The 57,671-nt window shown below is 35.0% G+C and carries 50 protein-coding genes and 1 pseudogene (1 of these 51 running past the window's edge); 14 read left to right on the top strand and 37 right to left on the bottom strand.

Features of this window, described 5'->3' with window-relative positions; translation table 11 throughout:
- A protein-coding gene (locus ACEN2F_RS06170; RefSeq protein ID WP_441736962.1) for a zinc-dependent metalloprotease crosses the window boundary here: on the top strand, nt 1-2,296 show its 3' portion. It extends 173 nt beyond the left edge of the window; 2,296 of the gene's 2,469 nt are visible here — the last part of the coding sequence; its start codon lies beyond the left edge, outside the window; it ends in the stop codon at nt 2,294-2,296.
- Between the two features lie 90 nt (nt 2,297-2,386).
- On the opposite strand, the gene ACEN2F_RS06165 is transcribed toward ACEN2F_RS06170, so the two are convergent.
- Complete coding sequence (locus tag ACEN2F_RS06165; protein WP_441736959.1) at nt 2,387-3,805, bottom strand: adenosine deaminase; 1,419 nt, start codon at nt 3,803-3,805, stop codon at nt 2,387-2,389.
- Between the two features lie 368 nt (nt 3,806-4,173).
- Here ACEN2F_RS06165 and ACEN2F_RS06160 point away from each other — a divergent pair, with 368 nt between their 5' ends.
- Complete coding sequence (locus tag ACEN2F_RS06160; RefSeq protein ID WP_441736957.1) at nt 4,174-5,706, top strand: SulP family inorganic anion transporter; 1,533 nt, start codon at nt 4,174-4,176, stop codon at nt 5,704-5,706.
- Between the two features lie 137 nt (nt 5,707-5,843).
- Here the strand turns inward: ACEN2F_RS06160 and ACEN2F_RS06155 are convergent, their stop codons facing one another.
- On the bottom strand, nt 5,844-7,082 hold the full coding sequence (locus ACEN2F_RS06155; RefSeq protein WP_441736954.1) for an NAD(P)/FAD-dependent oxidoreductase: 1,239 nt from the start codon (nt 7,080-7,082) through the stop codon (nt 5,844-5,846).
- 88 nt (nt 7,083-7,170) lie between these two features.
- A complete protein-coding gene (locus ACEN2F_RS06150; protein ID WP_441736952.1) occupies nt 7,171-7,689 on the bottom strand; it encodes a GNAT family N-acetyltransferase in 519 nt (172 codons plus the stop codon).
- 161 nt (nt 7,690-7,850) lie between these two features.
- On the opposite strand from ACEN2F_RS06150, the gene yaaA reads away from it, so the two are divergent.
- Nucleotides 7,851-8,609, top strand: a complete 759-nt coding sequence (gene yaaA / locus ACEN2F_RS06145; protein ID WP_441736950.1) for a peroxide stress protein YaaA — start codon at nt 7,851-7,853, stop codon at nt 8,607-8,609.
- Between the two features lie 28 nt (nt 8,610-8,637).
- Here the strand turns inward: yaaA and ACEN2F_RS06140 are convergent, their stop codons facing one another.
- The 4 genes from ACEN2F_RS06140 to ACEN2F_RS06125 form a co-directional block, all read right to left on the bottom strand.
- Nucleotides 8,638-10,221 (bottom strand): MDR family MFS transporter, encoded by a 1,584-nt coding sequence (locus ACEN2F_RS06140; protein WP_441736947.1) that lies wholly within the window; start codon nt 10,219-10,221, stop codon nt 8,638-8,640.
- A 75-nt stretch (nt 10,222-10,296) separates the two neighbouring features.
- Complete coding sequence (locus ACEN2F_RS06135; RefSeq protein WP_441736944.1) at nt 10,297-11,376, bottom strand: HlyD family secretion protein; 1,080 nt, start codon at nt 11,374-11,376, stop codon at nt 10,297-10,299.
- A 10-nt stretch (nt 11,377-11,386) separates the two neighbouring features.
- Nucleotides 11,387-12,712, bottom strand: coding sequence for a TolC family protein (locus ACEN2F_RS06130; RefSeq protein WP_441736941.1), 1,326 nt, complete (start codon nt 12,710-12,712; stop codon nt 11,387-11,389).
- Nucleotides 12,713-12,764: 52 nt separating this feature from the next.
- Nucleotides 12,765-13,418, bottom strand: coding sequence for a TetR/AcrR family transcriptional regulator (locus tag ACEN2F_RS06125; RefSeq protein ID WP_441736938.1), 654 nt, complete (start codon nt 13,416-13,418; stop codon nt 12,765-12,767).
- 390 nt (nt 13,419-13,808) lie between these two features.
- On the opposite strand from ACEN2F_RS06125, the gene ACEN2F_RS06120 reads away from it, so the two are divergent.
- The gene (locus ACEN2F_RS06120; RefSeq protein ID WP_441736935.1) at nt 13,809-14,354 is read left to right on the top strand and encodes a DUF4494 domain-containing protein; all 546 of its coding nucleotides are present in this window, start codon (nt 13,809-13,811) and stop codon (nt 14,352-14,354) included.
- A 315-nt stretch (nt 14,355-14,669) separates the two neighbouring features.
- Here ACEN2F_RS06120 and ACEN2F_RS06115 read toward each other — a convergent pair whose 3' ends face one another.
- From ACEN2F_RS06115 to ACEN2F_RS06095, 5 genes are all read right to left on the bottom strand, one after another.
- Entirely contained in the window at nt 14,670-15,104 is a 435-nt protein-coding gene (locus tag ACEN2F_RS06115; RefSeq protein ID WP_441736932.1) for an RrF2 family transcriptional regulator, read from the bottom strand.
- Nucleotides 15,105-15,166: 62 nt separating this feature from the next.
- On the bottom strand, nt 15,167-15,373 hold the full coding sequence (locus ACEN2F_RS06110) for a hypothetical protein (RefSeq protein WP_441736929.1): 207 nt from the start codon (nt 15,371-15,373) through the stop codon (nt 15,167-15,169).
- A 69-nt stretch (nt 15,374-15,442) separates the two neighbouring features.
- The gene (locus ACEN2F_RS06105) at nt 15,443-15,631 is read right to left on the bottom strand and encodes a hypothetical protein (RefSeq protein WP_441736928.1); all 189 of its coding nucleotides are present in this window, start codon (nt 15,629-15,631) and stop codon (nt 15,443-15,445) included.
- A 301-nt stretch (nt 15,632-15,932) separates the two neighbouring features.
- A complete protein-coding gene (locus ACEN2F_RS06100; RefSeq protein WP_441736926.1) occupies nt 15,933-17,114 on the bottom strand; it encodes a hypothetical protein in 1,182 nt (393 codons plus the stop codon).
- A gap of 32 nt (nt 17,115-17,146) precedes the next feature.
- Entirely contained in the window at nt 17,147-17,485 is a 339-nt protein-coding gene (locus ACEN2F_RS06095) for a hypothetical protein (RefSeq protein ID WP_441736923.1), read from the bottom strand.
- 181 nt (nt 17,486-17,666) lie between these two features.
- Between ACEN2F_RS06095 and ACEN2F_RS06090 the strand changes: the two are divergent.
- The 7 genes and pseudogenes from ACEN2F_RS06090 to ACEN2F_RS06060 all read left to right on the top strand — a co-directional run.
- Nucleotides 17,667-17,987 (top strand): annotated as a pseudogene (locus ACEN2F_RS06090) (c-type cytochrome); the annotation flags it as partial.
- A gap of 181 nt (nt 17,988-18,168) precedes the next feature.
- A complete protein-coding gene (locus tag ACEN2F_RS06085) occupies nt 18,169-18,474 on the top strand; it encodes a hypothetical protein (RefSeq protein ID WP_441736920.1) in 306 nt (101 codons plus the stop codon).
- Between the two features lie 1,012 nt (nt 18,475-19,486).
- Nucleotides 19,487-20,800 carry a TolC family protein gene (locus tag ACEN2F_RS06080; protein WP_441736917.1) on the top strand — a complete coding sequence of 438 codons (1,314 nt, stop codon included), beginning with the start codon at nt 19,487-19,489 and terminating at the stop codon, nt 20,798-20,800.
- Nucleotides 20,801-20,862: 62 nt separating this feature from the next.
- Complete coding sequence (locus tag ACEN2F_RS06075) at nt 20,863-21,942, top strand: efflux RND transporter periplasmic adaptor subunit (RefSeq protein WP_441736914.1); 1,080 nt, start codon at nt 20,863-20,865, stop codon at nt 21,940-21,942.
- A 185-nt stretch (nt 21,943-22,127) separates the two neighbouring features.
- Nucleotides 22,128-25,319, top strand: coding sequence for an efflux RND transporter permease subunit (locus tag ACEN2F_RS06070; RefSeq protein WP_441736912.1), 3,192 nt, complete (start codon nt 22,128-22,130; stop codon nt 25,317-25,319).
- Between the two features lie 67 nt (nt 25,320-25,386).
- Nucleotides 25,387-25,692, top strand: coding sequence for a hypothetical protein (locus ACEN2F_RS06065; protein ID WP_441736909.1), 306 nt, complete (start codon nt 25,387-25,389; stop codon nt 25,690-25,692).
- Nucleotides 25,693-25,707: 15 nt separating this feature from the next.
- The gene (locus ACEN2F_RS06060; RefSeq protein ID WP_441736906.1) at nt 25,708-25,893 is read left to right on the top strand and encodes a YgaP family membrane protein; all 186 of its coding nucleotides are present in this window, start codon (nt 25,708-25,710) and stop codon (nt 25,891-25,893) included.
- A 177-nt stretch (nt 25,894-26,070) separates the two neighbouring features.
- Here the strand turns inward: ACEN2F_RS06060 and ACEN2F_RS06055 are convergent, their stop codons facing one another.
- Genes ACEN2F_RS06055 through ACEN2F_RS06045 form a run of 3 tightly spaced genes read right to left on the bottom strand, consistent with a single transcriptional unit; the run spans nt 26,071 to nt 31,912 of the window.
- Nucleotides 26,071-27,162 carry an efflux RND transporter periplasmic adaptor subunit gene (locus tag ACEN2F_RS06055; RefSeq protein ID WP_441736903.1) on the bottom strand — a complete coding sequence of 364 codons (1,092 nt, stop codon included), beginning with the start codon at nt 27,160-27,162 and terminating at the stop codon, nt 26,071-26,073.
- Entirely contained in the window at nt 27,152-30,394 is a 3,243-nt protein-coding gene (locus ACEN2F_RS06050; RefSeq protein WP_441737542.1) for an efflux RND transporter permease subunit, read from the bottom strand. Before ACEN2F_RS06050 ends, ACEN2F_RS06055 begins: the two co-directional genes overlap by 11 nt.
- A 54-nt stretch (nt 30,395-30,448) precedes the next feature.
- Nucleotides 30,449-31,912: a TolC family protein gene (locus ACEN2F_RS06045; RefSeq protein WP_441736900.1), complete on the bottom strand. Its 1,464-nt coding sequence runs from the start codon at nt 31,910-31,912 to the stop codon at nt 30,449-30,451.
- An 85-nt stretch (nt 31,913-31,997) separates the two neighbouring features.
- On the opposite strand from ACEN2F_RS06045, the gene ACEN2F_RS06040 reads away from it, so the two are divergent.
- Both ACEN2F_RS06040 and ACEN2F_RS06035 read left to right on the top strand, forming a co-directional pair.
- Nucleotides 31,998-33,029: a sensor histidine kinase gene (locus tag ACEN2F_RS06040; protein ID WP_441736897.1), complete on the top strand. Its 1,032-nt coding sequence runs from the start codon at nt 31,998-32,000 to the stop codon at nt 33,027-33,029.
- Nucleotides 33,026-33,718: a LytR/AlgR family response regulator transcription factor gene (locus tag ACEN2F_RS06035; RefSeq protein WP_441736894.1), complete on the top strand. Its 693-nt coding sequence runs from the start codon at nt 33,026-33,028 to the stop codon at nt 33,716-33,718. The genes ACEN2F_RS06040 and ACEN2F_RS06035 overlap by 4 nt, the downstream gene beginning before the upstream one ends.
- An 8-nt stretch (nt 33,719-33,726) precedes the next feature.
- Here the strand turns inward: ACEN2F_RS06035 and ACEN2F_RS06030 are convergent, their stop codons facing one another.
- The 15 genes from ACEN2F_RS06030 to ACEN2F_RS05960 form a co-directional block, all read right to left on the bottom strand.
- Nucleotides 33,727-35,157: an OprD family outer membrane porin gene (locus ACEN2F_RS06030; RefSeq protein WP_441736891.1), complete on the bottom strand. Its 1,431-nt coding sequence runs from the start codon at nt 35,155-35,157 to the stop codon at nt 33,727-33,729.
- A gap of 104 nt (nt 35,158-35,261) precedes the next feature.
- Nucleotides 35,262-36,962, bottom strand: a complete 1,701-nt coding sequence (locus tag ACEN2F_RS06025; RefSeq protein WP_441736889.1) for a bifunctional metallophosphatase/5'-nucleotidase — start codon at nt 36,960-36,962, stop codon at nt 35,262-35,264.
- A 31-nt stretch (nt 36,963-36,993) separates the two neighbouring features.
- The gene (locus tag ACEN2F_RS06020; RefSeq protein ID WP_441736887.1) at nt 36,994-38,274 is read right to left on the bottom strand and encodes an OmpP1/FadL family transporter; all 1,281 of its coding nucleotides are present in this window, start codon (nt 38,272-38,274) and stop codon (nt 36,994-36,996) included.
- A gap of 477 nt (nt 38,275-38,751) precedes the next feature.
- Nucleotides 38,752-39,177, bottom strand: a complete 426-nt coding sequence (locus ACEN2F_RS06015) for a DsrE family protein (protein WP_441736885.1) — start codon at nt 39,175-39,177, stop codon at nt 38,752-38,754.
- Nucleotides 39,178-39,201: 24 nt separating this feature from the next.
- Nucleotides 39,202-40,266 (bottom strand): c-type cytochrome, encoded by a 1,065-nt coding sequence (locus ACEN2F_RS06010; protein ID WP_441736884.1) that lies wholly within the window; start codon nt 40,264-40,266, stop codon nt 39,202-39,204.
- A 6-nt stretch (nt 40,267-40,272) separates the two neighbouring features.
- Entirely contained in the window at nt 40,273-40,770 is a 498-nt protein-coding gene (locus ACEN2F_RS06005; protein WP_072944174.1) for a DUF6691 family protein, read from the bottom strand.
- A 10-nt stretch (nt 40,771-40,780) separates the two neighbouring features.
- Nucleotides 40,781-41,350: a YeeE/YedE family protein gene (locus ACEN2F_RS06000; RefSeq protein WP_441736882.1), complete on the bottom strand. Its 570-nt coding sequence runs from the start codon at nt 41,348-41,350 to the stop codon at nt 40,781-40,783.
- A gap of 277 nt (nt 41,351-41,627) precedes the next feature.
- A complete protein-coding gene (locus tag ACEN2F_RS05995) occupies nt 41,628-42,197 on the bottom strand; it encodes a TlpA family protein disulfide reductase (RefSeq protein ID WP_441736881.1) in 570 nt (189 codons plus the stop codon).
- Nucleotides 42,198-42,257: 60 nt separating this feature from the next.
- On the bottom strand, nt 42,258-43,472 hold the full coding sequence (locus tag ACEN2F_RS05990) for an MFS transporter (RefSeq protein ID WP_441736879.1): 1,215 nt from the start codon (nt 43,470-43,472) through the stop codon (nt 42,258-42,260).
- Between the two features lie 60 nt (nt 43,473-43,532).
- Nucleotides 43,533-43,844 carry a DUF202 domain-containing protein gene (locus tag ACEN2F_RS05985; RefSeq protein WP_441736877.1) on the bottom strand — a complete coding sequence of 104 codons (312 nt, stop codon included), beginning with the start codon at nt 43,842-43,844 and terminating at the stop codon, nt 43,533-43,535.
- A gap of 238 nt (nt 43,845-44,082) precedes the next feature.
- Complete coding sequence (locus ACEN2F_RS05980; protein ID WP_441736875.1) at nt 44,083-44,400, bottom strand: rhodanese-like domain-containing protein; 318 nt, start codon at nt 44,398-44,400, stop codon at nt 44,083-44,085.
- Between the two features lie 11 nt (nt 44,401-44,411).
- Complete coding sequence (locus tag ACEN2F_RS05975; RefSeq protein WP_441736873.1) at nt 44,412-45,812, bottom strand: MBL fold metallo-hydrolase; 1,401 nt, start codon at nt 45,810-45,812, stop codon at nt 44,412-44,414.
- Nucleotides 45,813-45,898: 86 nt separating this feature from the next.
- Complete coding sequence (locus ACEN2F_RS05970) at nt 45,899-46,567, bottom strand: carbonic anhydrase (protein WP_441736871.1); 669 nt, start codon at nt 46,565-46,567, stop codon at nt 45,899-45,901.
- A 135-nt stretch (nt 46,568-46,702) separates the two neighbouring features.
- Nucleotides 46,703-48,118, bottom strand: coding sequence for an MBL fold metallo-hydrolase (locus ACEN2F_RS05965; RefSeq protein WP_441736870.1), 1,416 nt, complete (start codon nt 48,116-48,118; stop codon nt 46,703-46,705).
- Between the two features lie 228 nt (nt 48,119-48,346).
- The gene (locus ACEN2F_RS05960) at nt 48,347-48,991 is read right to left on the bottom strand and encodes a peroxiredoxin (RefSeq protein WP_113636890.1); all 645 of its coding nucleotides are present in this window, start codon (nt 48,989-48,991) and stop codon (nt 48,347-48,349) included.
- Between the two features lie 362 nt (nt 48,992-49,353).
- Between ACEN2F_RS05960 and ACEN2F_RS05955 the strand changes: the two genes are divergently transcribed.
- Complete coding sequence (locus ACEN2F_RS05955) at nt 49,354-50,097, top strand: substrate-binding domain-containing protein (protein ID WP_441736868.1); 744 nt, start codon at nt 49,354-49,356, stop codon at nt 50,095-50,097.
- Between the two features lie 326 nt (nt 50,098-50,423).
- Here ACEN2F_RS05955 and ACEN2F_RS05950 read toward each other — a convergent pair whose 3' ends face one another.
- The 7 genes from ACEN2F_RS05950 to ACEN2F_RS05920 all read right to left on the bottom strand — a co-directional run bounded on the left by ACEN2F_RS05950 (nt 50,424) and on the right by ACEN2F_RS05920 (nt 57,490).
- On the bottom strand, nt 50,424-52,532 hold the full coding sequence (locus tag ACEN2F_RS05950; RefSeq protein ID WP_441736866.1) for a TonB-dependent receptor domain-containing protein: 2,109 nt from the start codon (nt 52,530-52,532) through the stop codon (nt 50,424-50,426).
- 34 nt (nt 52,533-52,566) lie between these two features.
- Entirely contained in the window at nt 52,567-52,887 is a 321-nt protein-coding gene (locus ACEN2F_RS05945; RefSeq protein WP_113636882.1) for a hypothetical protein, read from the bottom strand.
- 174 nt (nt 52,888-53,061) lie between these two features.
- Nucleotides 53,062-53,658, bottom strand: coding sequence for a class I SAM-dependent methyltransferase (locus tag ACEN2F_RS05940; protein ID WP_441736864.1), 597 nt, complete (start codon nt 53,656-53,658; stop codon nt 53,062-53,064).
- 51 nt (nt 53,659-53,709) lie between these two features.
- Nucleotides 53,710-54,747, bottom strand: a complete 1,038-nt coding sequence (cydB, locus tag ACEN2F_RS05935) for a cytochrome d ubiquinol oxidase subunit II (protein WP_441736862.1) — start codon at nt 54,745-54,747, stop codon at nt 53,710-53,712.
- Between the two features lie 21 nt (nt 54,748-54,768).
- Entirely contained in the window at nt 54,769-56,121 is a 1,353-nt protein-coding gene (locus ACEN2F_RS05930) for a cytochrome ubiquinol oxidase subunit I (protein ID WP_441736860.1), read from the bottom strand.
- A 6-nt stretch (nt 56,122-56,127) separates the two neighbouring features.
- Entirely contained in the window at nt 56,128-56,466 is a 339-nt protein-coding gene (locus ACEN2F_RS05925; RefSeq protein WP_441736858.1) for a DUF983 domain-containing protein, read from the bottom strand.
- Nucleotides 56,467-56,605: 139 nt separating this feature from the next.
- Entirely contained in the window at nt 56,606-57,490 is an 885-nt protein-coding gene (locus tag ACEN2F_RS05920) for a helix-turn-helix domain-containing protein (protein WP_441736856.1), read from the bottom strand.
- Nucleotides 57,491-57,671 lie beyond the last annotated feature (181 nt).

Below are 57,671 nucleotides of genomic sequence, written 5' to 3'. Positions count from 1 at the left end.
TAGCGACGAAGGTTTATTTATGGTACACAAAGTTGATAAAAAATATTTCTTCGAAATCCCGAATAAATACTTGGATAAAGATATGCTTTTGGTAAGTCGTTTGGCTAAATTACCATCTAATTTAGGTGGCGGCTACATTAATGCCGGTTCTGAAACTAATGAACAATTGATTGTTTGGCAACGTTTTCAGGATAAAATTTTGATTAAATTAAAATCATTCAGTGCCATTGCCAATGACAGTTTACCCATCAGTATTTCGGTTAAATCGAATAATTATGAGCCTACTTTATTTGCATTTGATATTGTGGCTTTCAGCAAAGATTCAGCTAATACGGTTATCGATGTAACTAAATTTTATAGTACTGATGTCAAATCAATCAGCGGTTTATCAGGCGAAATAAGGGAAACGTACAAAGTAAAAGGTCTTGATGAATCTCGCAGTTTTATCAATACCATGAAAAGTTATCCAATGAATATTGAGGTAGTTCAGGATTTTACATACAACGCATCGAAGCCGCCTGTTCAGGCAGATGCAGAAACGATCAGTATCCAGATGAATCAGTCGATGATTTTATTACCTGAAAAACTAATGCAGCCCAGATTAGCTGATCCGCGAGTGGGTTGGTTTACCATGAGCCAAATTGATTATGGAAGTAATGAACTAAAATCCGACAGCAAAACCTACATTCGTCGTTGGAGATTGGAGCCTAAAGATCCTGTCGCTTACGCAAAAGGGGAACTGGTAGAACCTATCAAACCTATTGTTTATTATTTAGATCCTGCCACGCCTGAAAAATTGAGAAAGTACATTAAACAAGGAATTGAGGATTGGCAAAAGCCTTTTGAAACAGCTGGTTTTAAAAACGCAATTATTGCCAAAGATCCACCAACAAAAGAACAAGATCCTGATTTTAGCCCAGAAGATATTCGGTATTCCGTTATTCGTTATGTGGCAAGTACCACTCGTAATGCGGTTGGACCTAGTGTTTCTGATCCCAGAACAGGAGAAATTATCGAAAGTGATGTGATTTGGTACCACAACCATTTGCGTTCCTACAGAAATCGATATTTGTTAGAAACTGGAGCTGCGAATCCTTCGGCACGAACCCTAAATACCAGCGATGAGGAAATGGGTGAAATGATGCGTATGGTGATTGCTCATGAAGTGGGGCATGCACTTGGTTTTCCGCATAATATGGGAGCAAGTTGTGCTTATGATACTGAAAATTATAGAGACGGTGCTTTTACGCAAAAAAACGGAATAGCGGCGAGTTTAATGGATTATGCTCGTTTTAATTATATTGCGCAACCCGGAGACAAAGACATTCGTTTTATTCGCCAGATGGGTCCTTACGACCATTATGCTACTAATTGGGGGTATAGAGTCATTCCTGATGCTACCTCACCAGAAGTAGAAGTACCGATATTAGACAAATGGATTATGGAGAAAGCAGGAAATCCTGTTTATAAATATGGAAAACAAAGCAGTAGTTTTGACCCCACTTCGCAGACAGAGGACATTGGTAATAACGCTATGAAAGCAGGTTCGTATGGACTAAAAAATTTGCAATATGTAGCTTCTCATTTATCAGAATGGACGAGTGACGTAACTAATAAATACGAGGATTTAGAGGAGTTGTACGAAGAAATGTTGGCAGTTTGGAGTAGATATGTTGGGCATGTAGTCACAAATGTAGGGGGTGTTTATGAAACGACGAAAAAGCCAAACCAAGCAGGAAATATTTATGAAATTGTACCCAAAGTAAAACAACTAGAGGCAATGCAGTGGTTACAAGCTAACGCTTTTGCTTCTCCAACTTGGTTAGTGAATGTAAGTACATTAAAAAATATTGATTATGCGGGCTACACCGAACGTTTCCGAAATGTACAGGTTCGACATTTGAATTCGATATTGAGTTTTGAGCGCATAGGCCGCTTAATAGACGCAGAAATCATGGAAACCACGAATTATAAAGCGCTAGATTTATTGAGCGATATGCGCAAAGGAATTTGGAAAGAAGCTAATTTAACTTCAAATGTGACTATTTACAGAAGAAATTTGCAACGCGCATACATTGAAAGAATGGCTTATTTGATGAAAGAAGAAATAAAATCCGGTCGTTCTTCGGACTATTATAACGTAGGCCAATCTGATGTGAGAGGACTAGTTCGAGGGGAGTTGAATGCCTTAAGAACCACTTTGTCCGTTGCTAAAACAAGAGCTATAAATGCAGAAACAAAATACCATTATGAAGATGCTATCAAACGAATTGAGCTAATTTTAAACCCGAAATAATTAGAATGTAAATTCTATGACACACAAAAAATCCGCTTTTGTAGCGGATTTTTTGTGTTATAAAAATAAATTTTGATTGAAGTTAACTATTTATCTCAAAGGAAAATTAGCTTCGAAAGTTTTAAATCTGGAATCTAAATCTTGTAGCAATTGTTTTTTGACAGAAGCTTCTTTTATAAAACTATAATTAATGCTGTTGTACACATATTGCTTGATATCAGAATACGTAACATCTTTGTATCTTTTGGCTAACAAGACATATTGCTCGGTCATGTTTGTACGCAAAATCCCAGCATCATCCGTGCTAATAACAATTGGAACACTAAATTCTTTATATAAAGTCAATGGATGACGGTTTTCTTTCACTTTCAAAATGAATTCATTGCTGACTAAATTGATTTCGATAGGAATGGATTTCTTAGCCATATACTGCAATAAATTGTATGAATCTTGCTCGTAGGCCATATCAACTCCGTGCCCGATTCGGTTGGCTCCCGCTGTATAAACGGCTGCGTTAATGTGCCAAGTCAACTCTTCCGGTTGCACTAAACCAAGAGTCAGTTCGCCGGCATGCATTGCGTATTTTACATTTGGATACAAGGAATGGCAATATTTGAACATAACCATATGCAACCAATAATCTTTTATAGAAGTTTCGCCATCTTCCGGAGAAACAATGTTAACTCCCGCCATCAAGGGGCTTTCATCTGCTGATAGAAATGCAATAACCAGATTTTTGAATAAATCCACAGGTTCCATAAATCGCAATACAAAGTTTTGATACCGCATTGTAAATTGCTTGTCGTCAATGTTGAGGTCTTTGTGAAGCTTTGCTACAAAATTAGTATTGAAATCTTTTGCATAAGATTCAGCGCCTTTTTTTAATAAAGAAGTATGAACAGAATCTAATGATTTCAGAATTGCTTTTTCGTCTTTTTCCAAAGCTAATTTTCGTAATCTAGCATTGAATTGTTGCAAATTATCGGTATTCATATCGGTTGGAATCGTAGATAATTGTGTTTCAATATAACTGACATTCTCCGAAATGGCTCTGTTTTTAAGTTCCAATAATCCTTGTCCGAAATTCCCTTTGATGGCCGGTTCAAACTTCATAAACGATTCGAAAAACAATTTATCCGAAGGGTAATCTACATAATTATAGTCTTTTACAGACCACTTTTGCATAATTTTTTGTTTGTATGCGTCTAATGTTCCGTTATTTTCTAATGTTGAAAATAGTTGCCAGTTTCCCGTTGCTGGTTTTTCTTTTAACACGTCCATTGTTTCAATATTGAGATAAAAATCGTCTGCAATAGCGCGTTGCAAAATAGGTTCAGCGTAAATAGAACCCGAAAAATGATGATGTAAATCACCACCTTTTGGCATTTGGGAAAAGAACGCCGTTAATTTTGCTTCATTGTTTCTGATTTTTTCAAAATAGTCGTTCGTTCCTTGCGAATAACTTGAGTTTATAAGAAGAGCGAAGAATAATGTATATAATAATTTCATATTTTTAATGGTATTGATTTTATTTTGCTTGTCATTTTTTCAAAACGATTTTTGATTTTAAGTTGTTAATCTAAGCGATATTTTTGTGCTTGAATCTATTGATGTAGCATTTAAATGCTTGTTTTTTGAAAAAAAGATATAATTTTTGCCAAATTTAAGCAATTTCACTTTCGGTTTGGTGAAACAATTAAAAAGTTTTAGTTTTGCAACTCTTATGAAAAACGTTACCATTCTAATCTCTCAAGGTACTCCGCCTTGATTTACAGTCTTTAAATCGAGGGATTTTCCCAAAAAAAAGTTTATTGAATTTTTTCGATGCAGTTTCTTAATATGAAATTGTAGCGAAACTTTCTTATATTAATTATCACATGAAAAAAGTATTTAATTTATTTGATTTCTCACAACAAGTCAACTACCGAACAGAAATTTTAGCAGGCTTAACCGTGGCTATGACTATGATTCCAGAATCATTATCTTTTGCAATAGTAGCAGGTTTTCCGCCATTAATGGGCTTATATGCCTCATTTATTGCGGGATTGATTACGGCCGTTTTTGGTGGTAGACCGGGAATGATTTCTGGAGGAGCCGGAGCAACGGTAATTGTGTTGATTGCTTTGATGAATTCAAATGGATTAGAATATGTGCTTGCAGCAGTTGCTTTGGCAGGAATTTTACAAATTTTAGTAGGCCTTTTTAAACTTGGAAAATTTATCCGACTGGTACCACAGCCCGTGATGTTTGGTTTCGTTAATGGATTAGCCGTTATTATTTTTATGTCGCAATTGGAGCAATTCAAAGTTTTTGTAAATGGTAAAAGCGAATGGCTTTCTGGAACATCTTTCTTTATTATGGCAGGGTTGGTTGCCTTGACAATAGCAATTGTGGTGTTGCTGCCTAAAATTACAAAAGCAGTTCCATCTTCATTAGTTGCCATTATTGTGGTATTTGGACTGGTTTTTTTCTTTGGAATCGAGACTAAAACAGTGCGAGATATCGCTTCCGTAAGTGGCGGTTTTCCACCTTTTCATATTCCTAATATTCCTCTTAACCTGCAAACGCTACAAATAATATTTCCTTATGCCTTAATCATGGCTTCTGTAGGACTCACAGAAGGACTATTGACCTTAAATTTAGTTGATGAGATAACCGAAACAAAAGGCAAAGGAAATAAAGAGTGTATCGCCCAAGGAAGTGCTAATATTTTGAATGGTTTTTTCTTCGGGATGGGCGGCTGTCCTATGATTGCGCAAACATTAGTCAATCTTTCAGCAGGTTCCAGAGCGCGATTATCTGGTATCATAGCTGCACTAACCATACTTGTTATTATTTTATTTGGTGCTCCAATAATTGAACAGTTGCCTATGGCAGCTCTGGTTGGTGTCATGATTATGGTAGCAATTGGAACATTTGAATGGGCGAGTTTCAGAATCATCAATAAAATGCCAAAACACGATATTTTCGTAGGGATTTTAGTGGCGCTAATTACAATCGTCTTACATAATTTAGCTTTAGCAGTATTAATTGGAGTCATCATTTCGGCTTTAGTTTTTTCTTGGGAAAGCGCTAAGAGAATTCGAGCTAAAAAATATGAAGATGACAAAGGGGTCAAACATTATGAAATATATGGTCCGTTATTTTTTGCTTCAACAACCGCTTTTTTAGAAAAATTTGATGTTTCGAATGATCCTAATGAGGTTATTATTGATTTTAAAGAAAGTAAAATAGCAGATATGAGTGCTATTGATGCCGTAAATAAAATTACAGAACGCTATGCGAAAGTCAGTAAAACGGTTCATTTGCGACATTTAAGCGAAGATTGTAAATTGTTACTGAAAAATGCAGATAGCGTAATTGACGTGAATATTCTAGAAGATCCTACGTATAAAGTAGTGATTGACTAATTATTTAATTTTAGGGAATAAAGAAAATTGCCACGAATTATACCAATCTTCGAAAATTAATTCGTAATGATTGGTGTAATTCGTGGCAAATTAATTTATGGTTGTAATTTTCGGATTCACATTCGAAAAATAACGACCTATATTTTCATTGCTTCTGCTGCTAATCGACCTGTTTTGAGAGCAGCATTAATAGAACCATTGAGTAAGTTGTCGCCACAAATGAATAGCGTATCTGATATTTTTATTTCCGAAACCGCAATCTTATTTTGCACACTTTCCTGATTTGGCAAAGCATATTCAATGCGATATGCCTTCAGCATTTTCCAGAATTTTACTTTTTCACCGTACCAAAGTTTTAATTCTTGTTTCATGTTTTCGGCCAAAGTTGCGTCATCAATAGTTGGGATTCCATTGTAGGAAATTGAAATTAGTACTTTTCCCTCTGGCGCATAGGCTTTAGAAACATTGGAGACCACAGTCATATTATTCACCCATTTTTTATTGGTAGCCGCATTTAAAACTACAACTGCTTTGTTTGTAGGTGCTTCATTGGCTTCAAAATAGATATTGGTTACCTGACGCGAGGTCATTTTTTGTTTAGGAAAGAATTTCTGAGTCAATGCATTCGCGGTCGTTGCCAAAAGGATTTGGTTAGCCTCAAAAACGGTTCCATCTTGTGTTGTTACTGTGTTTTTAGCAATATCAGTGACTTTAGTATTGCATTGAATACTGCCTTTAGGAAGCATAGCTACTAATTGTTTTGGAATTTCCTCCATTCCTAATGCAGGAACTGCTACATCACCATCTGAAAACATTTTCATTACAAAATCGAACATTCTGCTGGAAGTTTGCAGTTCGTTTTCCAAAAAAATTCCGGAAAGGAAAGGCGCATAAAAACGTTGAATCATTTTTGGACTAAAACCATAATCAGTAAGCTGCTGGCGAGTCGTTTTTTCAGGTTGTTCGAAAATTTGGTCAATCGTTATTTTTTGCAGTTTGTTTTTTAACCAAAGGGTATTTATTTTATCTTTTAAAGTCCCTACGGGAGCAAATAGTGTAGCAAAAGCAGCAGAAGGTCTTCGGAATGGATCTGCTATTTCAAACTGGCCTCCGTCATAAAGTACGGTTGCTCCGGGTAACATTTTTTTTAGTTTTAAATCTTTGTAATTGAGTAATGCTTTAGTTTCTGGATAAGCCGTCAAAAGCACTTGGAACCCTCTATCTAAAAGAAATCCTTCATGGGAATCAGTTTTTATTCTTCCGCCCGCGCGATCACTGGCTTCCAGAAGGAGAACTTTTCGTCCTTGGCGGTGCAAATGAACAGCTGCAGCTAATCCGGCCAGACCTGCGCCAACAATAATCACATCTTGTTTCATAATTTTTGATAAAGTTTAGTACAAAAATAAGCCAAATGAGGTTCTAGAATGGCTTATGAGAGTGACAATTTAGAGTTATGTAGTTTTATTATATGTGGAGTTGCATCAGTAAATCAGTTTGCTTGTCCTTTCCTAAGGTAAAAACGTGTTTGTCAAAAACAACAAATTCATTTTTTGTGTAAAACCGAAGCACACGATGGTTTTCTTCCCAAACGCCAAGCCAAATAACGGCAACACCTGTACTTTGCGCAATTACTTTAGCTTTATCAAGTAACAGCTGTCCAATGTTTTTTCCATGAAAGGATTGTACAACATAAATTCGGTGTATTTCTAAAGCATTTTCGTTGATAGTTTCGGTTTGAGCATCACCAAAATTTATTTTCAAGTATCCAACCGCTTCTGAATTTGAATAGGCTACATAAAACTGAGAATCAGCCCTATTTAATTCTGTTGTTATTTGTTCCGTATTGAAACTTTCATTGATATAATTGGTAATGTTTTCAGGTGTATTTACAGCGGCAAATGTTTCTTTAAAAGTTTGGATACTGATCTTTTGGATTGTTTCCAGATCTGATGCTGATGCTTTTTTTATTTCAATTGGGTTCATCTTTATTTGTTGTGGTTTTATAATTCAAAAATAATTAAATTGGAGAACAATTTTCAGTATCTATTCTATTATTATATAAATCAATTTAAAGAACCATGATTTCTTGTTTTCAATTAGTACTTTTGAAGAATTAATAAAAAGCGCTCGAAAGAGTATTGTGTATGAAAATTGTAATATCCCCAGCTAAATCTTTAAATTTTGATAAACAGCTGCCCATTGATCTATTCACAGAATCTTCCTTTTTAAAGGAATCGCGGCAAGTTCACAAAGTTTTAAAGGAAAAAAAGCCGGCTGATTTATCAGATTTAATGAGTATTTCAGATAAATTGGCTGACTTGAATTGGAAACGAAATCAAGATTGGAAAACCCCTTTTTCGACTCTAAATGCACGTCCGGCAGTTTTTACTTTTGATGGTGATGTTTACATTGGATTAGACGCTTATTCGATTCCAGAAAAAAAAATGGAAGATTTGCAAGATCGATTGAGGATTCTGTCTGGTTTGTATGGATTATTAAAACCGTTAGACTTGATTCAGGCATACCGACTAGAGATGGGAACCAAATTACCCATTGGCGAAAGCAAAAATCTATATGAATTTTGGAAACCAATCGTTACAAAAGCGTTGAACAAAGAGCTTAAAGAAGGCGAATTGTTTGTTAATTTAGCTAGTACTGAATATTTTTCGGCGATTGATATCAAGGCGTTGAAGGTTCCAGTAATTACGCCAGAATTCAAAGATTACAAAAATGGAAAATTAAAAATCATTAGTTTCTTTGCCAAGAAAGCCCGCGGAATGATGGTGCGCTATATTATTGATACCGATGCTCAAACGATTGATGATTTAAAAGGATTCAATTACGATGGCTATCAATTTGATACTAATTTATCTGAAGGAAATCATTTGGTCTATACTAGATAGCGCAACGACATTATTAATTGCCTCTTTATTAATGCATGGCATCAGCAGGGTTGATTTTGTTTTTTCCTTTTTTGATAAAAAAGATGATTGGAATACAACACAAAAACATAATTCCCAGATACATAAAAATATCCATGTACGATAAGACGGTACTTTGTTTCAAAACCGAATAATCAAGAACCTGATAGGCTTTTTTTAGCGATTCATTAGCACTAAATCCTTTTGACATAAATCCATTTTGCAACATGATAACGCGTTGCTGCACTTCGAACTTAGTTGCGTCTAAATGAGCAACTAAATTTACTCGGTGTTCTTGACTAAACCGGGTGATAAAGGTTGTGATAATGGCAATACCAAACGAACCTCCCAATTGTCGCATCATTCCTGTAAAAGCTGCTCCCTCGCCAATATCTTTTCCTTTTAAGGTAGATAGTGACAAAGTTGTTATAGGTACAAAGAGAAGTCCCAAACCTATTCCTCTTAAAATCAATCCCCAGTAAAGATGTTCAACGCCAGTATTTGGCGTCATACTGTTGTGCATCATTAGTGTAAAGAAAAAGAAAATTAAAAAACCAAGACCAACCATATAACTTTGTGGAACACCTCTTTGAATTAGTTTACCAATGATAGGCATCATAATAGCAGTGGTTATTGAACCCGGAATCAGCAATAATCCAGCATCTGTTGCGGTCCAGCCTAGAATAGTTTGGGTATAAATAGGAATTATTAATGTGGAACCATAAAGACCAAAGCCTAAAATGAAACACATTATGACCCCAATACGTAGATTTCCATCTTTTAAAACCCTCAAATTGACAATGGGATGTTTATAAGTCATTTCTCTCCAAATAAATGATATCAAGCCAAATACTGAAATTGTACTCAAGAATATAATTATTTTACTGTTGAACCAATCATCCTGCTGCCCGTGTTCTAGAACATATTGCAGCGAACCAATAAATACAGTCAAAATAAAAATACCCAACCAATCGACTTGATTGGCCTTGAGTTTTTCGCCATATTTAGGACTTTTAACAAAAGTAATAGCTAAAATGGTTGCTACGATACCAATGGGAATATTGATATAAAAAATATAAGGCCAAGAGAAATTATCTACAATATAACCACCCAAAGGGGGACCTAAAGTAGGACCAACAATTACTCCCATTCCATAAATAGCCTGAGCCATACCTCGTTTTGCAATAGGGTAACTTTCTGTTATGATAGTTTGTGCTGTTACTAATAATGCACCACCACCTAAGCCCTGAATAAATCTAAAAGCAATAAGTTCCCAGATATTATTAGCGTTGCCGCACAAAAAAGAAGCTACAGTAAAAATAATAATTGAAGTCACAAAATAATTACGTCTTCCAAATTGTTGTGAAAGCCAACTGGTCATCGGGATTACAATCACGTTTGCAATTGCGTAAGCGGTAATTACCCAAGCAACATCATTTAAGGTGGCGCCCAGACTTCCTCTCATGTTAGTCAGTGCTACATTGACAATCGTGGTATCTACAATTTCGAGTAAAGCACAAAGTACTGCTGTAATCGTAATAAGAACTCGTCTGTAGCCATATTCTACTAAATCGTCTTCTCCTGCTTGTGCCATTTATACTTTGGTGTAAACTATCGTTTTCTTAAAATAGATGCCTTTTTTCAACTATTCTGAATTTAAAAAATTGCTTTAATCTAAATGTACATCGACATCTACATTCATTCCAGGACGTAGTAATTTTATTTTTTCAGGATCATTTGTTGGACTCAAACTTATCTTAACTGGTAATCTTTGAATCGTTTTTACAAAGTTTCCTGTAGCGTTATCAGGTGGTAACAATGAAAATCGGGATCCTGTTGCTGGACTAAATGAAGTAATTGCTCCCTGAAAATCATAGCCAGGATACGCATCTACTTTTACAGTAACTTTTTGTCCAACAACCATTTTATTGAGCTGTGTTTCTTTGAAATTAGCAACTACCCAAGCTTCATTGTTGTTAATAATATAAAATAACGATTGTCCAGGCTGAACCAATTGTCCAGGCTGAATATCAATTTTTGAAACCTGTCCGTCGATAGCGGCAGTAACAGCGGTGTAGGTTAAATTTAATTTTGCGGCTTCCAGCATTGCCTTAGCTCTTTGAATATTGGCTGCCGCTACTTCTGTTTGCTTACTTGAAACTTTGGATTTAGCCACAATAACTGATTTTTGAAAAGCCGTTGCCCGTTCTTGCTGTTGTAAAACACGAACTTGACTTTCAGCTTCTAATTTTGCTGCTAAAGCTTGTTCGTATTGTTGTTTTGTGATCGAGTGACTTTTGTATAAATTCTCGTAGCGGTTGTAGTCACTAGTAATGCGTCCCAATCTTATTTTTGCCGATTCAATATTTCCACTTGCTGTTTGCACATTAGCATCTGATACAGAAATGCTGGCCAATGCACTGCCAATATCGGCTTTTGTCACTTCAAAATTACCTTCAGCACCAATCATGGCTGCAGTAGCTTCTTCAATTTTTAATTGATAATCTCTTTTATCAATCGTAAAAAGCGTATCTCCTTTTTTTACAAAATCATTGTCCTTGATATACACTTTATCCACATAACCAGAAACTCTTGGAATAATTGGGTTCATGTTTTTCTCAATTTGTGCATCATCCGTTTCCTCATGAGATTGCGAATGTAAGTATTTGAAAGTCCCGTAAGTCCCACCTAAAACTACCAAAGCCACAAGGATTATGATAAATTTTGTATTTGTTTTTTTGTTTTCCATGGTAGGTATATTATAATTTTGAAATAGTAAAGGTTTGCGATAATTGTCCGGTAACGGAGAGTAACTCGTAGTATTTTTGAATGGTATTGGCTTTTGCCAAAGCTTTATTGATCGTAGAACTCAATTGCTCTACATCGGCTTCCAGTAAATCATTGGTGTCCGAAAGTCCGTTATCATATTTGTCTTTTATAATTCTATAATTTTCGGTGGCTTGCTGTTGTGCTTCCTCGTAAACTGTATTTTGTTTTAAAGCCAAATCATAATCTTCAATCGCTTTTTGAACCTGAATCTTGATGTAATCAGTCAAAATAGCTTCTGAGCTTTGAACTTCTAAAAACCGATTTTCTGCGAGCTTGACTAATGTTCCATTTTTTAGAATAGCACTCAAATCATACGATAGTCCGATGCCGATATTCATTGCGTTTTGTACGGTAATTACATTGCTCAAGTCTAGCGCAGTATATCCGCCAACAAGTGCAATTACTGGATAATAAGATCCTTTTGCTATTCTGATATTTGCCTCACTTGCTTTTCCCTGAAACCGAATGGCTTCTAAGTCTTTTCGATTTTCTAAAGCCGGTACTTCATTTTTAGGGACATTCGTCATTTGGAAATCAGCAAAATCTTCTTCCCGAATTTCGAGTTTGGTGTCTGGATTTAATTTTAAAAGTGTAACTAGATAAAAGTTGATGACCTTCAAGTTTGTATTGGTCTCATCTAATGACAATTGAATTTTTGAAGCTTGTAATTTAGATTTCAGCAAGTCATTTCGGGGAATGATTCCATTTTTTTCGAGGGCTACAAAATCTTTTACGCGTTGTTTAGCACTTTTTTGATTCTCTAATAGTAGCTCGATTGTTTTTTGAGCTTTGTACAAACTAGCATAATAATCAATCACCCGCAAAGCGATTTCTTCCTTAGTTTGTGCAGCAGTAGCCATCTCTGCCTCATATAAATTTTGATAAGCGCTAATGCTGTTTTTAATTTTAAAACCAGAGAAAACAGGAACAGTAGCATTCAATTGTCCCACCATCAATTGATTGACAATAGGAAGTTGCTCGGTATTATTGTTTTGGTTTAGTTTAAAATTTACTGAGGCATTTGCCAATCTTTGGTACTGACCGGATAGTTTTAAATCAGGATATTGATTGTTTTTTGTAGTTTGCAATTCGTATTTTTTGGTTTTTACTTTCGTATTGGCCAGTGTTACTTCATTGCTTTTGGTCCACGCCAAATTAATGGCTTCGTTCAATGTTAAACTTGTTTTTTCTTGTGCTTCTACTGATGAAATTCCAATAAAGAAAATCCCAAAGAGCATGAATTGACTAACTTTCATACGTAGATAATTTTTGTTTTTTAGAGGAGTAGAGCGTTGGCATAGGTTATAATTATTGTTTGCATTGCATTTCTGTTGTGCTCATTTCATATATCAGAAGTGCTTTTATTGTCTGTTGAATGTGCTTTGTCAAATTAGTTTTGATGTAATTATTGTACAAATCTTCTGTTTTTAAGTTTAATAAATTTTCGAAGAAAGGTTTGTTCATGTGAAAATGAAAAAATGTACCTAAGATTGTTGGCGTGATTAGCGGAATAATGACGTCTTTTCTGAAAATACCTTTTCTCTGACCTTCTTCAATAATGGTTTCAAGAGATTTTAGATTTCCTTTTCTTAGTTCGGAAAAAGCTTGAAGGTTTTGTTCTCTTTTTTTAGACGTGAATTCAAAATGTAAAATGCGGTATATTCCTCTGTTGTTGTTGATTCTATTAATGTACAATTCAATCAGTTTATTGATTTTTTCGAGGGGTTCCAGGTCTTCCTGCAACAAGTTTTCCAATTGATTTTTAAGGTCTGAAGTTCGATACACAATTAGCGATTCTAACAATCGTTCTTTGGATCCAAAATAATAGGAAACCATAGCAACATTAATCTTTGCTAATTTTGCAATATTTCTAATGGAAGTGCCGTCAAATCCTTTTTCTGCAAAAAGAGTTTCTGCGACTTTTAGGATTAGAATTTGTTTGTCGTTAAAAGTATCTTTCAATTGAATTTATATTTTACAAAAACAAATCTAAACAAGCGTTTAATTTAAACAACTGTTTGGTTTTTGTTTAACAAAATTTTAACTTTAAAAATAAACGAGAATTGTTTTTTTTTAAATGCTTGTTCGTCTGGATACTGCAAGGATATTTTTAGCGATGAAATTTTTGTAGTGTACAAATTAATCCTTTCGCAATATTTAAAATTGATACTTTTAGACTATTTGTTTAGTAGATGCAGTTACCGCAACCTCTAATTTTTGCAAAATTTTTTTAAAAGTAGTATTTTGGTAACATTGATTTTTTTATCTCAAATTGTGAATATCTATTTTGCAAATCATGCTGTTTTTTTACTTTAAAATCTATCTTTGACATCCTTAAAAAAAAAAAAAGAAATGAGCACAACTTGGTACGAATGCAAAGTAAAATATAGAAAAACGGATGAAACTGGCGCACAAAAAATTACAACAGAACCCTACTTAGTAGATGCGTTATCTTACACCGAAGCTGAAAGTAGAATCAATGAAGAAATGTCGGCTTATATCAGTGAAGAATTTAAAATCACTACTATAAAAGTGGCTAATTATGCAGAGATTCATCCTTTTGAAAATGCAGATCGCTGGTTTAGAGCTAAAGTTTCATTACTGGCGTACGATGAAGAAAGTGGTAAAGAACGCAAGACTAATATGTACTTATTAGTACAAGCTAATGATGTAAAAGAAGCTTACGATAATACGATTAGTGTGATGAAAGGCACAATGGGAGATTACACCATTCCGGCAGTATCTGAATCTCCTATTATGGATGTATTTCCATATTTTAGCGGCGAAGAAGGAGAATTGGAACAGTTAGAAAGGTTCAATGCACTCAAAAGTTCTAAACCAGAAGCTACTGCTGAAATTGTAGATCACATGGAATTTGAACCAGAAACTGCAAATTAGATCTTTGATTATCTACTACAATATAATTTATATTTTTACACAGAAGAGGGCTTTAAGTCCTCTTCTTTATTTATCAGGAAGTACTTGTGATCGTGAAAATTTGGAAAGCAATCACAAAAAGAAGTAATAAAAATTTTAGTGCGTAACCATGTTTATTCTGCAAAGAACTTAGACATTTGCATTTTTCAAATTTTAAAAAGCATATTAAATTTTATAATTTGTCTTTTTGAGACAATACAATTAGTTGTAAATGTTGTTTTTAATGGTAGGTATTTGCAATTAGCACTTTTATTTAAGATGCAAAATCAACTTTAGTTAATACCTAAGGAAAGTTTCTCCTGATTTTAATCCCGTTGCTAATTCTTCAAGATTGGTGTTTTCAAGCATGAAAGCCAATTCATTTCTAATCGCCTTGAATTTATCGTGAACAGGACATGGATGATTTTCGGAGCAGTGACTTAATCCAAGACCGCAACCAGTAAAAACGCGATCTCCGTCAAGTGCCGTTACAATTTGGGATAGTTTTATTTGGCTCATCGTTTCTCTTGGGATTTCAAAACCGCCACCAACTCCTTTGATCGAATTGATGATATTAGCTCTGGATAATATTTGTAAAATTTTAGCTGTAAAAGCCTCAGGAGAATCTATTTTTTTAGCAATAGCTCGTAATCCAACTCTATTGTTTTGAAAGGATTCTGAAGCTATAAAAATGGTAGCTCGAATTCCGTATTCACAGGTTTTAGAAAACATAATCGTTTTTTTATAAATTTATAGCAATGAGTGCTCTTTTTTATTGTTTGGGTTGGTAATTTTTATATCCAAAAAGGATCATCATTCTTTTCTACAAAAGACTTTTCGAGATGAATTTCTTTAATTTTAGATAATTGCTCTTGTTTCGCTATTTTTTGGATTTCAACAAACAAAATGCGCTCTTCATACCTTATATGTGCTTCTAATTCTTCTTCAATTAATCCTAAAGCCACCTCCAGATTCGCAGTTTGCTTGAATAAGCGTTTCAACCTACGATGTTCTGATAGCGCTTTTTTTGTAAGGTCATTTTCAGCTCCTAGAATGGGAAAAACGTATTTTTATTCTAATTCGAAATGTGGTTTCAAATGCGTTTTAAAAAACCAATCTGTATATTTTTTGATACGATCAGGTTCAATTTGTTTAGAAAAACCCGTTCGTATTTTCCAGCTCAATTGCAAACCATGATGATGATCGTGGCTTAAAGGTTGTAATTCTGGAGCTCTTTTTAATGGCTTGTTTGACATCATAATGTTTAAATTTAAAACCCGTTGTACTAAATGTAAGTGCCTAAATTGAAAATCAGTTCACCAATAATTGTAACGGGAAGAATATGTTAAGCTATTTAAGGCAACTTGTATGGATTATTTTTTAATTTGAAAATCACCCTAAATTTTATGATCAAGGCAATCATCACCATTGGAAACAACAAATTCAATTTTGCAAAAACCACTTTATCTTTCAAGAACCGAGAGTCAAAATTGAGTAATAAAAAACCGCTACCAAAGCTTTTTGCATTGAAAAAATGAAGGACAAGCAGTAAAAAATAATTCATGTCAATTTTGATTTATGCCTGTAAATACTGATTGTAAGAAGCAAAAGCCCTGCAGGCAAGCCAATACTAACAATAAAAAGATTTTGCTGATACATAGGAAATTCACCAATTTTAAAAAACAAATAAATCCCTTGAGTGAATAATAATATTTCGGTTAGAACAAACCCCAATAAAAATATTTTTATTCCCCAATTGACCAAACTACTTTTTGCGTTTAAGAATTTATTTTGCAAGTTGCATCCAAATAAAAAACTACTAATCATCCCCAACAAAGTTAAATGAATATAACCAATAACAAAATTCCTAATTTGATGGGAAACCTGAGCCAGTTCAGGCACTAAAGTTACTAATTGAATTCCAATTTTTAAGGTTAAAGAAAACAAAGCAAAACCGTACACAATTTTTTCAAGGGTTTGTAATGAATTGAAAAAAGTATGAAAATGAGGTTTTATAATTTTAATAAATAGTACAAAAGCTATCAATTGCAGAACTAACCCCACACCATTAATCCAATATAAAATGGGATTGCTAAGGTACCAACTAACAGCTAACGCAAAAGTCAAGATCGTAGCAATAACTAATAAAATATAAAATACATGGAATTTTTTTTCGTCAATTTTAATTTTCCATTGATGAAAAAACAAAGCAAGTACAGCAAACATAAACCAGCCGTTAAATTGAAAATGTAAAAAAAATTGTATTGCTATTTGATAAAAAGCACTTGCTTTTCCTAATAAACCTACCGCAGGACCCAAAAACCAAACCCCAAAGGTGGATACAATCATAAAAACTAAGGCGGTGCGTAAAAGTTGTTTTTTGGGCTGAGAATCTGGCTGCGAATCGTTCCAAATCAACCAACAAAAATAGTAACTGCAAAAAATATGTAACGTAGAGAAGGCAATTGAAAGTAAAGCGTATCCTTCAAAAGGAAACCGAACCATCATACCGATAACGGCGACCTGAGTGACCCAAAACAATTTGTTATAAACGGGTTTTTGTTGCGCTTCCAGCGGTACAAAAGAATGGACAATCAAACTGAAAAGCATTAGATATACCCATCCCAACATGGCAACACGGGAATGGCCGTGCAATAAAAACTGAAAATTAACACTTTCTATTGGCGCAACATACATCAAACGCAACAGCAGCCCCATGAGTGCCGCAGCAAAAAAATTCATAAAACAAATTCATAGCTAATTTTTCTTCATAATTAACCTCTAAAATGTATTTTTATGCTAGGGGTAGAAAGATTTTCTTTTTCCATTTCCTTCACAGAATACCCTAATTTTTCTAAGGTAGCTACATCATTTATAAAATGCTGAATGTAGTAATTTCCTTGATAGTTTTGCTGTTCTAAATACTGAATCATAGCTTTCATTTGGTTTTTATCAATCAAATCCGAATGTACTGTGGTGCGAACTTCAAATGGTAACTGACTTTCAATCAATAGCCGTAACGATTTTTCAAAAGGTAGAAAAAGAGAAGACTGTGTAATTTTTTCAAAATCAACGGGCATTGCTTTAAAATCCAATGCTAAATAATCAATCAATTGATTTTTAAGTAATTGATGCAACACTTCGGGGCGTGAACCACCTCCAAAAGTGAAAGATATTCATCAATAAAAATGATTTTCTACTAGTCGTCAAGAAGTAATAAACATAAACTACACTACAATGAAAAAATATATTTTATGTATCTCAATGATAGAATTTGCTTTACAAGGATACGGACAAAGTGCTGAAAAAGGAAAAGGAATTTATACTAAAACATGTATTGCTTGTCATCAAGCAGCAGGACAAGGAATTCCAGGTGCTTTTTCTCCTTTAGCAAAATCAGATTATTTAAATAAAGATGTGAATCGCGCCATAAAAGGAGTCGCAAACGGACTAAACGGCCCCATTACAGTAAATGGTAAAACTTACACTAGCGCAATGCCAGCACAGGCATTGAGCGACCAACAAATTGCAGATGCAATGACGTATGTATACGCCAGTTGGGGAAATAATAAAACTAAGGTTACACCAGCAATGGTAAAAGCCCAAAGAAAATAATTGGTACAACGCAATAGATAAAAGCCATGTTAATTATAAAAATATTTTAGCCACTATTTTTATTTCTTATTACAGCATCGCTATGGTCTCAAGTTGTTAAAATGGCTACTATAAACAGGGGAGCTTTTGTTCCCCTCTATGGAGCTACAGCAAGAAACCAGTGCAAGTTGACGCCTTTAGTATGGATATTTATCCAGTAACGAATGCCCAATTTTTGGAATTTTTAAAAAAATATCCAGAAAAATTTAATGCGCCAAATACTGTCTTGGATGTTTCCAATACTAAAATGGAAAACTATTTAGGAACAGAACTTGATATTACGACTAGTTACACCATCCAGAAAGATATTGTTGCCTCAGCAGGCTACTCTCAAATGTTTGGTTCTGCAACTTTAGAAAGGGTGAAAAATACTGCAAATGCCGCCACTACTAATAATTGGTTTTGGGCAATGATATCTTTTAGCCCTAGATTATTTAAGGTGAAATAAATAAGAGGACTATCCGTCACTAATACCATTTCGTTTTATTTTGTCATTTCGACGAAGGAGAAATCATTTCAGTTGCTCTCGTTATGTGATTTCTCCCGTTGGTCGAAATGACAAAAGCGCTAAATTTCATTCGTAATGTGTAGTTTAGTATAAGTAATGGAGAACCAAAAATGAAATTATAAAATTTGAAACGGATTAAAATCGGTTTTACCCTAAATTAGAATGGAAAGTATTTTGCCAATCAAGCTTATTTTTTATTGGTTCTGTTACAAAATAATTAGCCACTGATTCGCAGATTTTAAAAACGAAAATGAAATTATGACTATCCGTCACTAATACCATTGCGTTTTATTTTGTCATTTCGACGAAGGAGAAATCACATCAGTTGCTCTCGTTATGTGATTTCTTTCGTTGGTCGAGATGATAAAAGCGCTAAATTTCATTCGTAATGTGTAGTTTGATATAAGTAATGGAGAACCATATACTTTATTATCATTAGAGTATACATTTTGAAACTGTTTTTAGGTAATCGTAATACAAAAAGCAGACTTTTGTAAACCGTATTTTTGCTCTTTAAGGTGTTGATTTTTTTTATTGTCGAAATTCTATCATCAAGATACTAAACTCAACAAATAGGATACTTTTTTATTTTTTGGCATAATGCAATCTTTTTGAGGATTGTTTGGCTTACGTTTTGGCACTCATTTTACAATTTAATAGGATGTTTTTGAAAAAATGGCATAAATTTTTAACGATTTTTTCAGTACTTTTTACTCTTCTTTTTTTAATAAAGCGCTCCTTCTAGCTAAGATTTTATTTTCTTTAATTGATTATCAATCGGGAAGATAACCTTCAAATATTTTTTTCGATTTGTAATGATCTGATGAAACAAACAATGTATCCGTCTTATAATAAAATGGATACTTTGACGGATTTATAGCTTATGTGACATTAGTTACTGTTGAGGTATTTTCTTATATTTATCTTTGTTGTATCAATAAGAAAAATTATTATGACGCAATTAAAATCCCTTTTCTTCCTTAGTATTCTTATCGTTTCTACTGCAGGATTTAGTCAGGATACCTTGACTATTTCTAAAAAAGAAATTTGGGAAAAGACAGCCACTAAAAACCTGCAAATCAAAATAGCCAATCAGGATTTTAAGGCAGCTGCCGCTGATTACAGGCAATCTAATAGCTTGTTTTTACCTACTGTTACCGCTTCTTATACTGCAATTTCAACCACAAATCCTTTAATGGCTTTTGGTTCTAAATTAAATCAGGAAATTTTAACTGCTGCAGATTTTGATCCTGCAGTATTGAATAATCCTGCTAAAACGCAAAACTTTGCTACCAAAATTGAAGTTTTGCAGCCATTGATTAATGTAGATGGATTTTACGGAAGACAAGCGGCTAAATCTAAAATGGAAGCATTACAATTTCAAACCGAACACACCAAGGAATACCTGCAGCTCGAAGTCAATAAAGCATTCATGCAATTGCAATTGGGTTATAAAGCAGTTACCGTTTTAGAAAAAGCGAATGTAACAGCTGATGCAAATTTGAAACGGATTGAAAACTATTTCAAACAAGGAATTTTGCAAAAAACCGATGTATTGTCCGTGCAAGTACGCGTAAATGAAATTAAAAATCAATTGCAATATGCTAAAAGTAATATTCAAAATGCATCCGATTATTTAGGTTTTCTGCTAAATGAAGATACGACTAACAAAGTCTACAAACCCGCAGAAGCTCTCGAGAATAGTATTGAAATTGAAATAATTAACACCAAGCTTTCTGCTACAAGAAAAGACATTCAGGCATTAGATAAATCTTCTGACGCTTACGCAAAAATGCTTCAGTCGTCTAAAATGAATTTTTTGCCTAGATTAAATGCATTTGGTAGTTACGAATGGTATGATGACACTTTATTTGGCACCAGTGCAAAAGGATATTTAGTAGGGGCACAATTGTCTTGGGCAGTTTTTGATGGTTACAAATCCATTGGTAAAATGGAAAAAGCCAAAGCTGAATTCCAAAAATCAGAAATAGAAAATCAACAATACAAAGCACAAAGCCAATTAGATTTGAATAAAGCAAACCGACAATTGAAAGATGCGGAGAACAAAGTCAATTTATCTAAATTAATTCTAGAGCAATCACAGGAAGCATATCGAATCCGTAGCAATCGATTCACACAAGGACTTGAAAAAACAGCCGATTTATTGCAGTCGGAAACCCAAATGTTCCAAAAAGAATTAGAATTTCTGCAAGCCGTTTTTGAGTACAACTATACGCAGGAATATTTACAGTTTTTAACGAAGTAGGAGAGTTAGAGTAAAGAAGAAATATTAAAGCATCAAGAATTAAAATAAAAAATAGAAAAATCATGAAAAAAATAATAGCGATCCTTTTGATAGCGGCAGTTTTCTTAACCTCATGCGGAGGCGACAAAAAAGAATTGATTAAGGGCGAACCAGCGATTGCGGTAAAAATTAGCGGTATTTCTGCGGATACGAATAGCAATTTTGTTACTGCAAGTGGAAAAATTGAAGCAGATAAAAGTGCCAACATAAGTACTAGAATGATGGGTTATGTGACTAAAGTTCATGTGCAAATGGGACAAAAAGTAAGTGCAGGACAATTACTGGTCAGCATCAACAACACCGATTTACAAGCAAAAAAAGCACAAGTAAATGCGAGTATTATTCAAGCAACGGCAGGGTACAACAATGCCAAAAAAGATTACGATCGTTTTGTGAATTTGTTCAAGCAACAAAGTGCATCACAAAAAGAATTAGATGATATGACGGCGCGTTACGAAATAGCTAAAGCTGGTTTAGAAGGTGCCAAGCAAATGCGAAATGAAGTGACAGCACAGTTTAATTATTCAAATATTACAGCGCCATTCTCTGGCGTGGTGACCAGTACTTTTGTAAAAGAAGGTGATATGGCAAATCCGGGAATGCCACTGCTAAGTATAGAGGGCGCCTCAAAATTGCTAGTGACAGCAATGGTTTCTGAAAATGACATTGTGGCAATCAAAAAAGGAATGCTTGTTCGCGTTTTAGTAAAATCGTCAAATAAAACCCTTAATGGTAAAGTTACAGAGGTTAGTATTTCTACGGCAAATTCCGGTGGCCAATATTTGGTTAAAATAGATTTGGATAAAACCGATGGATCAATTCTCTCTGGAATGTTTGTTAATGTTCAGTTTCCTATTGAAAATGATACTAAAGTGGAGCAAACGGATCAAACTTTGGTTCTGAAAACAGCTTTGATACAAAAGGGCCAGTTAAATGGCGTGTACACCATTGGGAGCGGAAATGTTGCCATATTAAGATGGCTCCGAATTGGTAAAGACTATGGTGATCAGGTAGAAGTATTATCTGGCTTGGCAGCTAATGAGTCCTATATTATTTCGGCAGAGGGCAAGTTGTATAACGGGGCTTTAGTCCAAATTCAGTAAGCAGGACAAAGGTTGTAGCTTGAGATTGCAGCTCAGGTGGAGCCACTTGTGTACATAAAAAATAAATTTCATTGTCAATTTTGCGTGAGGGATAGAAGTGAAAATCCCACGGTTTTTAGCGTGGATTGTAACGGATAGCCCGACCCGACCTTTTGGAAGGGTCACGCCCAAACAAATTAAATAAAATGCAAGAAGGTATTTCAGGTAGAATAGCCAATTTTTTCATCAACTCTAAACTTACCATTTTGTTGATGATTGCTTTGATGATTATTGGGGTATACAGTTCTTTTTTGATTCCTAGAGAAGAAGAACCGCAAATAATTGTGCCAATGGCTGATGTCATGGTGGGATATCCCGGAGCGAGTCCCAAAGAGGTAGAAAGTCGTGTGGCTAAGCCATTAGAGAAAATTATTATGAATATAAAGGGGGTTGAACATGTGCATGCGATGGCCATGAATGGGCAGGCAATGCTGATTGTACAATTTTATGTGGGTCAGGATGTGGAGCGCTCGTACGTAAAATTATATGACGAATTAGCCAAACATGAAAATATGTTTCCGTCAGGTGTTTTTAAACCGATTGTAAAAACGCGTTCTATTGATGATGTTCCTATGTTAGGAATCACACTTTGGAGTGAAACCCGAGATGGTTTTCAGCTACGCCAAATTGCCGAAGAAGTAACTTCGGAAATTGAAAAAGTAGAGGATGTCGCTATTACAACAGAAATTGGAGGAAGCAACAGGCAACTAAAAGTGATTTTAGATAAAGATAAAATGGCAGAAAGCGGTATTGATGCCCTTGGTGTGATGCAAATGATTCAGGCCAATAACGGCCGATCGCAATCTGGAAGTTTCGTGCAAAATGATCAAGAATATCTGGTTACTACAGGACAGTTTTTGTCTAATGTTGATGACGTTGAAAACTTAGTTGTAGGTGTTAATAAAAATAGACCGGTTTATCTTAAACAAATAGCAAAGGTGCAAGATGGTCCTGCTACTCCTAAAAGTTATGTGTCTTTTGGGTATGGCAAAGCCAATGAAAAATTTAAAGATGCAAAATCTGAATATCCTGCGGTTACAATTTCAATAGGGAAAATAAAAGGAGCTGATGCCATGAAGATTTCTGAAAAGATCTTGGAAAAAGTGGATCACCTAAAACAATCAATTATAACGGATGATGTTCATGTGGATGTAACCCGTAATTACGGCGAAACTGCATCGGATAAAGTAGGTGAATTGCTATTGCATTTAGGAATTGCCATTATTGCTGTTACGGTTTTAGTAATGCTAGCCATGGGATGGCGTGGTGGATTAGTGGTTTTCTTTTCGGTTCCATTAACATTTGCTTTGACCTTATTTGCTTATTATTTATTGGGTTATACGTTGAATAGGATTACACTTTTTGCGCTAGTTTTTGTGGTGGGTATTGTGGTTGATGACAGTATTATTATTGCCGAAAACATGCACCGTCATTTCAAGATGAAGCGACTCCCTTTTAAACAAGCTGCAATTTATGCGATAAATGAAGTAGGAAATCCCACGATTTTAGCCACTTTTACGGTTATTGCGGCAATATTACCAATGGCTTTTGTATCCGGTATGATGGGACCTTATATGAGTCCGATGCCTATTGGGGCTTCAATTGCGATGATATTATCTTTATTTGTGGCGTTGACGGTGACTCCTTATTTAGGATACCATTTGCTTCAAGAAAAAGACGAGCAAAAACAAAAAGAAAATGAAGGTATGGAAACCAGTCGTATTTATAAAATATACAACAAGCTGGAACGTCCTTTTTTAGAAAGTAGTATTAAAAGAAGAATACTTTTGGCTGTTACCGTAGTATTATTATTTGGATCCGTGTTGATGTTTTTTACCAAGTCAGTAGTGGTGAAAATGCTTCCTTTTGATAATAAAAATGAATTTCAAGTTGTGATTGACATGCCAGAAGGTACCACATTAGAACGAACTTCAGCAGTTACGAAAGAAATTGCTCAGTATGTATCGACTAAACCTGAAGTGGTAAATTACCAAAATTATATAGGTACATCTGCACCTATAACGTTTAATGGATTAGTGCGTCATTATGATTTGCGTGGCGGAAGCAATATGGCTGATATTCAAGTCAACTTGTTGCATAAAGAAAATCGTGATTTACAAAGTCATGATATTGCTAAAGAAATGCGCCCTGAAATTCAAAAAATTGCTAAAAAATATGGAGCAAACGTAAAATTGATTGAAGTCCCACCTGGACCGCCAGTATTGTCAACATTAGTAGCTGAAATTTATGGACCAAATTATGAAGATCAGATAAAAGTAGCCAATCAGGTAAAGGAAATTCTTCAAAACACTTCGGACATTGTTGATATTGATTGGATGGTTGAGGATAATCAAACGGAATATAAACTAGAAATAGACAAAGAAAAAGCCATGCTGAACGGAATTGCACCGCAGCAAATAGTTGGTAATTTGACCTATTTATTGAAAGAATATCCCGTTTCGAACTTGTACGATGAAAATTCTATTGATAATATAGGAATCGTTCTTTCGCTTGACGACAAAGACAAAACGAGTTTGCAAGACATTCAAAATTTAAAAATAAAAGGCAGTCAAGGCAACATGATTCCGGTGAGCGATTTAGTAAAAATAAAAATAGACACTTTACAAAAAACCATTTACAGAAAAGATCAAAAACGCGTTGTTTATGTAACCGCAGATATGGCTGGAGCCTTAGAGAGTCCGGTGTATGCAATATTAGGAATGAATGAGAAATTAGCTAAGATAAAAGTTCCAAAAGGCTATAAAGTCAACGAATTATACATGGATCAACCCACAGATGAAACTGATTTTACCGTAAAATGGGATGGCGAATGGCAAATTACGTTAGAAGTTTTCCGTGATTTAGGAGTGGCATTTCTTGTGGTGATTGTTATCATTTACATGTTGATTGTGGGATGGTTCCAAAACTTCAAAACCCCAATGGTAATGATGTTGGCTATTCCGCTATCTCTTATAGGAATTGTGCTAGGTCATTGGTTGTTAGATGCTTATTTTACAGCTACATCATTTATAGGAATGATTGCTTTAGCGGGTGTAATGGTTCGAAATTCAGTTTTGCTGATTGATTTTATTGAGATCCGATTGAATGATGGAGTACCACTAAAACAAGCCATTATCGAGGCTGGAGCAGTGCGAACAACACCTATTTTGTTGACCACTGGTGCCGTAGTTATTGGAGCTTCTATTATTTTGTTTGATCCAATTTTTCAAGGATTGGCTATTTCGTTAGTAGCCGGAGCGATTGTTTCTACGGTGCTAACGCTAATTGTTGTGCCATTAATTTATTACGTTACAGAAAGAAAAAAATGGGAGAAATAAATAATGATGTGATTTTTAAGGTTCATTGTTGTTAAACAGAACCTGAAACTTTAAACAAAAAACAAACATGAAATTACTAATAATAACCGCCATTTCAGCATTTGAAAACGATATCAAAAAAATATTGAAACAAGCTGAGGTAAAAAATTTTAGTTACAAAGAGGTAAAAGGATATCAAGATGTTTCCGAAGAAGTTTTTGGGAACAATTGGTTTGCTACTGAAATAAACGAAACGGAATCCATTCTTATTTATGCTTTTGTAAAAAAAGAAAATGTAGATCCACTGTTTGATTTAGTTGCTTCCTTCAATAATAAACAAACAACGGTATCTCAGATTCACATTGCTGTTCTGAATATCGAAAAATCAAATTAAATTTAAAAAATAAACATGAAAAATAGAATTGTAAGAAGTATTGCTGGAAGTTTTATACTAATTAGTTTATTATTTGCGACATATGTGAACCAAAATTGGTTGTGGTTTACCGCTTTTGTAGGTGCTAATTTGCTGCAATCTTCGATCACTAAATGGTGCTTGATGGATAAAATATTAGAAAAATTAGGAGTAAAAGATTAGTAAGTAATTCAATCAATATAAAAATTGAGGACCAGACTGAATCAAAAAAGATCGGAGAAAATTATAATTAATTTAAACAAAATGAGCTCGATATAGTATCGGGCTCATTTTGTTTAAAATTGGATAGATTCAAAGATAATGAATCTTATTTTTCAATTATTGCAAATTTATTTTTGATTACTTCACCGCCGTACCGTCTTTCATTTCTTCTGAAGCTACTTTTACCAGTATAGAATTTTCAGGAATATCGCCAAAAATTTCAACGCGATTTTCCACTTGTCGGCCTTTCTGAACGACTGTTCTTTTCATTTTATTATTCTCTACTATAAATACATAGACACCATCACTAGAGGTCACCACAGCCGATTTGGGAACCACATAATTATTGTTTTTTGATTTTAGAGGCAAAAGCACTTCGGCAACCATTCCCGGCAGCAGTTTTTTAGAGGTATTCAAAACATCTAACTCTACACGTTCGGATCTAAGTTTGCTGTCTAAAGCCCCAGACATACGGGCAATTTCTGCATGGAAAGTCTCGTTATTGATTGATTTTACATTAAAAATCAGTTCATCACCAACAGTCAGATAGCCAGTATAAAGCTCGGGAACATAGACCGACAAGCGCAATTTACTCTGTTGCTGAAGCGTAAACAAAGGGGATTCCGATCCTTTTCCCGGAGATCCAACAAAGGTGCCCAGATTTACATTTCTGGCTGTGATGATTCCGTCAAAAGGCGCGCGGATTACTAGGTAGCTTTTCATAATCGCAATTTCTTTATAAGCCGCTTGGGTTGCCTGATATTGGGCATAATCTGAATTTTTTCGGGCAGCAGCTTGTTCCAGATCATTTTTGGAAATCGTTCCTTCTATTTTGCTGGTTTCAAAAAGCCTGTCGAAAGTGCTTTTGCTTGCCGTATAAATGGCTTTTTGCGAAAGCTGTCTGGACTGGGCTGCCGCCAATTGTGAACTGATTTCAGGCGCTTCTAAAATTAGTAATAACTGCCCTTTTTTTACCTGCGAACCAATATCAACTTTGAGTTCTTTGACAAAACTGCTCACTTTGGCATAAATATCCACTTGTTGGAAACCGGTCAGTTCCGCCGGAATGCGGAGTTCGGTCGTTAATTGTTCTTTACTGATGGTAAAGGTTTCGATAACCGGAGCAGTTTCTACAGGTACAATTTCTTTCTTTTCAGAAGTATTGCAGGCAGTTAAAACAGTAGCCAGGACTACAAACAGAAACGATTTTTTAAATAATTTATTTTTCATTTTGAGGGTGTAAAGATGAGATATAATGTTGGCTTTCCTTGTCTTCTGGATCTAAGGATAAAGAGTGTACCGGAGTTTTGCCCATTGCCCAGGCAAAAATTAGCGGTAAAACAAGAAGTACTGTGAAGGTAGAAAACACCAAACCGCCAATCACGGCTCTTCCTAATGGGGAAATCTGATCACCGCCTTCTCCGTGTCCGATGGCCATTGGGAGCATTCCAGCAATCATGGCGATACTGGTCATAATAATGGGACGAAGTCTCAGCGAAGCTGCGTCACGTGCCGATTGTAATGCATTGCCATTATTTTTTCGCAGCTGTTCTGCATTGGTAATCAGCAGGACGGCATTGGCAATAGAGACACCTACTGACATTATAATTCCCATATATGATTGCAAATTTAAAGTAGAACCAGTGCTTACCAGTAGCAATAAGGAACCTAAAACAACAGCTGGAACCGTGGTTAAGATGACTAATGAGATTTTAAAAGACTGGAAATTTGCAGCCAACATCAGGAAAATAACCATTATGGCAATTAGTAAACCGGTTTGCAGGCTGATCATGGTTTCCTTTAGAACCGTGCTTAAACCAATTTGCTCTATGAACAATCCTCTGGGAAGTTCCCCAAGAGAGTCAATGCTTTGCTGAACAACTTTAGAAGCGGTTCCCAAATCAACGTGATCGATATTGGCTGTCACTGAAATGTAAGGCATGGCTCCAATATTGTCATTTTCTCCATACGTAAAAGAAGGGGTAATTGTCGCCACATCACTTAAAACCGGACGGGATGCATTTTTAAGCAACGGAATTTCTTTCAGATCATTTTGGCTTTTCATCTTATTTAAAGGAACCTGCACCTGAACATTATAAGCGAATCCCGCTTTTTCATCGATCCAAATATTCTTTTCGGTATATTGTGATGAGGAAGTAGAAGCGATCAGGGAACGTGAAATGTCATTCATGTCAATTCCTAATTGGGCAGCACGTGTTCTGTCAATTGTGATGTCCAGTGCAGGATATTTTATAGGCTGGGCAATCTGAACATCTCTCAAATAATCAATTTTATTCAGTTTTGCGATGAGTTTCTTGGCAAAGGCTTCATTTCGCTTTTTATTTTTCCCGGCTATCCTGATTTCAATTGGAGTTGGGGAACCTTGGCTCAGGACTTTATCCGTCAGTTCGATAGGTTCGAAAGAAATTTTGATATCGGGCAATATCTTTTTAATGCGCTGACGGAATTCATCTTTGAAAACATCCATATCCACATGATAGTCTTTCAAACCAATCTGGAAAACTGCCTCATGAGGTCCGGCCGTAAACAAATAGATGGGTGAAACGGAAAATATGGCGGGATGCTGACCCACATAAACGGAGGATATCGCGACGTGTTCTTTGCCAATCATTTTTTCCAGTTCGTTGAGTACTGTTATTGCTTTATCTTCGGTACTTTCCAAACGGGTTCCGTCCGGCGCCCGCAGTCTCATTTGGAATTGACTCGAATTGACTTTTGGGAATACATCCTGCCCGATAGTATTCAACAGTAAAAACACCAAACCGGCTGATAGTAAAAGATACAACAACGTAATCGGTTTTTTATAGTTAAAAAGCCGATTGATGAATCGCATATACCGGTTTCTGAATCGTTCAAAAAAGTTGATTTTGCCGTCATTGTTAAAATCGGCTCTTTGAACCAGGATTTTTTTCTGGTCAAAAGTGTCTTCTTCGGATGCTTTAGTGAGTCCCGATGCATTAAACTCCGCTTCGTCATCGGTAATACTCGACGGATGCTCTTTTTTTGGATGGGCTTTCATCAGCCAGTTGGCCATCACCGGAACAAAGGTTTGCGAAAGTAAAAAAGACACAATCATTGAAAATCCAATCGCTAATGCCAATGGCAGAAACAACGCACCGGGAATTCCGGTCATCGTAAATGCAGGTGCAAAAACGGCCAAAATACAAAGCAGGATTAACAATTTGGGCAAAGCTATTTCTTTACAGGCATCCCAAATAGCCAAGGCCTTGGGCTTACCCATATCTAAATGCTGATGGATATTCTCGATGGTTACCGTACTTTCATCAACCAGGATTCCAATTGCAAGAGCCAGACCACTTAAGGACATAAGATTGATTGTTTGCCCAAATAGTTTCAAGAATAACACACCCGAAATAATCGCAATGGGAATGGTGAGTATGACAATCAATGCTGCTCTTCGATCTCCAAGAAACAATAAAACCATCAGCCCTGTAAGAACCGCACCGATAATCCCTTCGATAATTAAACTTTTTAGAGAATTAATCACATGAACCGATTGGTCAAATTCATACGATAGCGTAACATCATCCGGTAAAGTGCTCTGTATTTTTGGGAGTTGTGATTTCAATTTTTGGACAACATCCCAGGTCGAAGCGTCTCCGGCCTTCGCAATGCTGATGTAAACCGAGCGCTTTCCATTGACCAAAGCGTATCCTGCAGTAATATCGGCGCCATCTTTCACCTGAGCGACATCGCCAAGATATAAATTCTGGACACCGCCTTTGAACAACGGTATTTTTTCAAAATCCTTGACTTTTTTAATGGTATTGTTCGTCGGGATGATGTAGTTGATATCGCCAATTCTCAGATTCCCCGAAGGTGCCGTCTGATTGTTAATACGGATGGCTTCCACAATCTGATCCGCTGTCAACTGATGGGAACGAAGCAAATCAGGATCCACATTAATTTCAATAGTTCTGGGGCTTCCGCCAAAAGGGGGTGGCGACAATAATCCTGGTATAGCAGTGAATGAAGCCCTAACATACACGTTTGCCAAGTCCTGAAGCTCATTATTAGAACGGGTTTTACTGCTCAAAACCAATTGACCGATGGGCAAGGAGGAGGCATCAAACCGAATGATAAACGGAGGCTGTGAACCCGGAGGAAATCGAGATTGGATTCTGTTGGACAGCGCACTAATTTCGGCAGCTGCTTGAGCCATATTAGTACCTTCATAATACGTCACTTTCATCAGTGTGAGTCCCTGAATATTCTTGGTCTCTATGTCTTTTACACCATTGGCTAAAATCATTACATTGACATAATTTTTGGCGAAATAGGATTCCATCTGATTGGGCGTGTAACCCGCAAAGGAGTGGGCCAAATAGATAACGGGAAGATTCATTTCGGGCAGAATGTCCACTTTAATATCACGGACGGCACCAATTCCGAAAAAGAATAATCCGGCAACCAGCACCATTATGGAGATGGGTTTGCGAAGGGCAAAACGTATTAAATTCATTGTTTTAAATAATTAAAATTCATTCATAAATAATTCAAAATCTCCCGTTGCTGCAGCTTTTATCAATAGTGATTGCCAGACATTGGTATAGATAATATCGCGATCCGTTTCGGCTCGGTTCAATGTGTATAAAGTCTGCGTAACATCGAGGAGATTGGTCAGGCCGTTTTTATACAAAGTGGTTTTTTGCAAATACGCTTGTTGCGCGGCCTGAACCTGTTTTGGAGCTTCCACATAATTTTCCAAAGCATATTTTATTTTGGCATCAGCCGCATCCGACTGTAGTTTTAATTGTTGGTCGACTACTTTGTATTCTTCCTGCAAACCTTTGGAAATCAATTTCTGGGCACTTACTTTTTTGCTCACCCGAGCAATTGTGGTCAGGTTCCAAGTAACGCCTAGACCGAACAGATAATTTTGTCTTGAAGGATCAATACCGTCTAAATAATTTTGGGAAAAAGAGTTCTGATTTGCAGCATAATCGGAGTTAAAACCAGAAGCCCGGGCTTGATAGATCCCAAATAAACTGAAGGTGGGATAGTATTCTTTTTTAAAAAGACGAAGCTGTTGTTCGCTAAATTCTACCCTGCTTTTATGATATTCCAATATCGGATTCAAACTTTCATTTGAGGTTTCTTGTGCTAGTATTGCTTTTGGTATTGTTGTGACAAAAGCAGTATCAAGCACAAAATCCTGTATAGGAACACCCATCAGCGCGATGAGTTTGTTGTTTTGTTCTTTAACTTGGTCTTTGACCTGATTCAGTGTGATTTTGGATCGGGAAACTTCGGCGGAAGCCACTGTAGAATCTACTCCGGCTAAGAGTCCATTTTTTACTTTGACTGCAGCAATGTGCTGAAAGACTTGGGCGCGTTCTAGATTTTTTCTTTGGGAAATCAGCAATTGCTGACTCGCCAATAAGTTGAGGTAAGCAGCGGCAATTTTAATTTTATGTTGGAATTTTTCCTGATCCAAATCTTTTTCGTAACGCTGGGACTCCGCTTTAGACAGATTGATTTTTTGTTTCATTCTTCCAAAAGTGAAAAAATCCCAATTGACATTGACCAGATATAAAGCACCAAACGCTGCATTCCAATTTTGCTTTTCCAACGGAAGTCCCGAGGAAGCCACGCCGAGTCCTCCAAAACCATAAAGCGGTCCGTTTTGACCGTTAACGGTTCCGTAATCCTGTTGTCCGGAGAGCGTGACATTGGGCAGATATTCTCTGCGAACCTGTTTGATTGTTTCTTTGGAAGCATCGGCATAGTTGCTTTTTACTTTAATCGTTCCGTAATTGGCAATTCCGGTTTCCAATGCCTCTTTTAGCGGAAGCGTCTGAGAAAAACCCTGAGAAAAGAAAACCAGAAATAGAAAAAGGGTTAGTTTAATTGTTGTCATTATCGTAATAAGAATATATTTGAATTGCAAAACTAGCTTGAGTTCTTCTTTTTGTACTCTGATAAATGACGAACCCATTTTATAAATGACGAATTGAATTGGTCACTTCATTGGTGCCAATTCAAATTATATATCGTTCCTTTGATACTTGAATTAAAGAGTAATGAAATGGAAATTTAAACCGATTTTAGAAAATAAATGGGAGCAGGAAATAGCTATTTTGGTTTTTTCTTTTATCCTTTTTACACTCAACGACTGGGTTTTTATACAAAGTTGGAAAGGTTTTAGTAACGGTTTGCTCTATTTTGTCGTTCTGTATTTTCACGCACAGCTCAATCGTTTTTTTCTGCTTCCTATTTTATTAAAAAAGCAGCAGCCTTTTTTTTATTTTCTGCTGACTCTGGTTTTAATCGTTGTTTTTACAGTTTTTTTATATGAAGCTACGACCGGCTTTATTTATAAAAATTGCTTCTTATACAAATCTGCCCATCAAAAAACGTATCAGTTTCAATTTGCTACCTTGTCCGGAACGCTGGTTTGTATTTTGGGAACCTTACATATTTTAGAACATTATCGGGATCAAAAAAACAAGACCAACAAGGCATTGTTATCCAATCAGGTGCAGCTTAATGCTTTGAAGAACCAGTTTAATCCCCATTTTTTGTTCAATACGATGAATACACTTTACGGAATTAGCCTTCGATATCCGGAACGCACTTCGGAAATGATTATGGAAGTTTCACAGCTGATGCGGTATCAGGTGGAGCAGGGGAATAAAGAATTCGTTTCATTAGAAAATGAAATTGCCTTTATTTCCAGTTACATCCAGCTGGAAAAAGAAAGAGTAGGTTACCGCTGCAGTATCGATTTTGATTACGAATGCGATCAGGAAGGACGGTATGAAATTGCACCGATGATTTTGATCACTTTTATTGAAAATGCTTTTAAGCACGGAGCCGCCACGATTGAAAAGTGTTTTGTAACTATTGATATAAAGGTGATTAAAGGAAAATTGTGCATGAAGGTAGCCAATTCAGTTCCACAGCATAAAAAAGAAGTGGTTTCTACCAAAATTGGTCTAAAAAATACGAGAGAAAGATTGGAAATTGTTTATCCGAAAAAACATCGAATTGAAATCACGCAAAACGCTCAAGATTATACCGTTAATTTAGTAATTGAACTCCGCCAAGTATGACCGTTAGAAAATGTATTATTGTAGATGATGAACCTGCTGCGCATTACGTTTTGGTGAACTATATCAGCCAAAACCCACAATTGGAACTGGTGCGGCAGTGTTATAATGGTATTGAAGCTTTAAATTATCTTCGGTCGAATCCTGTTGATCTAATGTTTTTAGATATTGACATGCCTGAAATATCGGGACTGGAACTTTTACGAACCCTTACTGATCCGCCCAAAACAATTTTGACCACAGCATATTCAGAATTTGCATTGGAGAGTTATGAATTTGGTGTTTTTGATTACCTATTAAAGCCCATTTATTTTCCGCGTTTTTTGATATCGATGGAGCGCTTCTTTTCCGCTTATGCTGATGAAAAGCCCGAACGAATAAATCCGATTATTGCAGTAAAAATTGACGGATTCCTATTTGATTTAAATATAAATGATATTCTTTTTGCCCAAAGTTGCGGTAATTATGTCAAAATTTTTACGTTAAAAAAAATATATCTTGCTTCGATGACGACAATTGAACTTGAAAATAGTCTTTCTTCGGAACTTTTCATGCGAGTCCATAAATCCTATATTGTAGCCATTGCAAAAATTAAGGATTGGGAGCGGAATATGGTCATTATCAATAACGAGCAAATTCCAGTGGGCATTACTTATAGAAGGGCATTGACGGAGCGATTAAATCTAAAATAGTCTACAGACTAGAAATTGAAATTGAGTATAAAATTGATATTACTCATATTTGTTTTATTGAAAATATAATTTTTATTCCCATAGGTTTCCCCTACATTGAACTTGTGCACGTACAATAATTGCGCATCAAAACCTTTTAATATTCCCTGAAATTGATAGCGAATATCAGCATTAGTCTGCACATAAGAAGGTAATCCGTATTTATTCATTGCAGCGTTTTTCACATCCGGTAAATCAAAATATCCTACCGCCAAATGAGATTTGAATGTCTTTTTAAGATTCGTATATTGTATTTTAGTCATTACTGCATTTACATCCCCAAAACCTTCATTCCGTTCTCTGGCCATAAAGGTGTAAAACGGGTCTCGTCCCCATTCTCGGGGCATTAAATACCTTCCTTTAGCCGTTATTCGGTTGTAATTTAAAGTAATTTCTATTTTTTTATTTTGCCAGCCTAATCTTCCTCCAAAAGTTTGAGAATTGCCGTTTTTTTCAAAATAGGTTTTGCTAGGATCTTCATTCCCTCCAAAATTCAGCGCGTTTTGATAGATCGTCTGAAAACCAAAAAGTAACTTTGAATTTGGATTTAAATCGTATTTATAGTCCATTTGAAACAATGCCGAATTAAATATATTCTCAGCATATTGGTTCCATAAAAGTGTTTTTAAATTTTTTACTGATTCATTTTGTATCCCAACAATATAAATCCCTTCGCTGTCTAGATTTCCTGAATAATCGGATTTTGTTCCATCAGGATTCAAGCCAGTTGGATATATTCCTATAGATTCTCCAACTCTAAAATATTTCATGGTGCTTCGCGGCGAAATCCCGTATAGGTAACCCACATTAATTTTAGTTTTTTTGAGTTCATTAAAATCAATCCAAATTCCATCTACTTCTGTAGGTCGCATTCTGCCGTCCTGCAAGTTTATGAATGAAGTATTCAGCAATTGTTTTCCAAGGGTTACATTAGAATTTTTGTAGATGTATTTTAAATATAATTCTTCTAAGCGGCTTAAATTGCCTTTACTTGAGACATTTTGAAAATCAAAAAGTGCCACTTCATATCTGTTAGATAGATTTGTTACCGAGTCTTTTTTAGAAAAATCAGAGGATCCAATATCATAAATGTAATAGCCGCTGACACCAAATTGAAAATTATGGAATTTAGCGGTTTCAAACTTTACGCCACCACCAATTGCATTGGCATAATAATCGGTTAAGCCATTTTCATTGTTGGTACCCATAAAAAAATAACGAAAATGACCACTGAAGTTTCCGCTTTTAAAAGCATTTAAAATTGAGGTGGAATCAATTTTTTCGTTACTTTTTTCTTTCCAAACAGTTGGTTTGTCTGATATCTCTTGATGCTGTGCCGATGCATGGATACTTATTAAAAGTAAAAAAGTTGAAATTATTATGGAGAAAAAAGATTTCATTTGTAAGTCTTTAATTTTTGACAAAAATAAACCCAACGGTAATAAATGTAGGTAACATTTATCACAGTTAGGCAAATTACATAAGAAATTAAATGCTCAGAATGCTATCTAAACGTGTAATCAACACCAGTAACTTGAGTTAATAGGGTCTCTGGAGCATCAAGAATGATAGCGTTTTTTTGTGGTGTAGGAGTAACTGGAGAATTTTGTTTTAAATAGTCTTTCATTACCGAATGCAAAGTTGCATTAGTATTTTTGGCATCCATAACACCTTTCATTCTGCAAAGCATGTCCACAGGATCGCCGTCACGCTCACAGGCCATGATTGAATATATTTTTTCAGGATCTAATGGCGTATTTTTAACCGTAATACTTTGCACTCTTTTATCTAATTCTGCAAAAGCATTAAAGCGTACTTCCATTCCTTTAAACTTCACTACCCAACCGCCAAAACGTTTCGAAGCGTCTTGCGCAAAAACATTGTTTAATTCTTTTTCTAGCCAGTTTTTCAATTGTTTTCCAGTTACTTTTGCTGTTCTTACCGTGCTGTCAACGGGTAACATATCAAAAATAAATCCGTTTGTGATGGGAATATTTCCGGTTTCATCCGGAGTTGTTTTAGGTGGACAAAAACGGAATCCATTAGAAAGGTTAATGTCAATTTCAGGAAATTTCCAGTGCAAAGCATTTAAAATCATTGTGTCAATGGGATTTTCTACCACAAAATAGCGGTACAAAGGAATTGTGCTGTAACCAATAACCTGATTGATTTTTTCTTGATAAACGGATTCTTTTTCTTTTAATAATTTTTCAATTTTAGCATCGGGTTTTATTTTTGGGGAATCAACTTCAATTAATTCATAGTTGTCTTCAATGACTTTTCCGTTTAAAATTGTCAATTCTAATTTTCCAATAAAGGAACCAAATGCTCCTGGTTCCACCACTTTAGAATATTTACAAACAATAGGTTTGCGTACTCTTTCATGCGTGTCGCCACCTAAAATGTAGTTAACACCTTCGCATTCCGGTCGGTTTGCCAATGCAATTTGCTGGGATAAACCCAAGTGTGCGATTATAATTACATAGCTGCATTGCTCTTGATTTCTAAGTACATCCACGTAATGTGCCAGATTTTCTTCGGGATTGGTATATAGAATTCCTTTGCTGTAATTTGGACTTTGTCGCAACGGTACTAAAGGATCCGTGTAGCCTAGAAAACCAATTTTTGCTCCGGCTACATGCCAAATAGTATACGGCTGAAAAATAAGTTCGCCTCGTTTTCCCTCGCCTAAATCATGGTACATATTGGTGCAAATTTTTGGCGCATCGAGAGAACCTAGTAACGTCTGCATTTTTCTTTTGCCATAAATTACTTCCCAGTTTCCAGGCAAATATAAATCATAATCTAAGGCATTCAATATGGGAATAAAAGCTTCGCCAGTAGTTTCTACACTTAATTCGCTACCCTGAAACATATCACCTGTGTCAATGATATAGGTGTTTGGGTTTTTCTTTTTGAGTTGTTTCAGTAAAGTTGCCATGTAAGCGTAACCGCCCGTTTTTCTAAAAACAGCTTTCCCATTTTCCCAAAATAGCTCATCGTGCGGATGAATCTGACAATGCACATCGGTGGTTTGAAGGATGGAAATCGTTACCGGTTTATTACGGTCAATTACAGCATCTACTGTCATTTCTTCGGTTTCATTTGTGTTTGCAATAGCAGAAAGGGGCGAAATAATCGCTGCTCCCAGACTTAGTGTTCCTACTGATTTTAGGAAATTTCTTCGGTTGTTATTAGATTCCATTATATTCATTTAAAATGATTATTATTTTAAACTATATTTTGTATGAAATACCCAGCATTAGCATACTCGTATCCATTTTGTAAGAAACTTTGCTATTAGGAACTGTGCCTAACGAATCATTTTGCCCAGCTAACATTGGGTTGTATATAGGTCCCTCGGTACTGCCGTCACTTATAGCATTATGATATACGGCATTCAACGTTAATTTTTCAGAAAATTCATATCCAAACCCAAATTGATAGGCATTTTGAATTACTGCGGTCGCAGAAGTTGAGAAAAATGCTAATTCCGGTTTAATAGGATTGGTATTGTAGGTATAACCTACTCTTAAAGGTAATTTTTTGATTCCTTTATATTGTGCGCCTAAAGATAAAATTTGCATGTCTTTCCAACCAAAACCTTTTACAGCACTTGTTGCAGACCATCCATAGTCTTGAAAACCTTCTGTTTTTGAGTATTCTACTTGTCTGAAATCAAACGCTAAATCTACTTTACTGTTTGAATATCCAACTCCTAATGAATAAACTGCAGGGAAATTCATTTTAAAAGAGTTTTCTGAAGTGGAATTGTCTAAATAGGTATTTTCAAATTCAAAATTAGAGAACTGTTGTTCAGTTTTATAACTGGCTCCTAATTTAAAACCTTCTTCATTTTGGTAAAAAATACCGATTTGTCCCCCAAAACCTGTTGCCATTGCATTATTAGTAGTCGGATAACCAGCTATTGTGGGGCTAGCGGTAGGATTTGGTTTCAATTCCAATGTAGCAATATTGAAGTTTGGACTTACGCCAATGGAAACTGATTTAGACAGTTTATAAGCGTAGCTTAAACCAGTTTGAAGCATCATATAATTGGAAGTTAAATTTCCAAAACCGCCCATAGATTGAGGCATATTTATCGGGTTTGACGTGCTTTCAGGAAAATCAACACCAAAACCGCTTACTCCAAACGCAAATGCTCCAAAGGAATGTTTACTGTCTTTTTTTCCGTAAACAAAACCCAAGGAAGGCATGATTGAATTGCTTTTTACATCCGTAGAGGTACCGCTCATAAGTCCATTAGGCGTAGGTACGGTCGATGAAAGCTCTGGATTCGCCATAAATAAACCTACATTTAAGGAGATCGTGCTGCCTTCAAATACGGATATTGCTGCGGGATTCCATTTTAAAGCACCGCTAATATCAATTGGTTGCGCTGTTGAAGCACCTCCCATAGACATATTCACGGCTCCAACTCCCTGCATCAAATGTCCAGATTGTGCAAAAAGGCCTGTAATAAATAAAAGCGAAATGATGGTTAGTCTATTTTTCATAGGTATTGTGGTTTATTTGGTTGGTTAATAGATTTAGTATTTTTAATTATAATTTTTATAAAATGGGTTATAAACATTTTTCAGTTTTACATTATAAATCATAAAACTCGAAATAGTGTTTTTACATTTAATTTTTTAAATGGATTAGTTAATTAAAATTCAAATTAATAATAACTTATGCTGATTAGTCCTGATTTAATGACCAATTGAATTCATCCTTTATGAAGGGTATTTTTATTTTGATGTTTAAGAAAACGATTTCGTAAATTTGATACAGTTTCTCCATAATTTAAAATGATAGTAAAAAAAAACGCATATCGAACTAGTTATAATTTACTAAATTGACAAATATCGCGTACCGGTGTGCTGTAAATTAGTATATCAAAATGAAATAAAATTTAAATTTTTATTTTGATAACGCAACTATAAAATAGACTGATAAGCGACAATGAGATCTTAGATTCCAAATGTATTATATTAGAATCCGCCCTTGATGTATGTCCAGCCTTGCTCTTGTTTTTCTACAATTTCGGCTATTCCTACCGGTACATATTCAACTTCCGATATCAATTGATCTTTAGTGACTTTTTGACTTTTCAAGGTGTTTTCACACACTAAAAAACGAACACCTTTAGCCCGAAGCGCTTTTATAGCTTGTATTTGTTTTGATTTCCCTGACATGACAAACGGTAAACCCATACTATGAATCACTACTTCGTACTTTGCCTTAGGCCAATGCGCTGTTAGGTTATTCAACTGGTTTACAATTGCTTTTTGTTGTAAAGTATCAGCAGCATTGGTAAACTGAAAAACGATTTTGTGTTTGTTAGGCTTTTTTTGTGCTAATGTAACAACTGAAATCATGCTAAATACAAGAATAAATGAAAGCGTGAGGTTTTTCATATTTTGGTTTTAAAGTAGTTAATTTTATTTTTTCTTTTTTGCTTCTTTAATCGGTTTGAAAGGTCCGAATTTATGTTGGTTTTCTGTAAATGAATCTGAAAATGGACCAAAAGGGTGATCCACGGGTTTTTTTGAAATATCGGGCCAGTCTTGGCTTAAATCTTTAGATGGTCTATCAAGACTTTCCACGTAAGCCGCAATATCCCAAGATTCTTCATCTGATAATTGAGGATTTTCATACGTTGCACCCAAGGGCATATTGTATTTGATATAACCTGCAAAACGACTAATTCTAAACAATCCTGCACCACTATTATATGAACTCTTGCCCCAAAGTGGCGGATACGTATATTCTTTTTTGTCTGCTGCCAAAATCCCCTCACCATTCACCTGATGGCAACTCGCACATTTAGCATCATACAATGCTTTTCCTTTTACAGGATCAGCCGCACGATCTAAATACTCCAAATCATAAATTCCAGCCGCATTTGCTTCTTTTCCTTTAGGGACATTACTGCCAATATATTCTATGTACGCGATCATGGCTTTCATTTCCCTTTCATCTTCTTTTAACGGTTGACCGTTTAAGCTTCTTTCCATACAATCGTTGACTCTTTTATATAGATTTTCCACTTGACCACTTCGTGCTCTCATTTTTGGATACATCGAGTATACGGAACCGTAATTGTTTCCCCAAGGTTTTGTACCGGCATCCAGATGGCAATTGTTGCAATTCATTCCATTCGTGATTTGTTTCACGCTACCATTTGGACCTAAATATTTAGCCGTATGTGCAATTAGATCTTTTCCATATTCGACTTCTTGTTTTGCTATAGTATCTTTAATTAGACTAATATCAGCAGGTTTCCAGAATTGTGCTATTTCATTTTGCAAAATCACTTTTTTCTTAGCATCTACATAAAGAGAATCGATTTGCGTATCGCTTTTTTGAAACCAAGTACTGATTGAGGTATTAAAAAACAAAACGACGAACAAAACCATTATCAAGAAGATAATGGTTGTAAACAGATAAATCAGCCTTTTTACAAATGATTTAAATTGGACTATATTTTGTTTTTCTGGATTCATATTTAATTAATGAGGCAGTTTATCTCTGAAATAACCATATACCCAAGTTCCCACAATTGCAAAAAACAACGTAACAATCATCACTGTGGCACCAGTTCCAATTTGTGCAAATAATGGACCAGGACAAGCTCCTGTTACTGCCCAACCCAAACCAAAGATAAGTCCTCCGTAGATTTGTCCTTTGTTGAAGGTTTTGTCATGAAATTCAATTTTTTCGCCATAAATGGTTTTTATATTAAATTTTTTAATCAGGAAAACGGATATTATCCCAACCACAACTGCGCTTCCTATAACACCATACATATGAAAAGATTGGAATCGGAACATTTCCTGAATGCGATACCAACTGATAATTTCTGCTTTGATGAAAACAATACCAAACAAAATACCAATAACTAAGTATTTTAAATTATGGTACCATTTGTGTTCCAATTGGCTCTCGTTGATACAAACCGTGTCTAAAGAACGCGTTTCGAAATCTGTATTTTGATCTTTAATATTCATAATTCGTGATTTAAAGTGAAAGAATAAATGGTAAAATAACATTTGCCATAATTAATCCGCCAATGAAGAAACAACAAGTTGCTATAAGCGATGGCATTTGTAAATTAGACAAACCGGAAATAGCGTGACCACTGGTGCAACCTCCCGCATAACGAGATCCAAAACCAATAAAAAAGCCACCAATAACCATCATAAAAAAGCCTTTAATTGTAAATAAACTTTCCCACGAGAACAATTGTTCTGGCAACATTCCATAAATTTCGGTTATACCGTAACCTGCTAATTCGGCTTTTAGATTTCCATCAATGATGATTGGATTTGGATTAGATAAAAAGCTGTATGCGATTACACCACCTAATAAAATGCCGAAAACGAAAAACATATTCCAGATTTCTTTTTTCCAATCGTATTTGAAAAACTTTATGTTTGCCGGCAAGCACATGGCGCAAGTATGACGCAATGAGGCGCTGATGCCAAATGATTTGTTTCCAATGATTAACAAAGCCGGAACTGTAAGTCCAACTAATGGGCCTGCAATATACCAAGGCCAAGGTTCTCTGATTAATTCTAAAATTTCCATATTTATTTTTTTATTAACACAAAGGTTATATTTATAAATTAGTTGTTATGTTACTTTTGTCACACAAGGAAAAAATAATTAGAAAATATGATAAATATCTTGTTTTAAAGATTTTAATTTTTGTAATGATAGTAAAAAGGTACAATTATAAAACAAAAAAAGTATCAAATTTCTAAGATACTTTTACTTTTTAACTAAAAATAATGGTGCTTTTTTTTTCTAAAGTATTTGTTTATAGTTAATTATGAAGTCTTTAGAAATAAATTTTTAATTCTGATTATTTTTTTAATAACTCATCTATCTTTTCTCGAAACGAATCGCTATTCCAGTCCGCCGTTCCAATTTTAGCAACTATTACATTCCCTGATTGATCAATAACATAAGTTGCCGGAATAGTTGAAGATTCCAGTTCTATAGGAGTATTGCTAAGTGATTGATAAATAGGAAGTTTAAGGTTTTCTTTTATCATAAATGCATTTGCTTTTTCAAAGGAATCCGTTGTCACAAACAAAAAGACCATTTTATCTTGATAATCAACATATAATTTTTGAATACTCGGCATTTCGGCAATACAAGGCGGACACCAAGTAGCCCAGAAATTAATGAATACTATTTTTCCTTTGTAAGCTTCTAATGAAACCGTTTTTCCGGTGGCGTCTTTTAATTGCCATTGGTAAGTAGAAAGCATTTTTTGGTCAGTTATTGCGATTGTTTTGGGAGAAAAAGCAATTAAACGGTTCAGGTGAACTTTTACAAAAGTGCCTAACGGACTGAACAGCAGCAGTGCTATAAATACGATAAAAACAATATTTTGAATAGTAGATTTTTTTGATTTTTTTGGTTCCATTTTTTAATTATTATTTTCTAAAAAGAGATTATTCTCGATTCAATTTACATGTTTTTTGTTTTACAAAGTGTCTTTTGGCATTCGGATTTCAATAATCAGTGACGAAACAATGGTGATTATGCCTATTAGCACAATAGCATAATTGATTCCAAATAAATCAGCTGTTATTCCTGAAATAATTGCTCCTATCGCATATCCTAAATCTCTCCAAAGTCGGAATGTACCTATGCTTTCAGCTCTCTGGTGTGGAGTTGTCGCTTGCGCAATTGCTGATAAAAAAGTGGGATAAACTAAAGCCGTTCCCAAACCTAAAAAGGCTGAAATAGCGGCCAACTGGTAGAAAGCTGTCGCAAAAGGAATAAAAAGAATCGCGATTCCCTGCAGTAACATTCCCCAAAACAGCATCTTTTTTTTCGAATAAACATCAGACATTTTTCCGGTTATTAATTGTCCAAAACCCCAAACGGTAGGGTAAATAGCAGTTATAATTCCAATATTCTGAGAATCATAATTCAACGAAAGCAAAACAATAGGCAACAGTCCCCAAATCATACCATCATTCAGGTTATTGACTAATCCGGCTTGCGTTATGGCGCTTAACGTTTTGTTTTTGAAAGTGGTCTCCAGAAAAATGTTTTTCAATTTTTCAGTTTTATTCGTTGTGTTTTCTTGGTGTACAAATACTCGGGTATCTTTCACGAAAAACAAAGTCAACAGAAAACCAATTATTGAAATCCCAATTCCCAAGTAAAAAGGGTAGGGCGTAATACCGTATTTTTGAGCGATATAGCCAGAAAAAAATGCAACTAAACCAACGGCAAAATAACCGGCAAACTCATTGAGTCCCATCGCCAATCCACGATCTTTTTCTCCTACCAAATCAATTTTCATCACCACCGTGCTGCTCCAAGTAAGTCCTTGACTTATTCCCAATAGAATATTGGCGAAAATCACCCAGTTCCAAGTTTCCGCATTTATTAAAATAAAAGGAATTGGTATGGCCAGAATCCAACCAAATAAAAGCAGATTTTTTCTGCCAAAACGGTTCGCCAGTTTGCCCGTAAAATAATTGGTAATTGCTTTTGTAATTCCAAAGGCAACGATGAACGATAGAATAGCCGTTTTTGAAGCAATACGAAATTCAATTTCAGCAAATTTTGGAATAATCGTTCGTTCCATTCCTATCATTCCGCCAACAAAAGCATTGACAATAACCAAAATGGTAAACTGTTTCCAGTTTTCTTTAAGTCCAAGTTTGGTTGTGTTTGTTTTCAATTGAGGTTTTGTTATGGATTATAAATTTCCGTTTGGAAATATAATTAGGGATAACAGGGTTTAGTATAATTTGTAATATTCTAATTGGTATTCGCCGATATGTTTTTTGTTTTGAGCAATCGATTTTTTGTGTTTATAATAGTTCACCGTTCCAAAAACAATAATGATAAATGAAATGATAAAAAGTGCGATTTCAATCAGTAAACTATTTTCAATTTTCAACAGATTTCTCAAACTTAAGCCTGCAATCAAAAAATACATGGAGGTTCTCAAAAAAGAGAGAAAGGTTGATTGATTTGCCAATGTTGTACGCTGCAAGGCTAATTTCTCTCTTAAAATTAAGTCTTTGTTTGCTGGTTTTTTCTCTTCCATGGTCTTTTATTTGTTTAAATTAGTGCAAAAGTAATTAAGTCATATTCGTTTATTAAAAAAGGTAAAATCAATACCTTTTTTAGAAATACTATCAAATTTACTCTTTATTTAAGTCAATATGACTGTCCGTTACTAATACCAATGTAATTAATTTCGATTTCTAAATAAATAAGTGTGCAGTTTAAAACAGATATTTTTCTTGTTTTAAACTGCACACTATTTTAAAACTAGTACGGTTTTATTTATTGATCATTTCATTTACATCTTGCCAAGTACCGCCATTAGTAACGTTTTTGAAACCATTCTGTTCCAAAATCATTTTGGCTTGACCGCTGCGATTTCCACTTCGGCAGAAAACAATAATATGTTCTTTCCCTTTAAATTTTGCTAATTGACTCGCTACCTGATCCAAAGGAATATTGGTAGATCCTTTGACATGACCTTCAGCGAATTCTGCTGGTGTGCGAACATCTACAAGGAACGCACCTTCTTTTATTATTTTTTCCATTTGTGTGGTGTCTTTTTTTGAAAATATATTTTTAAAAATTCCGAACATAATTGTGGTTTTTAGTATTCAACGGCATTATTTTGGCTCACCCATTGATTCATTCCAGGAGAATAATTAAGTACATTTTTATAACCATTTCGTGCTAATAAAGAATAGGCAATTGCCGCTCTATCTCCGCCTTGGCAATGGATTAATACTTTTTTATCTTTACTTATTTTGTCTAGATTATTCACTAAAGTACCTACAAATACATTGTCAGCTCCTTTGATGTGACCTGCATTGTATTCTGCAACACCGCGAAGATCTACTACCTGAACATCTTTTTCTAGTTGTAAGGCTTTAAATTCTTCAATAGTAATATGATTTACAGTTTCTAAAGAACCGCCGTTTTCTTCCCATATTTTCGTAGAAGGAATGTACCCGTGGATATTGTCTAATCCGATTCTCATTAGTTTTCTGGTCAAATCATCTAATTGCGATTCATCGGCAAGCAATATAAAAGGCTCTTCATACGTAAGAAACCATCCTGCCCAAGTTGCAAAAGAATTGTTCCCTTGAATATTAATACTTCCCGGAATAAATCCTTTAGAAAATTCCGATTTATCTCTGGCATCAATCAATTTAATTCCTTTTTCTAAAGCTGCTGTTAATTCGCTAAAGTCCAGTTGTTTCAATTTCGGTACAGCTGTAAGCAACGGACGGTCAACTTTATTTAGTTTTTTCATCATCGCAAAATACTTTGGTGGTTCCGGTTGGTCTTCCAATAAATATTTTACAAATCCAGCTTCATCATTTTTATGTTGAAAAGCCCAGTTTCTTATTTTTTCATAACCTACAGTTGTGCTTGGAACAGCTCCTAAAGCTTTTCCACAAGCTGAACCTGCTCCGTGGCCTGGCCAAACTTGAATGTATTCAGGTAATGCATCGAATTTATTAATGGATTGATACATTTGTTTGGCACCTGCGTCTTGAGTTCCTTTCATTCCTGCTGCTTTTTCTAACAAATCAGGTCGCCCTACATCTCCAACAAATACAAAATCACCAGTGAACAACATGACAGGCTCTTCGCTGGCAGGGGTATCTGTCAAAAGAAAACTGATGCTTTCTGGAGTATGTCCTGGTGTGTGAACCACTTCTAATTTTAAGTTTCCTACTTTTAGAACATCACCATCTTTTATGTCAACATGCGGGAATTCATATTTCCAATCTGGCCCACCTTCCGCTGAAAGATACATTTCTGCTCCCGTCAATGCGGCTAATTCTCTAGATCCAGCAAGAAAATCAGCATGAATGTGTGTTTCTAAAATATGAGTAATTTTCATATTGTTTTGTTTGGCAATTTCAAGGTAGGTATCAACATCCCTTTTAGGATCGATAACTGCGGCTACTCCTGCTTTTTGACAGCCAATAAAATAACTTGCCTGAGCAAGACTCTTGTCGTAAATGTGTTGAAAATACATATCGTTTATTTTTTTAAGTTTCTAATTTATTTGACAAAATTAATGCATGAATTCTTTAAATTTGGTGACTAATGTTACATAGCAGTTTACAACTGAATTATTTTGCCTGTGTGCACGTCATAACGCATGGAAATAATTTTAGTTTTATGCTCTTTTACAATTGAATTTTCCTGAACAAGTTTGTTTGAATGTTCAATATTTGCATTGATGCAACCTAATAGATTGTCTTGTTTTGGCGTTTTTTTTTCGGCTTCTTGTTCCTCTTTTTCTTCTGCGATAGTTTCTACAATGTCATCAATATGATTCAGATGCTTTTTGTAATTGTTATCTTTATCACTAATATATGCTTTAATAGCACCACATTCTGTGTGTCCTAAAATTACGATTAATTTTACATCCAGATGCTCAACTGCATATTCAATGCTACCCATATCAATGTCAGAAATCAGGTTTCCAGCATTTCTGATTACAAATAAATCGCCTATCCCTTGGTCGAACAGAATTTCAGGAGAAACTCTGCTATCAGAGCAAGTGACCACAACGGCAAAAGGATGTTGTACATTTTGATTTTCTAAAACTGATTTTTTATTCTGATGAGGATGAATTGTTTTTTCTTCTAAAAAGCGCTTATTCCCAGAAACTAATTTTTCTAATGGAGTCTGATTTTTATTTTCTTCCAAATTTCTTGTATCGGTTTTATCACATCCGGTTGCAGCGAAAAGAACTAAGAGGGAGACTAAAATTATTTTTTTCATTACACTGTATCTTTTAATTTTCTTCAAAAATACTGACAGTAATGCTCCTATATAGTGACTATTATCACTTTGGAACAAAAAAAAGAGAGAGAACCTTTTCAGATTATCTCTCCTTAAATTGAGCAAAACTAGTTTTTATAATAATGTTGTCGGACATACATAATCTGTTTTTGGAAGACTGGTTTCTTTTATTTCTGTAAAACCACCAATGACATCAACAAAATTATCCCAGCCACGCATTTTTAGAATTGATGCGGCTAACATGCTGCGATAACCGCCGGCGCAATGCAGGATGAATGGTTTTTCTTTTGGAAATTCAGCCAAGTGATTGTTGATTTCGTTTAACGGAATATTTATTGCTCCCACCAAATGTTCCGATAAATATTCGCTTTTCTTTCTGACATCAAAAACGGGAATTGCCTCATTTTTTAGTTTTTCTTCCAGTTCTGTTGGAGTAATTCGGGTTTGTGTATCTACCTCTTTGCCTGCTTTTTTCCAAGATTCAAAACCCTCTTTTAAGTATCCAATTGTATTGTCGTAACCTATTCGAGAAAGGCGAACCATGCTTTCTTCTTCTTTTCCGGGCTCGGTAACTAATAATATTTCTTGTTTTATATCAGGAATCATTTCGCCCACCCACATGGCAAAATTACCATCTAAACCAATATTAATACTATTTGGAATAAATCCATTTGCAAATTCAGATGCTAATCGCGTATCCAAAATTAAGGCACGAGTTTCATTGGCAATCAACTCAAATTCTTCTGGATTTAAAGGTTTATTTGCTTTTTTAAGCACTGCATCTAAACTTTCGTACCCATTGATGTTCATCAAAACATTGGCTGGGAAATATCCTGGAGGAGCTGTTAAACCTGTTAACACCGCAGTAACAAACTCATCTTCGGTCATTTTTGGATTTAATGCGTAATTTGTTTTCTTTTGATTTCCCAAAGTATCGGTAGTTTCTTTACTCATCATTTTCCCGCAAGCTGAACCTGCACCGTGATTGGGATATACAATTAAATCATCAGACAAAGGCATGATTTTGTTGCGTAAAGATTGGTAAAGATGTCTGGCCAGTTTGTCTTCAGTCAAATCAGCAACAACGTGTTGCGCTAAATCGGGACGGCCCACATCCCCAATAAATAAGGTGTCGCCAGTTATGATTCCGTGTTCTTTTCCGTTTTCGTCAATCAATAGAAAAGTAGTACTTTCCATGGTGTGTCCCGGTGTATGAATCACTTTTACTTTATAGTTTCCAATTTCAAAAATCTGTCCATCTACAGCAGAAATAATTTCATAAGCTGGCTTTGCTGTTGGGCCGTAAACAATTTTTGCATTTGTTTTGTTGGCTAAGTCCAAATGTCCCGAAACAAAATCCGCGTGAAAATGCGTCAGAAAAACGTACTTAATTTTAGCATTGTCTTTAAATGCTCTGTCGATGTAAGGTTGCACTTCGCGTAATGGATCAAAAATGGCAGCTTCTCCGTTACTTTCTAAATAATAAGCTGCGTGTGCAATACATCCGGTATAAATTTGTTCGATTTTCATAATCAAGGTTTTTGAATTAATAATAGTTTCAGATCAATAAGATTGTGGCAAATTTAGAAGACACTTTTAATTTCCAAAGTGATAATTATCATACTAAAATAACTCTTTTATCAGTAAATACAGTATGTGACAAAAGGCACAGAAGGAAATACAACTGCTGTTTTTTATTTATTACGAATAAAAAAACCATCACAAGGATGGTTTTAATTAATGAAAGATTAGAGTTGTTTAAAGTGATTTTTTGGCTAAATACCAGTCCACCATTTCTAAATTACTTTTCTTTCTTTCTGCTAAAGCTTCCACAGTTTTAGGCGCTGGGATAATTACTTTATCGCCCGGTTGCCAATCAAGAGGCATTGCTACTTTATGCTCATCTGAAGTTTGTAAAGCCAGTAGAGAGCGTTTAATCTCTGCCATGTTTCTACCTACATTTAATGGGTAATACATGATCAAACGTACTTTTCCTTCTGGATCCATAATGAAAACGGCTCTAACAGCGGCAGTTTCACTTTCTCCTGGTTGTAGCATTCCGTATAATTTTGAAACCTCCATGCTAATATCGGCAACTATCGGGAATTCAAATAAAACGCCTGTTTTTTCATGAACTGCATTTACCCAAGCAATATGCGAGTGGATACTGTCAATACTAAGACCCATCAGTTTGGTATTATGTGCTGCAAAAAAATCTTTTTCTAAAGCAAAACCACTCATTTCTGTTGTGCAAACTGGTGTGAAATCAGCAGGATGCGAAAAAAACACTACCCAACTTCCTTTATTGTACTCTGAAAATTTTAACTTTCCTGTTGTTGTTACCGCTTCAAAATCTGGGGCCATGTCGCCAATTCTTGGCATTAAAAATACTTTTTCTTCCATGATACTATTATTTTTGATTATTAATTTACTGATGCAAATATAATTTAGATAAATGTTGCTAAAGGTGACATTAGTTACATTAAATAGAAAAAAATTATTATATTTTTTTTATCAATAGATTTTTATTATTTACTAATTTTTTAAATTTATGGAAGTTTTAAAAGGAGAATTAGAAATGCAAGTGTTATCTGCTCTATACTATTTAAAAATATTATGCAATCAATAATAAATTGTACTAAGTAATTTAGGGTTTAAAAAATAAAATTCTAAATTTGGTTGTTTATAGTAAGTTTAGGTTTTGAATCTAATGTAAGTTAGAATTAAAAAAAAAACATTTTTTAGAAATATAAAAATATTTTAAAATGAAAGTCAGGTATTTTATTCTAGTTATATTGATTAGTTTTTCAAGTATACTAAAAGCTCAAACGGATACATTGTATGTTTATGGCCCTGGAGGACCAGCAGCTGCAATAGAGGAATGTGCAAAAATATTTTCAAGTAAAACCTCTATCCCTGTAAAAGTAAAAGCAGGTCCCGAAGTAGAATGGATTCAAGGTGCTAAACAGAATGCAGATTTAATTTTTGGAGGTTCAGAGTATATGCTTACACAATTTACCATGCAGCATGAAGGTTTAATTGATACCGCTACACGAACGGAATTATATAAAAGAGGCGCAGCAATTTTAGTACGTCCAAATAATCCTAAAAATATTACTTCCTTAAAAGACTTGACTAAACGAGGTATTCGAATTTTAGATGTGAATGGTGCAGGGCAATTAGGTATGTGGGAAGATTTAGCTGGCAGACAAAATCTGATAGGAGGAATTCAAAAAAATATTTACAGATCTTTTCCTAATACGGCAATGGCTATTAAAGCATGGAAAGAAGATAATACTTACGATGCATTTATAAGTTATGCATCATGGTATTTGAGATTAAAAGATGTCTCGACGTTAGTTACGATTCCTGCCAGAAATACGGTTTATAGAGGCACTCCTATTGCAATAACTACTGTTACTATACAAAATTCAGAGGCACAGTTATTTATTGAGTTTATGCTTTCAAAGGAAGGACATGCTATATTTAAAAAGTGGGGATGGGAATAATTAGCTAGAATTATAAAAGAATTGACAACTCTTTATCTACTGTTCACCTAACTATTTGGCAAGTTCTGATAGGTATGTTAAATAATAACTTAATTGAACTGCCTTATTTTTAGAAGCTTTGCCATAAATTTTCGCACTTGTTTCAAAAGCTAAAATTAAGTTTTATTTTTAACTTTTTGTGATTGCTAAGTGATGCAGGTTGAATTTTTTTTGTTTTTTAATTTAAAAAGGTAGAGTAGCTCATTTTGAGAGCGTCTCTACCTTTTAGGACTCCACTTTTCTAAAGTAGTCAGAGCATAAGAATCCGTTTTAATCTTTGGATTTTGCTAAAATGTATAATTCACAAAAACGGTAAAATTTCGTCCTATTTCGGTTATTGGAGTTCTTGAAAATCCAGTTTGGCCGTTGAAAGCATAACTTAAATGATTGTTGTATTGCTTGTCAAAAAGATTCAAAATTCCCATTCCTAGATTTAGGTCTTTTACAGGAGTAACACCCGCTTTTATGTCCATGATTTCATATCCTGAAGTTGGAATTTCATCATAGGATTTTGAGATTTTATTTTGCTCAGCAGTCAATGTATAATGAATTGCTGCCCAAAAAATGTCCTTTTCAAAACCAAGTTTCAATCGGGTTACCAAGGGCGGTGTAAGGGGTAAACTCTCCTTATAATCTTTATTCTCTGTGTAAACATAAGCGACTTCTGTCAGGAAATTAAAATACTTTGCAAATTTTATATCTCCAAAGATTTCGAATCCTGTTTTGAAAGCGTTTTCAATATTTCTAAAAACCTTTGGATGAATGGGTGGAGTAGTAGGGTTGTATTTTCTAATTAAGGTTTCATCAACCACTCCCATAATATAATTTTCATAGATAGAATAGTAAATGGAACTTCCGAATTTTATTTGTTCAAAAAAACCGGAAATAGTTTCTTTTCCTGTCAAACCTAATTCAAACTGATTATTGGTTTCCGCTTTTAGATTTGGATTTCCAATGTATTCGTAAGGGTCACGACCGATATTGAAATAGGAAATATAACGCTCCTCAATATTGGCAGCACGAGTTCCTCTCCCATAGGCAATTTCCAAAGTATAATCTGGAGAAAGTAATCTTTTATACGAAATGGTTCCGCTGAAGTTAGCCTCATTTCTTTGTTCTAAATTTGGATACAATGCAGCAAAACTAGGATCTAGATCCCTTGCTTCAGAAGTAACAAAATCTATTCTTGCCCCTACATTGAAAATTGATTTTTCAGATGCAAACCACTTAGCTTCCGCAAAGGTTCCAAAAGTATTATTGTAACTGTCTTGCCACACTTTGTCATAATAAGCCATTGGAGTTGGTAATACCATGCCGGCCATATTTCTTTTTACCAGTCGATCTCGTCCGCCTTCACGAGAAATGTTAACCATATCAAGACCAGTGAAAAGTTTCCAACGTTCAGTAAAATTCCATTCTGCTTCCAGTTTTCCTCCATAAGTCGTGGCATTTACTGCAGAAGACGCTTCGGTACTGGCATAAGCAGCTCTTCTTGTATTACTCATCAAGTGATCTACAAAAGAATAATAGACTTTAGCAGATAATCCTTTGAATGTTTTACTGTCGCTTATCCATTTGTAATCTAAACTTCCAATGGAGCTGTCATCAATGTCAGTATCCATAGACAATCCGGCATGAAGAACATCTCTTCCAAAATTCTGACGAAAATTGGCTTGTAATCTTTGATTATCAGTAAAATTATAGCCTACTTTTAGTCCATAGCTGGTACTTTTAAAAGAAGAGGGGATTTCAGTACCGTCACCATCTTTATAATTCCCATAATCTCGATAACTCAGATTTCCTGATATATCAAATTTGCCAAAGTTTCCGGCTAAATGTAGCATGTTTACTAATGAATTGCCATTGCTTTCATAACCAGAAGATAAGGAACCGGATACTTTTTTATCACTATCCTTAGCGTTTCTAGTCACTAGATTTACAACTCCTCCAAAAGTATTTCCATAGCGAACCGAAAAGGGACCTTTGATAATTTCTATTTTGCTGACTTCCTCAGGATTTACTAATGTGGTAATCGGATCCATTCGGTTGGGGCAGGCGTGCGATGCTTTTGTTCCACCATCGAACTGGACATTTAACTGTTCGTACTGACTTGCTCTAAAAGCGGGATCTACGGCATAGCTTCCTCTTTTAATCAAAGAAAAACCGTTGATATCACTGAATAATTCCCCTGCATTTTTTGGTTGGACTACTTTTTCCTTGTAATCTTGTTTTACGATAGTAAGTGTTGGGTCCGTTTTTGTGTTTCCGGTAACGATAACCTCATTTAATAATATCGTTTTTTTGTTTACTGTATCTTGCTTGTTTGTAGTTTCTTTGGTTTGTCCAAAAGATACAACAGAACACCATGGCAAAGCCACAATGAATGTATTTTTCATTTTAAAGTTTTAAAATTGATAGGATTTTTTTAATTTACGAAAATGAAAAAAAGTTTTGTGGAGGGTGAAAATTATTTCCAAAACTATTGAAATTATGCAGCTTACATTTTGTTTGGATGTTATTTTTTATTGCAATAAACAATTTGAATTCAATAATTTCGATGGGTTGAAAAAAGAGTACTATTTCTTTTTCAATACTAATATCTTTATCAGGATTTTGGTTTTCAGTTGCTTTCGCTATTTTTGCCAAAGCACACTTTCCATTACATTTCAAGATTGGTTTATCCTTGTTTTCGCAATATTTTTCGGTAAAGTCAGTATTATTTAATGAAAAATCAAGAATAGAATAAGTCATTCTTAAATTATAAAATAAAATAGATATTAAAAATACCGTTAAAAATATATATTTCAGTACTGTTTTCAAAAGAGAAGGGAGTTAACAACAGATTTTTGTAATCTTAAACAAATTTAAAGTATAATTTTTGTGTGTAAAGTGATAAAGGTCACCTTGAATTTATTTTAGTTTTTTTTATTTTTTGATTCCAATAAATCGTATAATATCGGCTTTGCCTTTATGAAATGCACCTTCGTTAAGTTCTACACTTTGTACTTCAAGTAACGTACAGTTTAGTTCTTCAAAATCTTCAAGTATCATTTCTTCTGAGTAAAGCATCGCTAAATCTTTAGGTCCACCAGAATTATTTTGCAATTGATTAGGATTAAAGGCTTCTATTATAATTTTGCCTCCGGGCTTCAACCAAGTGATTGCTTTTTGGTGTATTTTTTTTCGAATTGACGCAGGGAAATGCGCATAGATAAAAGCAACTGCATCGATAGTATTTTTTTCATAAGTTACCGTGACAGCATCTTCAATAGTATAATTAATGGATACATCTTTACGAGTAGCTAATTGAATTGCTTTTGATTTTCCTATTATACTGGTATCAAAAGCATGTACTTCCCATCCATTGGCGGCAGCATAAACGGCATTTCTTCCTTCGCCTTCACAGGGTAGAATGATTTTTCCGGGAGCTAACTGTTGGAGTTGTTCAGCGAAAAAAACATTAGGTTCTTCTCCATAAATATATTCTCTTTCGCTGTATCGTTCATTCCAAAAATTTTTCATATTTGTATATTCTTTATTTTTTTACGGATTAAAATCAAATGCTATTTCGAATTAATAACTTGTATCATCCAGTTTTACTTTTCCGTTGAATGTTCGGTATAAAAAGATAAAATAGGCTGCAAGTAAGGGTGTGCCAATCACCACAATGGTCAACATGATTCCCAATGATTTTTGTGATGAAGCGGCATTGTAAATGGTTACGCTATACTTTGGATCGATAGTAGAAATTAATAATGTTGGATACAATTGTAAAGCAACCAAAACAAGTAAAAACGCCATTGTCAGAGAGGAGAAAACCAGCGCGAGCATATATCTCTTTTTTGATGCTAAACGCGGAACATTGGCTACAGCCAAAAAAGAAATTATCGGAACAACGAAATAAAGCGGATTTGCTCTGAAATTTGCGGTAACTTCCGGTATAAAAACTAAAGTGTAAAGTGTGGTAATACCGAAGCTTATGATGAAAAATATCATTCCTTTTTTCAATAAGAAAGTAAGTCTTGCATGAAGTCTTCCTTCTGTTTTTAGTAATAAATAAATAGCGCCTTGGGTCATAAATAGCGATAAAGTGGTCAATCCAACCATTATTGCATAAGGATTCAGGAAAGAAAAAAACATACCGCCTTTGTATGCGAAATTGGGTCCTAGTGGAAAGCCTTGTAAAATATTACCTAAAACTACACCAAGCAAAAATGAAATCATAATACTGGAAATACTGTATACGTAATCCCAAGTTTTTCTCCACCAAAGCATTTCTTCATCACTTCTAAATTTGATGGCTACAGCACGAAGTACATTAAACATTAAAAAGAGCATAAAGGGAACATACATTGCCGATAACATTGTGGCGTACATTACCGGAAACCCAGCAAATAAAGCACCACCACCAATAACGAGCCATACTTGATTCGCATCCCAAACAGGAGCAATAGCGTTGATAGCAATTCTGCGACTTAAATCTTTTTTTAAAAATAGATGCCAGGCACCGGCTCCAAAATCAAACCCTTCTAAAATGGCATAACCTGAAAATAAAAGCCCTATAACTAAATACCATAAAGTAGGATAATCAACTCCTAAAAAATATTCCATAATTAATAATTTTTAAGTTTTTTATACGGTTGTAAAATTTACAGGTTTCTGAGCTTCTTCATAAGGGCCATGTTTGATTTTTTTGTTGACCATGTAGATGAATAAAACAAAAAGGATCGTATAAACCACTAAAAATAAGATTAAAGAAAAGAGGATGTGACTGGAAGTAACTTCTTGTGAAAAAGCTTTATCGGTTCGTAAAAGTCCATATACTACCCAGGGTTGTCTTCCCATTTCGGCTGCAAACCATCCTACTTGGTTGGCTATTTGTGGTAAAATTACAGCGAATGAAAAAACCCACAACAGCCATTTAGTTTCAAATAATTTTCCACGCCACCACATAAAACAAGCAAACAATGATAATCCAATTAAAGCCATCCCAATAGCAATCATAATATGATAAAACTGAAAAACAGCATTTATCTGGCTTGGGCGGTCTTCCACCGGAAAACTATTCAACCCCGTAATCGGCGCTTTAAAATCTTGGTGTACTAAAAACGACAATCCGCCAGGAATACCAATCCCGGTAACTTTTTGTTTTTCTTTATCAACCCAGCCTAAAAGATACAAGTCTGCTGGTGCTGATTTTTCGAAATGCCCTTCCATTGCAGCTAATTTTGCGGGTTGGTTTACTGCAACGCCATCTGCTGAACTGTGTCCAGACACTAACTGTCCTAAAGAAAAGATAGTAGCTACAACAAGCGCTATTTTAAATGCTTTTTTAGAAATTTCGACAAAACGACCTTTTCTGATATAATAAGCATGTACACTTAAGACCAAAAATGCTCCCGCCAAAATCGCTCCTTGCCAAGTATGGATGATTCGGTCTACGCTTGAGGGATTGAACACCATGGCCCAAAAATCAGTTACTTCGGCACGTGCCATTAATCCTTCACCCACGATGTGGAATCCTGCAGGTGTTTGTTGCCACGAATTAGCGACTACAATCCAAACTGCCGAAAACATCGAACCTAAAAAAACACCTAATGTAGAGACAAAATGAACCCAAGGCTTTACTCTGTTCCATCCAAAAAGCAAGACACCAAGAAAGGTGCTTTCTAAACCAAAAGCAAATAAACCCTCGGCGGCTAAAGCACTACCAAAAATATCACCTACAAATCTTGAATATACGGCCCAATTGGTACCAAATTCAAATTCCATGATAATGCCGGTAGCAACACCGATACCAAATGTTAAAGCAAATATTTTAATCCAAAAGCGCGTTAAAATTTCATATTCTTTATTTCCTGTTTTCAGGTAAAGTCCTTCCATAAGAACCATAATCAAACCGATACCAATGCTTAAAGGGGGATAGATATAATGAAAAGCGATGGTGAAAGCAAACTGAATTCGAGCAAGAATCTCTACGTCCATAATAAATTATTTTTTAATAGTATAGGGGTGAAATTTATCATCACCTTGAAAAAACATTGTCAACCACAACACTCTTGATAAACGCATTAACCAAGGTTGGAGTGCTATAAGGAGTACAACATTTAGAGGAAACCATAATAACACTTCTTTATTTTTGAAACCGTAACCTGTAGCAGCAATCCATGCTATAAAAGTTACTATTGATATGCCAACCGTTAATCCATAACTTACATAACCAGTTCCTTGATAAAACCCGGGTTCTAATTCGGTACGCTGACTGCAGAGGGAACATTTTTCGATTATTTTTTTGCCATCGGTGATATTATATCTTTTGTTTATGAACAATTTTCCTTTATGGCATCGGGGACATTTGAATCAAAATATATTTATTAAGAATTGAAGCGTATTTAAAATTTTAATCAAAAATAGTTCTTAAATACAAGGTCGTTTGTGATAATTGTTACTTAACAAGAACTTGTTTGTTTTAAAGTTGGTAGAATTGACTTGTATTAATAAATTTCCGTTTGAATGCATCGGGGGTTATGTTTTCATACTTCTTGAAGAAGCGACCAAAATAGGAATTGTCTTCAAAGCCTAATTCATAAGCAATTTCAGCGACTGTTTTTTGTTCGTGGATAAGTAAGCGCTTGGCTTCTAGCAGGATTCTATTTCTAATTAATTCCCCGGCTGCTATATTTACAACATCGTTGCAAACGGAATTGAGGTAATTGGGACGAATATACATTATGGAAGCATACTCTTTTACAAAGTGTTTTTGTTTATAATGTTTGTCTATCAGTTCTTCAAAATGATGAACAAGTTGCAAGGATTGACTGAATTCAGTATTTTTAGATATAGGTTCAAACAATCGGTTTAAATCTATTAATAATAAATTAAGCAGGGACCGTAAACTTTTCTCATAATCAGCTTCATTGGTTTTATATTCATTTAACATCCATATTGCAATTGATTTTATGTGTTCAAATTTTTCTACAGCAATTTTTAAATAAGGCTGATTATGACGATAGGTGAGAAACGAAAACTCGCTCAACTGATAGTTTTGATAACGAAGCGCAAAAAAATCACTTTCGAATACTAATATATATCCCTCAATTTTATCAAAATCCAGCCATTGGTGAATTTGTCCATTATACATACATGTTACAGATAGCGGTTCAATAGGACATTCCTTAAAATCAATTAATTGGGATCCATTGCCCTTTTCATTCAGCAAAATCATGTAATAATTATGGCGGTGCGGAATATTTAATTTTTGCATAAAAGGTAAAAAATCCGAAGTATGATACACCGCAAACTTTAGTTCATTTTGTGTTACTTCACTACATTTGATATTTTTAATTTCATTCATAAATTAATTATCCTAAAGAAGTTATCAAATAATAAATTGCCCAAGCAACAAAAACAATTATAGCAGCCCACAACCAAGATGGTACATTTTTAGGCGTTTCGCTCCCAAAAATTAAAAATTGTTTTTGATTTCCTTTTCCATAGGCATTAATCATCATAGGTAAAATTCCATCAACAACATC

The organism is Flavobacterium sp. W20_MBD1_R3, assembly GCF_052119725.1.
GTDB lineage: Bacteria > Bacteroidota > Bacteroidia > Flavobacteriales > Flavobacteriaceae > Flavobacterium.
Note: the sequence above shows the minus strand (reverse complement) of the source record. Positions and strands in the feature narration are given on the sequence as shown.

What these genes read in the sequence shown, in the direction of transcription:
- ACEN2F_RS05955 (WP_441736868.1), top strand. Translation starts at nt 49,354, where the DNA reads ATGAAAGTCAGGTATTTTATTCTAGTTATATTGATTAGTTTTTCAAGT.
- ACEN2F_RS06060 (WP_441736906.1), top strand. Translation starts at nt 25,708, where the DNA reads ATGAAAAATAGAATTGTAAGAAGTATTGCTGGAAGTTTTATACTAATT.
- ACEN2F_RS06075 (WP_441736914.1), top strand. Translation starts at nt 20,863, where the DNA reads ATGAAAAAAATAATAGCGATCCTTTTGATAGCGGCAGTTTTCTTAACC.
- ACEN2F_RS06165 (WP_441736959.1), bottom strand. Translation starts at nt 3,805, where the DNA reads ATGAAATTATTATATACATTATTCTTCGCTCTTCTTATAAACTCAAGT.
- ACEN2F_RS05970 (WP_441736871.1), bottom strand. Translation starts at nt 46,567, where the DNA reads ATGAAAAAAATAATTTTAGTCTCCCTCTTAGTTCTTTTCGCTGCAACC.
- ACEN2F_RS05940 (WP_441736864.1), bottom strand. Translation starts at nt 53,658, where the DNA reads ATGAAAAATTTTTGGAATGAACGATACAGCGAAAGAGAATATATTTAT.
- ACEN2F_RS06070 (WP_441736912.1), top strand. Translation starts at nt 22,128, where the DNA reads ATGCAAGAAGGTATTTCAGGTAGAATAGCCAATTTTTTCATCAACTCT.
- ACEN2F_RS06150 (WP_441736952.1), bottom strand. Translation starts at nt 7,689, where the DNA reads ATGAACCCAATTGAAATAAAAAAAGCATCAGCATCAGATCTGGAAACA.
- ACEN2F_RS06000 (WP_441736882.1), bottom strand. Translation starts at nt 41,350, where the DNA reads ATGGAAATTTTAGAATTAATCAGAGAACCTTGGCCTTGGTATATTGCA.
- ACEN2F_RS06135 (WP_441736944.1), bottom strand. Translation starts at nt 11,376, where the DNA reads ATGGAAAACAAAAAAACAAATACAAAATTTATCATAATCCTTGTGGCT.
- ACEN2F_RS06140 (WP_441736947.1), bottom strand. Translation starts at nt 10,221, where the DNA reads ATGGCACAAGCAGGAGAAGACGATTTAGTAGAATATGGCTACAGACGA.
- ACEN2F_RS06025 (WP_441736889.1), bottom strand. Translation starts at nt 36,962, where the DNA reads ATGGAATCTAATAACAACCGAAGAAATTTCCTAAAATCAGTAGGAACA.
- ACEN2F_RS05945 (WP_113636882.1), bottom strand. Translation starts at nt 52,887, where the DNA reads ATGACTTATTCTATTCTTGATTTTTCATTAAATAATACTGACTTTACC.
- ACEN2F_RS05930 (WP_441736860.1), bottom strand. Translation starts at nt 56,121, where the DNA reads ATGGACGTAGAGATTCTTGCTCGAATTCAGTTTGCTTTCACCATCGCT.
- ACEN2F_RS05920 (WP_441736856.1), bottom strand. Translation starts at nt 57,490, where the DNA reads ATGAATGAAATTAAAAATATCAAATGTAGTGAAGTAACACAAAATGAA.
- ACEN2F_RS06155 (WP_441736954.1), bottom strand. Translation starts at nt 7,082, where the DNA reads ATGAAACAAGATGTGATTATTGTTGGCGCAGGTCTGGCCGGATTAGCT.
- ACEN2F_RS06010 (WP_441736884.1), bottom strand. Translation starts at nt 40,266, where the DNA reads ATGAATCCAGAAAAACAAAATATAGTCCAATTTAAATCATTTGTAAAA.
- ACEN2F_RS06015 (WP_441736885.1), bottom strand. Translation starts at nt 39,177, where the DNA reads ATGAAAAACCTCACGCTTTCATTTATTCTTGTATTTAGCATGATTTCA.
- ACEN2F_RS06050 (WP_441737542.1), bottom strand. Translation starts at nt 30,394, where the DNA reads ATGGTGCTGGTTGCCGGATTATTCTTTTTCGGAATTGGTGCCGTCCGT.
- ACEN2F_RS06085 (WP_441736920.1), top strand. Translation starts at nt 18,169, where the DNA reads ATGGATATTTATCCAGTAACGAATGCCCAATTTTTGGAATTTTTAAAA.
- ACEN2F_RS06100 (WP_441736926.1), bottom strand. Translation starts at nt 17,114, where the DNA reads ATGAATTTTTTTGCTGCGGCACTCATGGGGCTGCTGTTGCGTTTGATG.
- ACEN2F_RS05965 (WP_441736870.1), bottom strand. Translation starts at nt 48,118, where the DNA reads ATGAAAATCGAACAAATTTATACCGGATGTATTGCACACGCAGCTTAT.
- ACEN2F_RS06005 (WP_072944174.1), bottom strand. Translation starts at nt 40,770, where the DNA reads ATGAATATTAAAGATCAAAATACAGATTTCGAAACGCGTTCTTTAGAC.
- ACEN2F_RS05980 (WP_441736875.1), bottom strand. Translation starts at nt 44,400, where the DNA reads ATGTTCGGAATTTTTAAAAATATATTTTCAAAAAAAGACACCACACAA.
- cydB (WP_441736862.1), bottom strand. Translation starts at nt 54,747, where the DNA reads ATGGAATATTTTTTAGGAGTTGATTATCCTACTTTATGGTATTTAGTT.
- ACEN2F_RS06065 (WP_441736909.1), top strand. Translation starts at nt 25,387, where the DNA reads ATGAAATTACTAATAATAACCGCCATTTCAGCATTTGAAAACGATATC.
- ACEN2F_RS06160 (WP_441736957.1), top strand. Translation starts at nt 4,174, where the DNA reads ATGAAAAAAGTATTTAATTTATTTGATTTCTCACAACAAGTCAACTAC.
- yaaA (WP_441736950.1), top strand. Translation starts at nt 7,851, where the DNA reads ATGAAAATTGTAATATCCCCAGCTAAATCTTTAAATTTTGATAAACAG.
- ACEN2F_RS06045 (WP_441736900.1), bottom strand. Translation starts at nt 31,912, where the DNA reads ATGGGTTCGTCATTTATCAGAGTACAAAAAGAAGAACTCAAGCTAGTT.
- ACEN2F_RS06130 (WP_441736941.1), bottom strand. Translation starts at nt 12,712, where the DNA reads ATGAAAGTTAGTCAATTCATGCTCTTTGGGATTTTCTTTATTGGAATT.
- ACEN2F_RS05950 (WP_441736866.1), bottom strand. Translation starts at nt 52,532, where the DNA reads ATGAAAAATACATTCATTGTGGCTTTGCCATGGTGTTCTGTTGTATCT.
- ACEN2F_RS06080 (WP_441736917.1), top strand. Translation starts at nt 19,487, where the DNA reads ATGACGCAATTAAAATCCCTTTTCTTCCTTAGTATTCTTATCGTTTCT.
- ACEN2F_RS06120 (WP_441736935.1), top strand. Translation starts at nt 13,809, where the DNA reads ATGAGCACAACTTGGTACGAATGCAAAGTAAAATATAGAAAAACGGAT.
- ACEN2F_RS05985 (WP_441736877.1), bottom strand. Translation starts at nt 43,844, where the DNA reads ATGGAAGAGAAAAAACCAGCAAACAAAGACTTAATTTTAAGAGAGAAA.
- ACEN2F_RS06040 (WP_441736897.1), top strand. Translation starts at nt 31,998, where the DNA reads ATGAAATGGAAATTTAAACCGATTTTAGAAAATAAATGGGAGCAGGAA.
- ACEN2F_RS06055 (WP_441736903.1), bottom strand. Translation starts at nt 27,162, where the DNA reads ATGAAAAATAAATTATTTAAAAAATCGTTTCTGTTTGTAGTCCTGGCT.
- ACEN2F_RS06035 (WP_441736894.1), top strand. Translation starts at nt 33,026, where the DNA reads ATGACCGTTAGAAAATGTATTATTGTAGATGATGAACCTGCTGCGCAT.
- ACEN2F_RS06115 (WP_441736932.1), bottom strand. Translation starts at nt 15,104, where the DNA reads ATGTTTTCTAAAACCTGTGAATACGGAATTCGAGCTACCATTTTTATA.
- ACEN2F_RS06105 (WP_441736928.1), bottom strand. Translation starts at nt 15,631, where the DNA reads ATGATGTCAAACAAGCCATTAAAAAGAGCTCCAGAATTACAACCTTTA.
- ACEN2F_RS06020 (WP_441736887.1), bottom strand. Translation starts at nt 38,274, where the DNA reads ATGAAAAATAGACTAACCATCATTTCGCTTTTATTTATTACAGGCCTT.
- ACEN2F_RS05995 (WP_441736881.1), bottom strand. Translation starts at nt 42,197, where the DNA reads ATGGAACCAAAAAAATCAAAAAAATCTACTATTCAAAATATTGTTTTT.
- ACEN2F_RS05975 (WP_441736873.1), bottom strand. Translation starts at nt 45,812, where the DNA reads ATGTATTTTCAACACATTTACGACAAGAGTCTTGCTCAGGCAAGTTAT.
- ACEN2F_RS06030 (WP_441736891.1), bottom strand. Translation starts at nt 35,157, where the DNA reads ATGAAATCTTTTTTCTCCATAATAATTTCAACTTTTTTACTTTTAATA.
- ACEN2F_RS05960 (WP_113636890.1), bottom strand. Translation starts at nt 48,991, where the DNA reads ATGGAAGAAAAAGTATTTTTAATGCCAAGAATTGGCGACATGGCCCCA.